At 70.0% G+C, this 57,671-nt stretch carries 52 protein-coding genes, 1 tRNA gene and 1 riboswitch (2 of these 54 running past the window's edge); of the genes, 25 read left to right on the top strand and 28 right to left on the bottom strand.

The features are described 5' to 3' along the window. Together carB and ACX1D0_RS14750 are read left to right on the top strand one after the other, a co-directional pair. Positions 1–2,064, top strand: partial view of a carbamoyl-phosphate synthase large subunit gene (gene carB, locus ACX1D0_RS14755; RefSeq protein ID WP_459018749.1) — the 3' portion only. It extends 1,257 nt beyond the left edge of the window; the window shows 2,064 of its 3,321 coding nt (coding positions 1,258–3,321); the start codon falls outside the window, past its left edge; its stop codon occupies positions 2,062–2,064. A 55-nt stretch (positions 2,065–2,119) separates the two neighbouring features. After that, complete coding sequence (locus tag ACX1D0_RS14750) at positions 2,120–3,079, top strand: L-lactate dehydrogenase (RefSeq protein ID WP_459018748.1); 960 nt, start codon at positions 2,120–2,122, stop codon at positions 3,077–3,079. Between the two features lie 41 nt (positions 3,080–3,120). Here ACX1D0_RS14750 and ACX1D0_RS14745 read toward each other — a convergent pair whose 3' ends face one another. Genes ACX1D0_RS14745 through ACX1D0_RS14735 form a run of 3 tightly spaced genes read right to left on the bottom strand, consistent with a single transcriptional unit; the run spans position 3,121 to position 4,945 of the window. Then, positions 3,121–3,690 carry a maltokinase N-terminal cap-like domain-containing protein gene (locus ACX1D0_RS14745; RefSeq protein WP_459018747.1) on the bottom strand — a complete coding sequence of 190 codons (570 nt, stop codon included), beginning with the start codon at positions 3,688–3,690 and terminating at the stop codon, positions 3,121–3,123. Beyond that, a complete protein-coding gene (locus tag ACX1D0_RS14740) occupies positions 3,687–3,968 on the bottom strand; it encodes a DUF2277 domain-containing protein (RefSeq protein ID WP_459018746.1) in 282 nt (93 codons plus the stop codon). The genes ACX1D0_RS14745 and ACX1D0_RS14740 overlap by 4 nt, the downstream gene beginning before the upstream one ends. A 44-nt stretch (positions 3,969–4,012) precedes the next feature. Then, positions 4,013–4,945, bottom strand: coding sequence for a PfkB family carbohydrate kinase (locus ACX1D0_RS14735; RefSeq protein WP_459018745.1), 933 nt, complete (start codon positions 4,943–4,945; stop codon positions 4,013–4,015). A gap of 108 nt (positions 4,946–5,053) precedes the next feature. Here ACX1D0_RS14735 and tdh point away from each other — a divergent pair, with 108 nt between their 5' ends. The 7 genes from tdh (at position 5,054) to ACX1D0_RS14700 (ending at position 13,293) form a co-directional block, all read left to right on the top strand. Then, a complete protein-coding gene (gene tdh / locus ACX1D0_RS14730; RefSeq protein ID WP_459018744.1) occupies positions 5,054–6,082 on the top strand; it encodes an L-threonine 3-dehydrogenase, zinc-binding type in 1,029 nt (342 codons plus the stop codon). Positions 6,083–6,090: 8 nt separating this feature from the next. Continuing rightward, entirely contained in the window at positions 6,091–7,287 is a 1,197-nt protein-coding gene (gene kbl / locus ACX1D0_RS14725; RefSeq protein ID WP_459018743.1) for a glycine C-acetyltransferase, read from the top strand. 161 nt (positions 7,288–7,448) lie between these two features. Next, positions 7,449–7,544: riboswitch (TPP riboswitch) on the top strand. After that, positions 7,537–8,442 carry a hydroxyethylthiazole kinase gene (thiM, locus tag ACX1D0_RS14720; protein ID WP_459018742.1) on the top strand — a complete coding sequence of 302 codons (906 nt, stop codon included), beginning with the start codon at positions 7,537–7,539 and terminating at the stop codon, positions 8,440–8,442. (Overlaps the previous riboswitch by 8 nt.) Continuing rightward, entirely contained in the window at positions 8,439–9,119 is a 681-nt protein-coding gene (thiE, locus tag ACX1D0_RS14715; RefSeq protein ID WP_459018741.1) for a thiamine phosphate synthase, read from the top strand. The genes thiM and thiE overlap by 4 nt, the downstream gene beginning before the upstream one ends. Next, positions 9,116–9,967, top strand: a complete 852-nt coding sequence (gene thiD / locus ACX1D0_RS14710; protein WP_459018740.1) for a bifunctional hydroxymethylpyrimidine kinase/phosphomethylpyrimidine kinase — start codon at positions 9,116–9,118, stop codon at positions 9,965–9,967. The genes thiE and thiD overlap by 4 nt, the downstream gene beginning before the upstream one ends. Beyond that, entirely contained in the window at positions 9,964–10,650 is a 687-nt protein-coding gene (locus ACX1D0_RS14705; RefSeq protein WP_459018739.1) for a TenA family protein, read from the top strand. Before thiD ends, ACX1D0_RS14705 begins: the two co-directional genes overlap by 4 nt. Positions 10,651–10,734: 84 nt before the next feature. Further along, positions 10,735–13,293, top strand: coding sequence for a glycogen/starch/alpha-glucan phosphorylase (locus ACX1D0_RS14700; protein ID WP_459018738.1), 2,559 nt, complete (start codon positions 10,735–10,737; stop codon positions 13,291–13,293). Between the two features lie 67 nt (positions 13,294–13,360). Here the strand turns inward: ACX1D0_RS14700 and ACX1D0_RS14695 are convergent, their stop codons facing one another. From ACX1D0_RS14695 to dnaK, 11 genes are all read right to left on the bottom strand, one after another. Further along, positions 13,361–14,158 (bottom strand): ABC transporter ATP-binding protein, encoded by a 798-nt coding sequence (locus ACX1D0_RS14695; protein ID WP_459018737.1) that lies wholly within the window; start codon positions 14,156–14,158, stop codon positions 13,361–13,363. Continuing rightward, a complete protein-coding gene (locus ACX1D0_RS14690; RefSeq protein ID WP_459018736.1) occupies positions 14,151–15,170 on the bottom strand; it encodes a FecCD family ABC transporter permease in 1,020 nt (339 codons plus the stop codon). The genes ACX1D0_RS14695 and ACX1D0_RS14690 overlap by 8 nt, the downstream gene beginning before the upstream one ends. Beyond that, positions 15,167–16,141, bottom strand: coding sequence for a FecCD family ABC transporter permease (locus tag ACX1D0_RS14685; protein WP_459018735.1), 975 nt, complete (start codon positions 16,139–16,141; stop codon positions 15,167–15,169). Before ACX1D0_RS14685 ends, ACX1D0_RS14690 begins: the two co-directional genes overlap by 4 nt. Further along, positions 16,138–17,190 (bottom strand): iron-siderophore ABC transporter substrate-binding protein, encoded by a 1,053-nt coding sequence (locus ACX1D0_RS14680; protein WP_459018734.1) that lies wholly within the window; start codon positions 17,188–17,190, stop codon positions 16,138–16,140. Before ACX1D0_RS14680 ends, ACX1D0_RS14685 begins: the two co-directional genes overlap by 4 nt. Before the next feature lie 30 nt (positions 17,191–17,220). After that, complete coding sequence (locus tag ACX1D0_RS14675) at positions 17,221–18,063, bottom strand: siderophore-interacting protein (protein ID WP_459018733.1); 843 nt, start codon at positions 18,061–18,063, stop codon at positions 17,221–17,223. Between the two features lie 55 nt (positions 18,064–18,118). Next, entirely contained in the window at positions 18,119–18,733 is a 615-nt protein-coding gene (locus ACX1D0_RS14670) for a DUF1707 SHOCT-like domain-containing protein (RefSeq protein WP_459018732.1), read from the bottom strand. 9 nt (positions 18,734–18,742) lie between these two features. Next, positions 18,743–19,204 (bottom strand): hypothetical protein, encoded by a 462-nt coding sequence (locus ACX1D0_RS14665; protein WP_459018731.1) that lies wholly within the window; start codon positions 19,202–19,204, stop codon positions 18,743–18,745. Between the two features lie 120 nt (positions 19,205–19,324). Then, entirely contained in the window at positions 19,325–19,750 is a 426-nt protein-coding gene (locus ACX1D0_RS14660; protein WP_459018730.1) for a heat shock protein transcriptional repressor HspR, read from the bottom strand. Positions 19,751–19,754: 4 nt separating this feature from the next. Further along, positions 19,755–20,906, bottom strand: coding sequence for a molecular chaperone DnaJ (gene dnaJ / locus ACX1D0_RS14655; protein WP_459018729.1), 1,152 nt, complete (start codon positions 20,904–20,906; stop codon positions 19,755–19,757). 34 nt (positions 20,907–20,940) lie between these two features. Further along, positions 20,941–21,474: a nucleotide exchange factor GrpE gene (locus ACX1D0_RS14650; protein ID WP_459020464.1), complete on the bottom strand. Its 534-nt coding sequence runs from the start codon at positions 21,472–21,474 to the stop codon at positions 20,941–20,943. A 32-nt stretch (positions 21,475–21,506) separates the two neighbouring features. Next, entirely contained in the window at positions 21,507–23,360 is a 1,854-nt protein-coding gene (dnaK, locus tag ACX1D0_RS14645) for a molecular chaperone DnaK (protein WP_459018728.1), read from the bottom strand. A gap of 339 nt (positions 23,361–23,699) precedes the next feature. Here dnaK and ACX1D0_RS14640 point away from each other — a divergent pair, with 339 nt between their 5' ends. Then, positions 23,700–24,725: a lactonase family protein gene (locus ACX1D0_RS14640; RefSeq protein WP_459018727.1), complete on the top strand. Its 1,026-nt coding sequence runs from the start codon at positions 23,700–23,702 to the stop codon at positions 24,723–24,725. 110 nt (positions 24,726–24,835) lie between these two features. On the opposite strand, the gene ACX1D0_RS14635 is transcribed toward ACX1D0_RS14640, so the two are convergent. The 5 genes from ACX1D0_RS14635 to mptB are packed head-to-tail and all read right to left on the bottom strand — an operon-like array spanning position 24,836 to position 30,766. Further along, positions 24,836–25,876 carry a glutathione synthetase gene (locus ACX1D0_RS14635; RefSeq protein ID WP_459018726.1) on the bottom strand — a complete coding sequence of 347 codons (1,041 nt, stop codon included), beginning with the start codon at positions 25,874–25,876 and terminating at the stop codon, positions 24,836–24,838. Continuing rightward, positions 25,873–27,045, bottom strand: coding sequence for a peptidase MATCAP family protein (locus ACX1D0_RS14630; protein WP_459018725.1), 1,173 nt, complete (start codon positions 27,043–27,045; stop codon positions 25,873–25,875). Before ACX1D0_RS14630 ends, ACX1D0_RS14635 begins: the two co-directional genes overlap by 4 nt. After that, a complete protein-coding gene (locus ACX1D0_RS14625) occupies positions 27,042–27,803 on the bottom strand; it encodes an N-formylglutamate amidohydrolase (protein WP_459018724.1) in 762 nt (253 codons plus the stop codon). Before ACX1D0_RS14625 ends, ACX1D0_RS14630 begins: the two co-directional genes overlap by 4 nt. 38 nt (positions 27,804–27,841) lie before the next feature. After that, entirely contained in the window at positions 27,842–29,269 is a 1,428-nt protein-coding gene (gene thrC, locus ACX1D0_RS14620; protein WP_459018723.1) for a threonine synthase, read from the bottom strand. Between the two features lie 57 nt (positions 29,270–29,326). Further along, positions 29,327–30,766 (bottom strand): polyprenol phosphomannose-dependent alpha 1,6 mannosyltransferase MptB, encoded by a 1,440-nt coding sequence (mptB, locus tag ACX1D0_RS14615; RefSeq protein ID WP_459018722.1) that lies wholly within the window; start codon positions 30,764–30,766, stop codon positions 29,327–29,329. A gap of 97 nt (positions 30,767–30,863) precedes the next feature. On the opposite strand from mptB, the gene ACX1D0_RS14610 reads away from it, so the two are divergent. The 6 genes from ACX1D0_RS14610 to deoC all read left to right on the top strand — a co-directional run bounded on the left by ACX1D0_RS14610 (position 30,864) and on the right by deoC (position 36,156). Continuing rightward, positions 30,864–31,241 (top strand): VOC family protein, encoded by a 378-nt coding sequence (locus ACX1D0_RS14610; RefSeq protein WP_459018721.1) that lies wholly within the window; start codon positions 30,864–30,866, stop codon positions 31,239–31,241. Beyond that, a complete protein-coding gene (locus ACX1D0_RS14605) occupies positions 31,238–32,599 on the top strand; it encodes an NAD(P)/FAD-dependent oxidoreductase (protein WP_459018720.1) in 1,362 nt (453 codons plus the stop codon). The genes ACX1D0_RS14610 and ACX1D0_RS14605 overlap by 4 nt, the downstream gene beginning before the upstream one ends. Then, the gene (locus ACX1D0_RS14600) at positions 32,596–33,066 is read left to right on the top strand and encodes a DoxX family protein (RefSeq protein WP_459018719.1); all 471 of its coding nucleotides are present in this window, start codon (positions 32,596–32,598) and stop codon (positions 33,064–33,066) included. Before ACX1D0_RS14605 ends, ACX1D0_RS14600 begins: the two co-directional genes overlap by 4 nt. A 40-nt stretch (positions 33,067–33,106) precedes the next feature. After that, positions 33,107–33,832 carry a response regulator transcription factor gene (locus ACX1D0_RS14595; RefSeq protein ID WP_459018718.1) on the top strand — a complete coding sequence of 242 codons (726 nt, stop codon included), beginning with the start codon at positions 33,107–33,109 and terminating at the stop codon, positions 33,830–33,832. After that, on the top strand, positions 33,829–35,283 hold the full coding sequence (locus ACX1D0_RS14590; protein WP_459018717.1) for a sensor histidine kinase: 1,455 nt from the start codon (positions 33,829–33,831) through the stop codon (positions 35,281–35,283). Before ACX1D0_RS14595 ends, ACX1D0_RS14590 begins: the two co-directional genes overlap by 4 nt. A 159-nt stretch (positions 35,284–35,442) precedes the next feature. Continuing rightward, a complete protein-coding gene (gene deoC / locus ACX1D0_RS14585) occupies positions 35,443–36,156 on the top strand; it encodes a deoxyribose-phosphate aldolase (protein WP_459018716.1) in 714 nt (237 codons plus the stop codon). A 334-nt stretch (positions 36,157–36,490) separates the two neighbouring features. Here deoC and ACX1D0_RS14580 read toward each other — a convergent pair whose 3' ends face one another. Beyond that, positions 36,491–38,356, bottom strand: a complete 1,866-nt coding sequence (locus ACX1D0_RS14580; protein ID WP_459018715.1) for an ABC transporter ATP-binding protein — start codon at positions 38,354–38,356, stop codon at positions 36,491–36,493. 130 nt (positions 38,357–38,486) lie between these two features. Here ACX1D0_RS14580 and dcd point away from each other — a divergent pair, with 130 nt between their 5' ends. Next, a complete protein-coding gene (gene dcd / locus ACX1D0_RS14575) occupies positions 38,487–39,062 on the top strand; it encodes a dCTP deaminase (RefSeq protein ID WP_459018714.1) in 576 nt (191 codons plus the stop codon). 91 nt (positions 39,063–39,153) lie between these two features. On the opposite strand, the gene ACX1D0_RS14570 is transcribed toward dcd, so the two are convergent. Further along, positions 39,154–40,926, bottom strand: coding sequence for an aminotransferase class I/II-fold pyridoxal phosphate-dependent enzyme (locus tag ACX1D0_RS14570; RefSeq protein WP_459018713.1), 1,773 nt, complete (start codon positions 40,924–40,926; stop codon positions 39,154–39,156). 150 nt (positions 40,927–41,076) lie between these two features. After that, positions 41,077–42,633: a polysaccharide deacetylase family protein gene (locus ACX1D0_RS14565; RefSeq protein WP_459018712.1), complete on the bottom strand. Its 1,557-nt coding sequence runs from the start codon at positions 42,631–42,633 to the stop codon at positions 41,077–41,079. A 349-nt stretch (positions 42,634–42,982) separates the two neighbouring features. Here ACX1D0_RS14565 and ileS point away from each other — a divergent pair, with 349 nt between their 5' ends. After that, positions 42,983–46,144, top strand: coding sequence for an isoleucine--tRNA ligase (ileS, locus tag ACX1D0_RS14560; RefSeq protein WP_459018711.1), 3,162 nt, complete (start codon positions 42,983–42,985; stop codon positions 46,142–46,144). A 104-nt stretch (positions 46,145–46,248) separates the two neighbouring features. Here the strand turns inward: ileS and ACX1D0_RS14555 are convergent, their stop codons facing one another. Next, entirely contained in the window at positions 46,249–47,244 is a 996-nt protein-coding gene (locus ACX1D0_RS14555) for a Gfo/Idh/MocA family protein (protein WP_459018710.1), read from the bottom strand. A 128-nt stretch (positions 47,245–47,372) separates the two neighbouring features. Further along, positions 47,373–48,548, bottom strand: coding sequence for a DUF480 domain-containing protein (locus ACX1D0_RS14550; protein ID WP_459018709.1), 1,176 nt, complete (start codon positions 48,546–48,548; stop codon positions 47,373–47,375). 157 nt (positions 48,549–48,705) lie between these two features. Between ACX1D0_RS14550 and ACX1D0_RS14545 the strand changes: the two genes are divergently transcribed. After that, entirely contained in the window at positions 48,706–49,980 is a 1,275-nt protein-coding gene (locus ACX1D0_RS14545; protein WP_459018708.1) for an aspartate kinase, read from the top strand. 59 nt (positions 49,981–50,039) lie between these two features. Further along, positions 50,040–51,422 carry an N-acetylglucosamine/diacetylchitobiose ABC transporter substrate-binding protein gene (gene ngcE, locus ACX1D0_RS14540; RefSeq protein WP_459018707.1) on the top strand — a complete coding sequence of 461 codons (1,383 nt, stop codon included), beginning with the start codon at positions 50,040–50,042 and terminating at the stop codon, positions 51,420–51,422. 9 nt (positions 51,423–51,431) lie between these two features. Here the strand turns inward: ngcE and ACX1D0_RS14535 are convergent, their stop codons facing one another. Beyond that, a complete protein-coding gene (locus tag ACX1D0_RS14535) occupies positions 51,432–53,078 on the bottom strand; it encodes a helicase HerA-like domain-containing protein (RefSeq protein ID WP_459018706.1) in 1,647 nt (548 codons plus the stop codon). Positions 53,079–53,117: 39 nt separating this feature from the next. Between ACX1D0_RS14535 and ACX1D0_RS14530 the strand changes: the two genes are divergently transcribed. After that, complete coding sequence (locus ACX1D0_RS14530) at positions 53,118–53,411, top strand: type II toxin-antitoxin system VapB family antitoxin (protein WP_459018705.1); 294 nt, start codon at positions 53,118–53,120, stop codon at positions 53,409–53,411. A 33-nt stretch (positions 53,412–53,444) separates the two neighbouring features. Continuing rightward, a complete protein-coding gene (locus ACX1D0_RS14525) occupies positions 53,445–54,020 on the top strand; it encodes a LytR C-terminal domain-containing protein (protein ID WP_459018704.1) in 576 nt (191 codons plus the stop codon). 60 nt (positions 54,021–54,080) lie between these two features. Here ACX1D0_RS14525 and ACX1D0_RS14520 read toward each other — a convergent pair. Then, positions 54,081–54,165: transfer RNA gene (locus ACX1D0_RS14520), tRNA-Ser, on the bottom strand. A 143-nt stretch (positions 54,166–54,308) separates the two neighbouring features. Here ACX1D0_RS14520 and ACX1D0_RS14515 point away from each other — a divergent pair. After that, positions 54,309–55,481 (top strand): MFS transporter, encoded by a 1,173-nt coding sequence (locus tag ACX1D0_RS14515; protein WP_459018703.1) that lies wholly within the window; start codon positions 54,309–54,311, stop codon positions 55,479–55,481. A gap of 10 nt (positions 55,482–55,491) precedes the next feature. Here ACX1D0_RS14515 and tadA read toward each other — a convergent pair whose 3' ends face one another. Both tadA and ACX1D0_RS14505 read right to left on the bottom strand, forming a co-directional pair. Then, on the bottom strand, positions 55,492–55,923 hold the full coding sequence (gene tadA, locus ACX1D0_RS14510) for a tRNA adenosine(34) deaminase TadA (RefSeq protein ID WP_459020463.1): 432 nt from the start codon (positions 55,921–55,923) through the stop codon (positions 55,492–55,494). Between the two features lie 25 nt (positions 55,924–55,948). After that, positions 55,949–56,536, bottom strand: coding sequence for a tRNA adenosine deaminase-associated protein (locus ACX1D0_RS14505; protein WP_459018702.1), 588 nt, complete (start codon positions 56,534–56,536; stop codon positions 55,949–55,951). Between the two features lie 111 nt (positions 56,537–56,647). On the opposite strand from ACX1D0_RS14505, the gene upp reads away from it, so the two are divergent. After that, positions 56,648–57,289: a uracil phosphoribosyltransferase gene (gene upp, locus ACX1D0_RS14500; RefSeq protein ID WP_459018701.1), complete on the top strand. Its 642-nt coding sequence runs from the start codon at positions 56,648–56,650 to the stop codon at positions 57,287–57,289. A gap of 92 nt (positions 57,290–57,381) precedes the next feature. Continuing rightward, on the top strand, positions 57,382–57,671 hold the start of the coding sequence (locus tag ACX1D0_RS14495) for a YwiC-like family protein (protein WP_459018700.1). It continues 472 nt past the right edge of the window; only the first 290 of its 762 coding nucleotides appear in the window; it begins with the start codon at positions 57,382–57,384; its stop codon lies beyond the right edge, outside the window.

Genomic DNA, 57,671 nt, shown 5'->3' with positions numbered 1-57,671 from the left:
ACCGAGAGCGTGGAAGAGATGCTGCGCGGCGCCGCCCGCCCGCACGACCACCGCCTCGCCCTCGTGATGCGAGCGCTGCGCGCCGGCGCCACCTCGGCACAGGTGGTCGAAGCCACCAGGATCGATCCGTGGTTCATCGACCAGCTGCAACTGATCCGCGAAACGGCCGACCAGGTGCGCGCGGCCCCGGAGCTGACGGGCGGTCTCATGAGGCTCGCCAAGCGACACGGCCTCTCCGACGATCAGATCGCCGCCCTTCGCAACCTCAGCCCCGACGTGGTCCGGGGCCTTCGATGGGCATTCGGCATCCGGCCGGTGTACAAGACGGTGGACACCTGTGCCGCCGAGTTCGCGGCCCGGACGCCGTACCACTACTCCAGCTACGACGAGGAGACCGAGGTGGAGACGCGGACCCGGCCAGCCGTCATCATCCTGGGCAGCGGCCCCAACCGGATCGGCCAAGGCATCGAGTTCGACTACTCCTGCGTGCACGCGGCCATGGCGCTGCGGGATGCCGGCTACGAGACGGTGATGGTCAACTGCAACCCCGAGACAGTCTCGACCGACTACGACACCACCGACCGGCTCTACTTCGAGCCCCTGACCCTGGAGGACGTGCTGGAGGTGGTCCACGCCGAGCTCGCGGCCGGGCCCGTGGCCGGCGTGATCGTGCAGCTGGGCGGGCAGACCCCGCTGAAGCTGGCGCAGGCGCTCAAGGACCGCGGAGTCCACATCGTGGGCACCTCGCCCGAGGCCATCCACCTGGCCGAGGATCGCGGAGCATTCGGCGCCCTCCTCAGCTCCGCCGGCCTGCTGGCCCCGCAGCACGGCACGGCCGTCACCGCCGGACAGGCGCTGGCGGTCGCCCACGCGATCGGCTACCCCGTCCTGGTTCGCCCCAGCTACGTGCTGGGCGGGCGCGGCATGGAGATCGTCTACGACGACGCCTCACTGGTCAACTACATCCAGCGCGCAACCGAGATCGACCCCTCGAACCCCGTGCTCGTGGACCGGTTCCTCGATGACGCGATCGAGATCGACGTCGATGCGCTCTACGACGGGACGGAGCTCTACGTCGGCGGCGTGATGGAACACATCGAGGAGGCCGGCATCCACTCCGGCGACTCGGCCTGCACCCTGCCCCCGATCACCCTGGGTAGCGAGACCATCGACCAGATCCGCAGCTCCACCGAGATCATTGCCCAACGGATCGGGGTGAAGGGCCTGCTCAACATCCAGTACGCGCTGCTCGGCGATGCGCTCTACGTGCTCGAGGCCAACCCGCGGTCATCGCGGACCGTGCCATTCGTCTCGAAGGCCACCGGCACGCCTCTGGCCAAGGCCGCAGCCCGCATCTCACTCGGCGCGACCATCGCCGAGCTCCGGTCCGAGGGCCTGCTCCGCTCCTCGGGAGACGGCGCGACACCACTGGAGTCGGCACCTATCGCCGTAAAGGAGGCCGTGTTGCCGTTCAACCGGTTCCGCAGCGCCGACGGCGTCGGGGTCGACACGCTGCTCGGCCCGGAGATGAGGTCCACAGGTGAGGTCATGGGGCTCGACACGGCCTTCGGCACCGCCTTCGCCAAGAGTCAGTCGGCATCGTTTGCCACGCTTCCCACAGGTGGGACGGTGTTCGTCTCGGTGGCAAACCGCGATAAGCGGCACGCGATCTTCCCGATCAAGCGGCTAGCCGACCTCGGGTTCCGGATCCTGGCCACCGAGGGGACGGCGCAGGTGCTGCGTCGCCACGATGTTGCGGTCACCGTGCTGCGGAAGGCGTCCCAGGGTCCCGGTCCAAATGGTGAGCCGACGGTGGTGCAGGCCATCGCGGCGGGCGAGATCGACCTCGTGGTCAACACGCCGCACGGCCACTCGCTCCATGGCAGCCCCCGAAAGGACGGCTGGCAGATCCGCGGCGCGGCCATCCTCGCCGGCGTGCCCTGCGTCACCACGGCGCAGGCCCTCGCGGCATGCGTGCAGGGCATCGAATCCCTGCGCCGTGGGGCGCCCGGGGTGCGTTCGCTGCAATCCTGGAACTCCGCGGTTGACGCGGAGCTCTCCTGATCCGTGGCCACATAACACGCGGAGCTGCTCGCCCGCGGATGAGAGGATCGGTGTCATGACAGGGACTCAGTTCAGAGAAGGCGCCAAGCTTGCCATCGTCGGCGCCGGCGCGGTCGGATCATCACTGGCCTACGCGGCCCTCATCCGAGGCGTGGCCAGGCGGGTGGTGCTTCACGACGTCAACGGACCCAAGGTGCGCGCCGAGGCTCTGGACCTGGCGCACGGCGGCCAGTTCCTCCCCGAGGCGGTGATCGAAGGCTCAGACGACGTGGACATCACGCGGGGCTCGGACGTCGTCGTCGTGACCGCCGGGGCGAAGCAGAAGCCGGGCCAGACCCGGATGGACCTGGCCGGGTCGACGGTGTCCCTCATGCAGAAAGTTATCCCCCCGCTGGTTGAGCGGTCGCCGAACGCGACATTCATCATGGTCACCAACCCTGTGGACGTCACCACGCAGGCCGCGCTGAAGATCAGTGGGCTGCCGTCGAACCGCCTCTTCGGATCCGGCACGGTGCTGGACTCGTCGCGGCTGCGGCAACTGATCGCCACCACCTGTGACGTCGCGGTGGGCAACGTCCACGCCTACGTGTGCGGGGAGCACGGCGACACCGAGACCCCGATGTGGAGTACCGCCACCATCGGCGGCGTGCCGTTGACGGAATGGGAGCGCACGACGGGGCGGCTGGGCGCGGCGGAGCGCGAGGCCATCGCCCACCGCGTCGTCAACGCCGCCTACGAGGTGATCGAGGGCAAGGGAGCCACCAACTACGCCATCGGTTTGGCGGCCACGAGGATCATCGAATCGGTGCTACGCGACGAGCGTCGGGTGCTGCCGGTGTCGCGGATGCTGGAGGGCTGGCACGGCATCTCGGGCGTGTGCATGGCGGTGCCGACGGTGGTGGGGCGCGACGGCGCGGGGACGCAGCTGGAGCTCCCGGTCTCGGGCGAGGAATTGTCGCGGCTGCGCGCCAGCGCGGAACACATCCGGTCGATGGCGGAGGGCCTCGGCTTCTAGTGTCCTGCGTCAGGACGCTGCAAACGCTGCGACACACCCCCTCAGTGGAGGATGGCCAGCACGTCGTGCCGCGGGCCGTCGTGGTCCGTCCACCGTCCGATCAGTGAGCCCGCCGCGTTGTCCGGCGTGGGGATGGCGCGCTCGAGCAGGCGCATGACCTCCAGGCGCTCGCCCTCACCCGGGAGCGTTCCGGTGCCCTGGGCGGTCATGGAGATGGGCAGCTGCGCGCCGTGCGCATCGCGGAGGCCGGCCTGGTGATCCGCCTCCCGGATGACGCGCGACGCTTCGTCGACGAACACCGGATCAGTGGCCGCGTCGTAGCAGTACCGCAGCCCGAGTTCGGAGTGCTCCAGCGTGCCGATGAGGTCCGCGCCGTCGAGGGGTGCCGCTCGCCAGGTCACCGGAACGAAGTAGTACTCCAGGCCGGAGCGCACCACCATGCAGTCCAGGCCGACCTCGCCGGCAGGGTCGACGAAACGGAAGTAGGCGGCGCGCTCGAGCGTGGCGTGGTCTCCCTTGAACCAGTGCTGGCCGGGCAGCCACTGCTGCAGGAGTTCCAGCTTCGACGGCGTCAGCGTGGCCCCGACGTGCAACTCGGCCGCGGCGCTCACGACGCAGCCTCGGTGCCGTAGCGCTTGGCGGCGCGGGCCTGCGCCTTGATGCGTTCGACGTCGCGGTCCTTGGGCGGGGCGGTGGTGACCAGCTCGTCGAGCAGGTCATCCGTGACGGCCGCCACGGCCTCGACAGCGCGCAGGAACGCCTCCTCGTTCGCCTTGCTCGGCTTGGTGAAACCCGCCACCTTCCGCACGTACTGCAGGGCGGCAGCGTGCACCTCGTCGTGCGTGGCGGGGGGCTCGAAGTTGTTCAAGGGCCGGATGTTGCGACACATGTCGCCAGCCTACGTCCGTCCACCGCCCGCGGAAAGGGAGCCGGCTAGGCCGGTTCCGAACGGAACCGGGCGACACCACCCAGTGCGGCGGTGCGGAAGGCTGCGTCGTGCACGCCTGCCACGTGGGCGGCCGCGCAGGCCGACGCCCACGCCACGGTGTCGCGCACGCCGCGACCCTCGAGCACCCCGACGGCCAGCCCCGCCACGAACGCGTCACCCGCCCCCACCGACAGCCGCGGCCGATCCACCGGGCATCCGCCCCGCCACGCGACCCCACCGTCGAGGTAGGCCACCCCTCCGGCGCCGAGCGTGATGATCGGCAACCCCACCCCGTGGCCCGCCAGCGTCGCCAGGTGCCCGGCCACGTCGTCGGCCCGGCGGAGCGCTCCGAGCGCGCGAACCTCGTCGTCGTTGGGCTTGACGGCCGACAGCAGACCGGTGCCGACGGCCGCGACGAGGTACGGGCCCTGGTTGTCCGAGATCACCCGCGCTCCCAGCGCAACGAGCGCCCGCACCGTGCCGGCGAGCGCTTCCGGCGGCACGACCGCGGGGACGGACCCGTTGAGCGTCACGACGTCACCCGGCTGCGCATCCGCGACCACCCGAGCCAGCAACTCCTCGGCCGGGGCGGCCGAGGCCAGCTGATACCCTGGCGAGACCATGTGCGCAGCCACCCTGTCCTCCATGAGGAGCGTCAGATTGTGCCGGGTTCGCCCTGGCACCGGGACGCTGTGCACGGTCACGCCCGCTGCCTCGACGGCGCCCCCGTGCAGCGCGCGCTCGCCCTCCCCGATCAGGTAGTACGCGTGCGCCGGCACGCCGCACTGCACCACACGTCGCGCCACGAACACGCCCTTGCCGGAGGGCACCGACTCGAACGAGCGCGCCTGCTCGACGCCGCCCCAGGTCACGCCGTCGACCAGGAAGTGATCGTCGAAGCCGGTGTTGAACGTGACGGTCCGCACCACTGGGCCCACGGCTCCCCCTCTCGTGTCCGGCGCCGTCGTCGATGACGGATCGGCCTCCAACCTAGCGATCCCGCCCCTCAGTCGTGCCCGGCGGGGGTATCTGCCACGATGGGGCACATGTTGGCGCTGGCGAAGACGCGGCCGGGCCCGGGGCTGGAGTTGATCGAGCTGCCGCGCCCCACCCCGAGTTCGAACGAGGTCCTGATCCGGGTGATGCGGACAGGCATCTGCGGAACCGACCTGCACATCGACGGCTGGGACGGTTGGGCGTCGCAGGTGGTCACCACCCCACGGGTGCTGGGACACGAGTTCTGCGGCGAGATCGTGGAGCTCGGCTCGTCGGTGACCGGTCTCGATGTGGGCCAGTTCGTCTCCGGCGAGGGGCACTACGTGTGCGGGCGCTGCCGGGCGTGCCTGGCCGGGCGGCGGCACCTCTGCCGCAACACCCGCGGCATCGGGTACCACGTCGACGGCGCATTCTGCGAGTACTTCGCCATGCCGGCAGGCAACGTGTGGGTGCACAACTCGCCCGTCGACCCGGACGTCGCGGCGATCTTCGACCCGTTCGGCAACGCCGTCCACGCCGCGCTGCAGTTCCCCGCGCTGGCGGAGGACGTGCTCGTCAGCGGCGCCGGGCCGATCGGCATCATGGCCGCCCTCGTCGCGAAGTTCCAGGGTGCGCGCAACGTCGTCATCACGGACCTGGGCGACGAGCGGCTGGAACTGGCGCGACGGGTGGGCCTGAGCAACACCGTCAACGTGTCGCGGGAGAACCTGGCGGATGTTTACGGGCGCTTCGACATGCACGAGGGGTTCGACATCGGCCTGGAGATGTCCGGCTCGGGCGCGGCGCTCACGTCGATGATCCAGCACATGACACACGGCGGTCGGATCGCGCTGCTTGGCACCCCGACGAGGCCGCTGGAAGTGGACTTCGCCACCATCATCTTCAACATGCTGACCATCCAGGGCGTGACCGGGCGGCAGATCTTCGAGACCTGGTACGCCATGAGCGCGTTGCTGCGCTCCGGGCTGGACATCTCGGGTGTCATCACGCACCGATTCCCCGCGGCGTCGTTCCGCGAGGCGTTCGACGTCGCGGCCGCCGGGCACGCGGGCAAAGTCATCCTGACCTGGGACGAGTGAGGACCACCATGTCATTCCTGGACCACATCCGCAGCGAGCTCACGCAGCTGCGGAACGACGGGCTGTACAAGACGGAGGCGCCGCTGACGACGGCGCAGGCCGCGCACGTCGGCACGCCGTCAGGCGAGGTGATCAACCTGTGCGCCAACAACTACCTGGGGCTGGCGAACTCGAAGGTGCTCATCGACGCGGCCAAACGGGCGTACGACCGCTGGGGCTTCGGCATGGCGTCGGTCCGGTTCATCTGCGGCACGCAGACGCTGCACCAGGACCTGGAGGCGCGCCTGACCGCGTTCCTGCGCAGCGGGAGGAACGGGCACGACGGGTGGGACACCATCCTCTACTCCTCGTGCTTCGACGCCAACGGTGGACTGTTCGAGACCCTGTTCGGCGCGGAGGACGCGATCATCTCCGACGAGCTCAACCACGCGTCGATCATCGACGGCGTCCGCCTCAGCAAGGCCGCGCGCTACCGCTACCGCAACCGCGACATGGCGGACCTGCGCGCGCAGCTTGAGGCGTCGCGGGGGGCGCGCCACCGGGTGATCGCCACCGACGGCGTGTTCTCGATGGACGGCTACGTCGCACCGCTGGACGAGATCTGCGCGCTGGCCGATGAATACGACGCGTTGGTGATGGTGGACGACTCGCACGCGGTGGGCTTCGTCGGCGCCACGGGGGCCGGTACCCCGGAGCGGTTCGGCGTCACGGAGCGGGTGGACATCCTCACCGGCACGCTGGGCAAGGCGCTGGGCGGGGCGTCGGGCGGCTACACCTGCGCACGGAGGGAGGTGGTGGAACTGTTGCGTCAACGGTCGCGGCCCTACCTGTTCAGCAACTCGCTGGCACCGTCGATCGCCGCCGCGACCATCGCTGCGCTGGACCTGCTGGAGACGTCGTCGGATCTGCTGGACCGGTTGGCCGGGCACACGGCCTACTTCCGCCGCCGGATGGTGGAGGAGGGTTTCGAGATTCCGGAGTCGGACCACCCGATCGTGCCGGTGATGCTCGGCGACGCCGTCCTGGCCGCCCGGATGGCCGATGAGGTGCTCGCGCGGGGAGTGTACGTACGGGCGTTCTCCTTCCCCGTCGTGCCTCGGGGTGCGGCGCGGATCCGGACCCAGATGTCGGCGGGATTGTCGCGGGAGGACCTGGACGCGAGTGTCGCGGCGTTCGTGGCGGCCCGCGCCGCCGTCGCGGACTGAGTGGGGCGCCCTGGGCCGCGGGAACGATCCCCCAGTGCGCGTGTCCCCGCGTGGACCCAGGCGGGGACACCCGCACTGGGGGATCGTTTCCGCGCCCGTGGACCCCTGACGATCCGCGCGCGGGTGGGGGTCTCCGGCCCGTGAACCACCCCTGGTAGGCTCGATCACAGCCGGGGTGCCCCGAGGTAGGGGCTGAGAACACACCCGCAACACCTGATCTAGGTCGTGCTAGCGAAGGGAGCCACCTCCATGACCATCCCCAGCCTCACCATCGACGCCGCCGCCGCCGCCGGCGGATCCCACACACACGACGGCACCGCCACCGTCGCCGCAATCCTCAGCGCCGTACGCACCGCGACACCACTCGTGCACTGCATGACCAACACCGTCGTGCCCGAGGTGACTGCAAATGTGCTGCTCGCCGTCGGCGCCGCGCCCGCGATGATCGACCTCCCCGAGGAGGCGGAGATCTTCGCGACGGTGGCCTCGGCGCTGCTCGTCAACGTCGGCAACGGCCTCAGCGAGCAACACGAGGGCATGCGTCGCGCCGCCGCGGCGGCGGACCGGGCCGGCACCCCCTGGGTCCTCGACCCGGTCGCCGTGGGCGCCCTTCCCGTGCGCACCCAGCTCGCCCGCGACCTCCTCGCCCACCGTCCCGCCGCCATCCGCGGCAACGCCTCCGAGATCCTCGGCCTGGCCGGGGCGAGCGGCGGCGGTCGCGGCGTGGACGCCACCGACGAGGTGGAGGCCGCCGTCGAGACCGCCCGCGAGATGTCGCGACAGACGGGAGCCGTCGTCGCGATCTCCGGCCCCGTCGACGTGATCGTCAGCGAAGGCCGCACCACCCGCGTCACGGGCGGGGACCCCCTCATGCCGCTGGTCATCGGGACGGGGTGCGCGCTGGGCGCGACGGTCGCGGCCGCCCTCGGCGCCGCACGCGCCACCGGCCACAGCGCCCACGACGCCGTCGTCGCCGCGCACGCCGTCTTCGGCGCCGCCGGCCTCACCGCCGCCCGCCAGGCGCAGCACCCCGCCAGCTTCCGGACCGCCTGGCTCGACGCCCTGCACGCCCTCACCCCCGACGAGGTCGCGTCCCTGGTCACCCTCGAGGAGGCCGACGAGGCCACGTCCGGCGAGCCGCGGGAACGGCCGTGACCCAGGCGCGCCCCGGGCTGGCCGATGCCGTCGACTGGCGCCTCTACTACGTCACCGACTCGGCGATGTCGGGCGGCCCGGCACACGTCCCCGGCATGGTCGAGCAGGCCGTCCTGGGCGGTGCCGGGGTGGTGCAGGTCCGAGACAAGGACCTTCCCGGCGACGAGTTCCTCGCTCTGGCGCGCGCCTGCGTCGACGCGGCCCGACGTGCCGCTGACCAGACCGGCAGGGCCCCGGCACTCGTGATCAACGACCGCCTGCACGTCGCGGAGGAGCTGGGCCTGCACTTCCACCAGGGCCAGGACGACGGCAACATCCGCCAGGCACGCCGCCGCCTCGGCCCCGACCTCCTCATCGGCCTCAGCATCTCCACCGACGCCCAGCTCGCCCACGAGCTCGAGGACCAGACCGCCGACGTCCTCGGTCTCTCCCCGCTCTGGGACACCCCGACCAAGACCGACGCCGCCGCTGGGCTCGGCCTCGACGGCGCCGCCCGGCTCGCCCGTCGCGCCGGCGGACGAGCCAAGACGGTCGCCATCGGCGGCATCAACGCCCGCAACGCCGCCCAGGTGATCGCCACCGGCGTCGACGGCGTCTGCGTGGTCTCCGCCATCACCACCGCACCAGACCCTCGCGCGGCCGCCGCCGAGCTGCTCGCCCTCTGGAGGATTCCGTGACCACCCCGAAGATCGTGCTCAGCATCGCCGGCTCGGATCCCAGCGGGGGCGCCGGGATCCAGGCGGACCTCAAGACGTTCACCGCGCTCGGCGTATACGGCGCCGCGGCGCTGGCGGGCCTCACCGTCCAGAACACCCAGGGCGTCCGCGCGGCCCGGCCTGTCGACGCCGCCTTCGTGCGGGACCAGATCCTCGCCGTGTTCGACGACCTCCCTGTAGCCGCGACCAAGCTCGGGATGCTGTCCAACGCCGCCGTGGCCACCGCGGTCGCCGACGTCCTCGAGCAGCGCCGAGCCGACGCGGGCCTCATCGTCCTGGACCCGGTCATGATCGCCACCTCCGGCGACGCCCTCCTCACCGACGACGCCGTCGACGTGGTCCGCACCCGCCTGCTCCCCCTCGCCGACGTCGTCACCCCCAACGTCCCGGAGGCCGCAGCCCTCCTCGGCGAGGACCCGGTCACCGACACCAACGGTCTCATCCGGCAGGCCCGCGCACTCGTCGCCGCCGGGGCACGCGCCGTCCTGGCCAAGGGAGGCCACCTCACCGACTCGGAGCTCACCGACGTCTACGCCCACGGTGACACGTTCGCCCTGCTCACCGGCCCCCGCATCCCCACCCGTCACACCCACGGCACCGGCTGCACCCTCAGTTCGGCGATCGCGGCCGTGGCGGCCCGCCGCGGCGACACCCGCGGCACCGGCGTCCGGCTCGAGTCCGTCGAGGAGGCCCGCGACTACCTGATGCGCGCCCTCGAATCCGGCTCCCACTGGCGCCTCAGCCGCACGCCGGACACCGGACACGGCCCCGTGGACCACCTCGTCGGCCGCGCGGAGGTGGGGCTGTGAGCATCGGCTGGGAGCCAGGCGAGTTCAGCGCCCGCGCCTGGGTGGCCACCGCCGGAATCCGCGCCCGCATCGACCACCTCCCCCTCCTCACCGAGCTGGCCGACGGCACCCTGGAGCCGCACCGCTTCGTCGAGTACCTCGGGCAGGACGACTTCTACCTCCGCGGCTACACCCGCGCCCTGGCGACCCTCGCCTCCCGCGCCCCCACCTCCCGGGCCGCCGCGTTCTGGGCACGGAGCGCCGGCGAGGCCGTCCAGGCAGAGGTCCTCATGCACGACGCCCTGCTGGCCGACGACAGGCTCCGCGGCCTCCCGCGCCCCGCCGTCGCCTCCCCCACCACGCGCGCCTACGTGAACTCGCTCCTGGCGGCCACCGCGTTCGAGGCGTACGAGGTGGGGGTCGCGGCGGTGCTGCCCTGCTACTGGGTGTACGCAGACGTGGGCGCCACGCTGGCCGATCGCGCCGCCTCGTTGAGCCCGCATCCGTACGCCGGCTGGGTGGCCGCCTACGCGGACCCCGCCTTCCAGCACGTCACCCGGGAGGCGATCACGCTCCTTGACGACGCCGCCGCGGGCACCGACGACGTCACCAGGGGGCGGATGCTGACCGCCTTCGTCGACGCCACCTACTACGAGGAGCTGTTCTGGGCGGGCTCCTACACCCTGGAGCGCTGGCAAGTCTGAGCGCCCCTCACCCTGACCTGGGCGGCGCCCCCGGCCGCGCCCAGCAGTTGGGACTTTCCGCCGTGGCTGAACTAATCTGAGCGCATGCCTGATATTGCGCCGCCCGGACGTCTGTTGCCCGCGGACGAGACGCCGAACACCGACACCCGCACCTACGGGCCCGCGTCCACCCCGACGCACCCGCTCGCCACGGCCCCCGTGAGCGCGCCGCCCTTCTCCGTGGACGGCTTCGTGCGCGAATTCCTGCACGAACTCAACACCAATCAGGGCGTTCCGCTGTCCCTCTCCAGCGTCAACGACCAGTACCTCGCCCTCGCCAGCACCGTCAAGAACTACCTGATGGCCCGCTGGCTCGAGACCAACCGCAAGACGCGCGAGGCGAAGGTCAAGACCATCGGTTACCTCTCGGCCGAGTACCTCCTCGGCCGCCAGCTGGGCAACGCGCTGCTCGCCACAGATCTCAACGCCATCGCCGCGCAGGGCCTCGAGCTCTGCGGGTTGGATCTGCCCACTCTGCGCGCACAGGAGGTGGAACCCGGCCTCGGCAACGGCGGCCTGGGCCGCCTCGCCGCCTGCTTCATCGACTCCATGGCCACCATGGACGTCCCGAGCATCGGCTACGGCATCCGCTACGAGTACGGCATCTTCAGGCAGACCTTCGTCGACGGCCGCCAGGTGGAGCAGCCCGACACGTGGCTCGCGCTCGGCTCCCCGTGGGAGTTCCCCCACCCGGAGGCCGGCGTGCAGGTCAACTTCGGCGGCCACACCGAGACCTACCTCGACGTCGACGGCCGCGAGCGCAGTCGCTGGGTCCCGGCCTGGAACGTGCTGGGCATCCCGTTCAACTACATGGTGCCCGGATACCTCAACGGCCGCGTGAACACGCTGCGCCTGTGGAGCGCCGCCGCCACCAAGGCGTTCGACCTGCAGATCTTCAACGCCGGCGACTACGCCCAGGCCGTGCGCGCCCAGACCTTCGCCGAGAACATCTCCAAGGTGCTCTACCCCGAGGACTCGACGCCGCAGGGCAAGGAGCTGCGCCTTCAGCAGCAGTACTTCTTTGTGGCCTGCTCGCTGCACGACTTCATCAACAACGAGCTCGAAGAGGGCTTCGACCTGCACAACCTGTCCGAGCGGATCATCTTCCAGCTCAACGACACCCACCCGGTCATCGGCGTCCCGGAGCTCATGCGGATCCTCATCGACGAGAAGGGCTTCGAGTGGGACGAGGCGTGGGAGGTCACCAAGTCCTGCTTCGCCTACACCTGTCATACGCTGTTGCCCGAGGCGCTCGAGGTGTGGTCGACGGATCTCCTGGGCCGGCTGCTCCCGCGCCACCTCGAGATCATCTTCCGGATCAACGAAGAATTCCTCGCCGAGGTCCGCGAGGCGTTCCCCGGCGACGAGATGCGCGCCCGTCGGATGTCGATGATCGCCGAGTTCCCGGAGCGCGGCGTGCGCATGGCGTACCTCGCCACGGTCGCCGGCACCAAGGTCAACGGCGTGGCCGAGCTGCACTCGCAGCTGCTGCGCGACAAGGTGCTCCCGGACTTCTCCGAGATGTGGCCGGACAAGTTCACCAATGTGACCAACGGCGTGACCCCGCGTCGCTTCGTGCGGATGGCCAACTTCAAGCTCGCCGAGCTCATCACCGACGTCATCGGCCCCGGATGGGTCACCGACCTGGAGCGCCTCAAGGAGCTCGAGACGTGCGCCGATGAGCCGGAGTTCCAGGCGAGCTTCCGGGAGGTCAAGGCGTGGAACAAGACCCGCCTCACCAACCTGCTGCGGCAGCGCGACGGCATCGAACTACCGCATGGCCACATGCTCGACGTGATGGTCAAGCGGCTGCACGAGTACAAGCGCCAGTCGCTCAAGATCCTGCACATCGTCTCGCTGTACGAGCAGGTCATCTCCGGCAAGCTCGCCGCCTCCGACGTCACTCCGCGCACCGTCGTGTTCGGCGCCAAGGCGGCCCCTGGCTACCGGATGGCCAAGGACACGATCCACCTCATCAACAGCGTGGCGAAGAAGGTCAACGCCGACGAGAGGCTCGAGGGTCGCCTCAAGGTGGCGTTCCCGGCCAACTACAACGTCACGCTGGCCGAGAAGTTGATCCCGGCCGCCGACCTGTCGGAGCAGATCTCACTGGCCGGCATGGAGGCCTCCGGCACCGGCAACATGAAGTTCGCCCTCAATGGCGCACTCACCATCGGCACGGACGATGGCGCCAACGTCGAGATCCGCCGCCTGGTGGGCGACAAGCACTTCTTCCTGTTCGGGATGTCCGAGCCCCAGGTGGCCGAGCTGGGCGCCAAGGGGTACAACCCGAGCTCCTACTACGAGTCGAACCCGCAGCTCAAGGCGGCGCTGGACCTCATCCTGGCAGGCGAGTTCAGCGACGGGGACCGGCACATGTTCGACTCCGTGGTCTACAACCTGCTGCACCAGGACCGCTTCATGGCTCTGGCGGACTTCGAGGATTACGTGGACGCCCAGGCCAGGGTCGAGGCGCGCTACGCCGACCAGGCTGCCTGGACCCGCTCCGCGATCCTCAACGTGGCTCGCAGCGGGTACTTCAGCTCGGACCGCTCGATGCGCGACTACCTGCAGCGGATCTGGCACACCACGCCGATGATCTGATCCCGCACCGACCCGAAGGGGCCCTGCCAACTCCAGTCCCGGCTGACATCAGCGCCCCCACGTGCACTCAGTCGGCGGGCCCCTGGTGGCGGCCGACCGGGACCACCAGCGGGGTGCCGGAGACCGGGTCGGGGATGACCCGGCTCGGCACACCGAACACGTCACGCACCATGTCCTCGGTCACCACGTCCGACGGCGCGCCCGCGGCCACCACGGCCCCGTCGCGCATCGCGATCAGCCGGTGGCTGTAGCGGGCGGCGAGGTTGAGGTCGTGCAGCACCATCACCACCGTCGTGCCCCGCTGCCGGTTGAGGTCGACGACGAGGTCGAGTACCTCGACGGCTCGGGCGATGTCGAGGAACGAGATGGGCTCGTCGAGCAGCAGGGTCGCGGTGCGCTGCGCGAGCACGGTGGCGATCCACACGCGCTGCCGCTGACCGCCGGACAGCTGATCCACCCGGCGCCCCGCCAGCTCAGCGGTGCGGGTCATCGCAAGCGCCTCGTCGACGGCGTCCTGGTCGGCCCGCGACCAGCCGCCGAGCATCGCCCGGTGCGGGTGTCGCCCCAGCCCCACCAGCTCCGCGACCGTCATCGCCTCCGGTGTGACCGGCGCCTGCGGCAGGAGCCCCAGCCGGCGGGCCAGCGCGCGGGCGGGGAGCGTGGCCACGTCATCGCCGTCGAGGAGGATCTGCCCCGACGACGGTGCCAGCAGCCGGCTGAACCCGCGCAGCAGCGTCGACTTACCGCAGCCGTTGGGCCCGACGATGCTCGTGATCCGCCCGGCGGGCACGTGCACGTCGAGGTCCCGCGCGACGACGCGCTCGCCGTAGCCCAGCGTCACCGATCGCGCGATGAGCTCACCCATGGATCTCCTCCTCCGAGGTCGAACGCAGCAGCAGCGCCACCAGCATGGGCGCGCCAAGAAGCCCGGTGATGATCCCCACCGGCAGGGGGCCCCACGGCCAACGCGCGTCGCCCAGCAGGTCGGCGGCCAGGACGACGACGGAACCCACCAGCGCCGCCAGGGGCAGGGACGACCGGCCGGCGTTGAGCCGCCGCGCGATCGGCCCGGCCAGCAGGCCCACGAAGGCGATGGGCCCCGCCACAGAGGTCGCGGCGCCGGTGAGCAGGACCACCACCAGAAGAACGCCGAGCCGCACGCGGGGAACGCGGACTCCTAGCCCGCCGGCCAGGTCGTCGCCGACCTCGATGAGCCGCAGCGGCCGGCCGAGGAGCAGCAGCAGCGGCAGCCCCACCGCCACGGCCGCCCACAGCCGCGCCACCCCGTCCCACGTCATGGACCCCAGGCTGCCGCTCAGCCAGCGCATGGCGTCGCGTGCCTGGTAGACGCTGCCGCGGATCAGCACCCAGTGGATGACCGCCTGCAGCGCGAACGCGAGCCCGAGGCCGATGAGGATGATCCGGTTGGACGCCGAGTGGGCGCCGCCCGACAGCACGAAAATGCCGAGCGCCACCGCCAGGCCGCCTGCGAACGCCGCCGCGGTGACCTGGGCGCCCGTGAGCCCGAACACGACCAGCCCGGTGACCGCGGCCGCGCTGGCGCCCAGGGTCACGCCCATGACGTCGGGGCTGGCCAGCGGATTGCGCAGCATGGACTGGAACGCCGCGCCCGACCCGCCGAGGGCGAGCCCGGCGGCCAGCGCGACCAGCGCCGTCGGCAGCTTGGTCTCCAGGAAGATGAAGCTGGCCGGGCCCAGATCCTCGCCGCCCAGGATGCGCAGCGCGTCGAGGGCCGCGATCTGGTAGTCGCCCAGCAGCGCGCGGGCCACGAGCAGCCCAGCCACAGTGACGGCTGCGGCGCCCGTCACGAACCGACGGCGGCGCACCGTCGCGGCCCGGAGCGCGGCGGCGCTCATGCGTGAACCGACCTACGCACCAGCGCCACCAGAACCGGTGCGCCCAGCAGGAGCACGACCAGCCCTGCGGAGATCTCCGCGGGCGGCATGACCACACGTCCGATGATGTCGGCGGTCAGCAGCAGCACGGGCCCGAGCACCAGTGACCCGGCAATGACGATGCGGTAGTCGGGGCCGACGAGCAGCCGGACGATGTGCGGCACGACGAGGCCGACGAACCCGATGGGGCCGACCACCGCGACCGACCCTGCGGCCAGCAGCACCGCGCCGGTGCCCAGTAGGGCCCGCGCGCGCCGGGTTCGGGTCCCGAGCGCGGTGGCGAGGTCGTCGCCCACCGCGAGGGTGTTGAGGGTGGCGCCGGCCCACACGGTCATCGCGGCGCCGGCCAGGAGGACGGGCAGCGAGGGCAGGAGCAGTGGGAGACCGCGGCCGCCGATCGAGCCCACCTGCCAGAAGCGCATCACCTCGAGCGCGGCCTGGTTGCGGATCGTCACCGCAGACACGGCGCTGAGGCAGGCGGCGGTGACGGCGGCGCCGAGGAGGACGAGCAGGACCGGATCGGTGCGGCCGCGGCTGAGCAGCGCGACGAACCCCGCGGCGGCAGCTGCGCCCAGCAGGCTGAGGCCCACGATGGTGCCCTGGGAGGCCCCCACTCCGGTGACGACGCCCAACGCGATCGCCAGCGCCGCCCCGGCGTTGATCCCGAGCAGGCCCGGATCCGCGAGTGGGTTGCGGGTGATCCCCTGCAGGATGGCGCCGGACAGGGCGAGGGCCGCCCCGCAGACCAGACCGACGAGGGTCCGGTCCACGCGGGCGGCGAGAATCGCGGCGGAGACGGGCTCGCGGCCGGTGAGGAACGCGATGACGTCGCCCATCGGTACGCTCACCGCACCGAACCCGAACGAGGCCAGCGCCGCGGCCACCAGGCAGCCGACGGCGATCGCGCCGCCTGCTGCCCGCGGCAGCGTCACTGGACCTTCGCGGCGGCCTCCGCCAGCAGCGGCAGGAACTTCTCGACCGCGACGGGGATGCTGAGCGGGGTGGGGCTGGACAGCGGCAGGGCAAGCGTCGGGTCGCCCGAGGCCACGAACGCGCCGGTCTTCAGCGCCGGTAGATCCTGGATGAGCGGCGCGGCCTGGATGTCGGGCAGCTTCACCGAGTCGTCGGTGTAGAAGACGATCACATCGGCCTCGAACTCCGATGCCCGCTCGGCGGACACGTCGACGGAGAACTGGCCCCGCGCGCCGTCGCTCAACCCGGTGACGATGGCAGGGGTCTGGAAGCCGACCGCGTCGAGGAAGCGCGGACGGGCGTCGGTGGCGCTGTAGACGCCGAATTTCGAGTAGTCGGCGGCAGCGAACCAGATCCACGCGGCGGATGTGCCCGCGATCTCCGGGTACTGCGCTCCGGCCTCCTCCAGGAGGGAGGTGGTGTCGGCCTCCACCTCGGCCGCACGCTCGCTGCGACCCACAGCCCGGCCGACGAGCTCGAGCGAGTCCTGCCAGGAGGTGGACCAGGGCGCCTCCGGGTACGCGACCACCGGCGCCACCTTGCTCAGCGTGTCGTACTCCTCCTGTGTCAGGCCGGAGTTGGTGGCGAGGATGAGGTCCGGCTCGAGGGCGACGATCTCCTCGACCGGTGCCCCGGCTGAGTCGTCGTAGCGGGTGGGCTGGTCGCCGCCCAACTCGGCGACGGCGGCGTCGAACCAGTCCGTGGAGCCGGCGGCGTTACCGCCCCAGGTGATCTTCACGGCGCCGACCGGCACGACGCCGAGCGAGACGAGTGTCTCGTGGTCGGTCCACCCGATGGTGGCGACGCGGGTGGGCTCCGCCTCGATCACCGCCTCGCCCAGGGCGTGGGCCACGGTGACCGGGAAGGCTTCGGCAGCGGTGGCCTCCGACGAGGCTACCGTCGCGGACGACGTGCTGTCGGGGCTCGAGGTCGCGGCCGGGCCGGTGCTGCAGGCGCTGAGAGCGAGCACGGCGGCAACCGCGCCCGCGACGCGGGACAGAAGTGACATGGGTTTCCTTGTTTCGTAGGGCAGGGACGGTCAGGCGCGTGCCTGGCCGAGCTTCCAGTAGCCGGAGAACAGCACCTGCTGCTTCACGACGCCGCGCTCGGTGACGAGGAGACGGCGGCACGCGGCAGCGAGGTCGCTCTCCCCGCAGAGATAGAAGTAGTCGTACGACGCGGTGTCGAGTTCGCGCAGGAGCCCCAACGCCCGCTCACCCGGCGCCGCCCCGTCGCGGGTGACGACGGTGAGACCCGGATGCCAGGGCAGCGGCGTCAGGTGCGCGACATCGGGGGTCTCGACGATGATCCGGCAGTCGGGGTCCAGGTCGTGAGCCTCAAGGATCGCGGCCAGGCCCGGGGCGGCGGTCTCGTCGACCACGAAGCAGAGGCGCGAGGCTGCGCCGGGGAGGAAGAGGGCGCCGCACTGGCGGAAACCCACCCGATCACCCGGGGCGGCCCCAAGCGCCCAGGCGGAGCCGGGGCCGTCGGTGCCGTGCGTGACGATGTCGACGTCGACGGTGCCGGCGCCGGGATCGTGGCGGCGGACGGTGTACCAGCGCAGCACGGGGCGATCACCCTCGGGTATCTCCGCGACGGCGGCGCGGATGTTGAACCGCTCGGCGTCCGGCAGCACGAGCTGCCCCGACCCACCGGGCATGAGGAGCCCGAAGTACTCATCTGCGCCCACGCACTCGAGCCCGACGAACTCGGCGGCGCGGAGGGTGATCCGCCTGACCGAGGCGGCCGGGGAGGTCACGGCGATCACCTGGGCCTCGACCAGGCGGTGCCCACGGGCCACCGGCGTGGCCGCCATGGCGCCCCGGGCCCTCGTCTTGGCGAGGCGGTACTGCGCCTTCTCAATCAGCGTCGCGATCGTCACGGAAGTTAGGCTAACCTAACTTCGGCATTACGCAAACCGCGTCTTGCCAAATGTCTCAGCGGGTGGGCGCCTGCGCTCGGCGGGACAATCTCACGTCGTTGCCTGCCCAGAACAGGAATCCCTTCAGGACGAGCGTTCCGTTCGAACCGTCTCCTCGGGCGGGGCCCTCGATGTCGTTGCCCGCCATGACCGCGATGGACTCGTCGATGACCCGCACCCCGGCAGGCACGTAGATGTCGTGTCCGGCCATGACGGCGGAGAGTTCCATCGTGAGCACGACCCCTGGGCCCATGACGTCGTCGAGGTGGATGGTGTCGCCGCCCCACCATGCGACGTTGCGATACAGGGTGGTGCCGGGGGCGACGTCGACCTCGCGGCCGCTCATGATCGTGAACGACGGCGCACCCGCGGCGACCACCGGCGCGGCATGCGCCAGGGGCTGGAGCGGGGCGACCGTGGAGGTCGCCAGCTCCAGCCCCTCGGGCAGATCGTCGACGAGCTGGGGGAACTCGTCGGTGAATCGCACCCGCAGGGCCGCGTCCTGCCGCTCCCCCAACTCCTCGACCGTCAGCCTCCCCTCCGCGTGGGCACGCTGGAGCACGGTCAGGACCGCGTCACGGTCTGCGTCTCCGGCGCGAAGGCGCCTGTGCGGAACCAGCTCGTCGGACATGCCAGCAGTCTAGGACGCGGGGGGTCCGGGCACCTCCGGGCCGTCCTGCTCCTCGTCCTCAGCTCCATGGCGAGCCTCGCCGCGACCCCTGTCCGCCATCTCGCGGTAGCCCTTGGTGAGCTCCTCCACGAACTTGTTGATCTGATCGCGCATCTGGGCCAGGAACGCCTTGGCGCCCTCGGTGGAGTCGTTGTCCGGGTGAGCCGCGACATACTGGCGCTGCTGCTCCTCGTAGAAGGTCTTGGCTTTGTCGCCGACGAAACCGGCGAAGCCGACGGCGGCGAAGGCGGCCTCGGCGGCCACCTTCTTGAGGTTCTCCCCGATGTTCTCCGGCGACACTCGATCCTGCGGATCCGCCGCCGTCACCTGCTCGTGCTCCGGCCCGAGCTCGGGCTCCGGCTCGAAGTCCTTGGTGTCCTCGGCGTCCAGGAAGGTTGCCATGGGGACCTCGTCGTGCTCGTGGTGCGTCATGATGTGTCCTCCTCCATCCGGGCGACTCACCCGGAGTGTCATACCAGTGTGCCGCGTTTCCGGCGCTTGTCACAGGGGGTGTCACCCTGATTCTGCCCCCGAATCGCCCCTGGTGGACGCCTATCCGGCCACCGAGGGCGGCAGCGCGAGGCGGCGGACCGGGCGGGACCGGCCGGCGTGGACGGCGCCCGAGGACTCGGCGGTGAAGATGCGCATCGCCGCCTCGTGCGTCTGCAGCCGGCGAATGGTGTCGGTCAGCCGCTCCACCTGATCCCGCAGCCCCTCGACCTCGGCTTCCAGCGCGAGGATGCGCCGGATCCCCTCCAGGTTGATGCCCTCGGTCTGGCTGAGGTGCTGGACGTGGCGGAGCTTGGCCACATCCCTGAGGGAGTACCGCCGGCCCCTGCCTCGAGCGCGCTGCGGCACCACCAGGCCCAGCCTGTCGTAGCCGCGCAACGTCTGCGCGTGCATGTCAGCCAACGAGGCCGCGACGGACACCGGGAAGACGGCCGCGTCGATGTCGAACAGCTGGGGCAGGCTCGTCATGCTCTCACCCGCCGAACAGGGAGGCCCTGGGGTTGGTCTCGTGCGCCTTCTCCGCGTACTCCTGGAGAGCCCGCTTGGCCTCGTCGCTCAGGTCATCGGGCACCTGCACGTTGAGGGTGACCAGGAGGTCTCCCATGGTGCCGTCCGACTTGCGGGCGCCCTTGCCGCGCACCCGCATCGTGCGGCCGTTGGGGGTCGACGGCGGCACCCGCAGCTTCACGTTGGCGCCGCCCAACGTGGGGATGGTGATCTCCGCGCCGAGCGACGCCTCGGCGAACGTGACGGGCACCTCCAGGGTGAGGTTGCTGCCATTGCGTCCGAAGAGCCGGTGAGCCTTGACTTTCACGCTCACGTACAGGTCTCCCGGGGCGCCGCCGTTCTCGCCGGCCGCCCCCTTCCCCTTGAGCCGGATCCGCTGCCCGTCGGACACCCCGGCCGGGATGCGCACCTGCATGGTCTTGGTGGAGCGGCCGCGGCCCGATCCCTCGCAGTCCGGGCACGGGTCCTCGACGATCAGACCGCGTCCCAGGCACTCTGTGCACGGCTCGCTCATGTGGAACACGCCACCGGCCTGGGTCGACTGCATGCCGGACCCCTCACATCGCGGGCAGACCCGAGGCAGGGAGCCGGCCTTGGCGCCGGTGCCCCGGCACGACGCACACGGCTGATCCGAGATGGTGCGCATCGTCACCGTCGCGCCCTCGACCGCCTGCTCGAAGGTGATGGTCACATCACCCTCGATGTCGGCACCTCGACGTGGGCCGCGCTGTGTCGCCCGACGGGTGGCACCCGTCTGGGCGAACAGCCCACCGAAGATGTCGCCGAATCCGGCGTTGCCCTGGCCGGCCTGGGCGTTGCGGAGGAGGTCCTCGAACCCCGCCGGTCCGCCCTGGCCGGGCCTGGTGAACTTGAAGCCACCGCCGAACAGGCTTCGTGCCTCGTCGTACTCCTTGCGCTTCTCGGTGTCACTGAGGATGGCGTTGGCCTCCGACGCCTCCTTGAAGCGGGACAGCGCCGCGTGGTTGTCCGGATTCTGATCCGGGTGGTTGTCCTTGGCGATCTGGCGGAACGCCTTCTTGATCTCATCGGCACTGGCGCTCTTGGAGACGCCGAGGACCTTGTAGTAGTCCTTTTCGAGCCAGTCCTTCGTGCTCATCTGTCGATCATCTCCCTTCTGCCGATGTCTGTGATCAGGGGTTGGCCACGGCGACGCGCGCGGGCCGGATGACCCTCGAGCCCAGCAGGTAGCCCTGCTGCATGACCTGCGAGATGGTCACCACGGAGACCGGCTCGTCGAGCGGCACCGACATGAGCGCCTCGTGCAGGTTCGGATCGAATTCCTCGCCCACCGCCCCGAACATGGTCAGGCCGTGCTTGGCCGCGACCTTCTGCAGCTCGTCGGCGATCATCTTGAAGCCGCCCTCGATGTTCTCGTGCTGCCTGGCCAGTTCGATGTGATCCAGCACCGGCATGAGGTCTCCCACGACGGCTTCGATCCCTGACTGACGGGCGAGGTCGCGGTCCCGGTCCACGCGCTTCTTGTAGTTGACGTACTCGGCTGCCACGCGCTGCAGGTCCAGGGTCCTCTCGGCGACGAGCGCCTCGAGTTCTGCCACCCTGCCCGCGCCGGGATCGAGGGTCTGAGCCTCTTCCCGTCGGGCCTCAGCGGCGTCCTGGTCCTGAACGGCCTCGGGTGAGGGCGCCGCCTGGACGCCCTCACCCACAGCCTCGCCGTTCGGTACGAACTGCGAATCGGTCACTTGTTGTCCTTCTCCTCTTCGACGATCTCGGCCTCGACCACGTCGTCCTCACCCTCCTGGGCGGACCCGGTGGAGGACTCGGACTGGGCCGACTCCTCGGCCTGCCTCGCCTGGGCGGCGGCGTAGATGGCCTGGCCCATGGACGCGGCCTTCGTGTTGAGGTCGTCGATCGCGGTCTTCACCACGTCGTTGTCCTCACCCTTGAGTGCCTCCTTGAGCGCCTCGGTGGCCTCCACGACCGGAGCCTTGACGTCCTCACCGATGGTATCGGCGTGCTCGGCCAGAAGCTTCTCGGTGCGGAACACCAGTGCGTCGCCCTCGTTGCGCATGTCGACGGCCTCGCGGCGCTTGCGGTCCTCCTCGGCGTGCGACTCCGCGTCGCGCACCATGCGGTCGATGTCCTCCTTGCCGAGGGCCGAGCCGCCGGTCACGGTCATGGACTGCTCCTTGCCGGTGGCCAGGTCCTTGGCGCCGACGTGCACGATGCCGTTGGCGTCGATGTCGAAAGTCACCTCGATCTGCGGCACCGAGCGGGGCGCCGGCAGGAGGCCGGTCAGCTCGAAGTTGCCCAGGGACTTGTTGTCGCGGGCGAACTCACGCTCACCCTGGTACACCTGGATCATCACGGCGGGCTGGTTGTCCTCAGCGGTGGTGAACACCTCCGAGCGCTTGATCGGGATGGTGGTGTTGCGCTCGATGATCTTGGTCATCACGCCGCCCTTGGTCTCGATACCGAGGCTCAGCGGGGTGACGTCGAGGAGCAGCACGTCCTTGACCTCGCCCTTGAGCACACCGGCCTGCAGGGACGCGCCCAGGGCCACGACCTCGTCGGGGTTGACGCCCTTGTTGGGCTCCTTGCCGCCGGTGAGTTCCTTGACCAGGTCCACGACGGCGGGCATGCGGGTGGAGCCGCCGACCAGGAGCACAGTGTCGATCTTGTTCACCGAGGTCTTCGCGTCGGAGATGACCGCGTTGAAGGGCGCGCGGCAGCGGTCCAGCAGGTTCTGGGTCATGCGCTGGAACTCGGAGCGGGAGAGCTTCTCGTCCAGGTGCAGCGGGCCCTCGGACGAGGCGGTGATGTAGGGCAGGTTGATGGAGGTCTCGGAGGCCGAGCTCAGCTCGATCTTCGCGCGCTCGGCCGCCTCCTGCAGGCGCTGGCGAGCCATCTTGTCCTTGGCCAGGTCCACGCCGTGCTTGTTCTTGAACTGCGTGGCCAGCCAGTCCACCACCACGGCGTCCCAGTCGTCGCCGCCGAGGCGGTTGTCTCCCTTGGTGGCCTTGACCTCGAACACGCCGCCCTCGATCTCGAGCAGGGACACGTCGAAGGTGCCGCCGCCGAGGTCGAAGACGAGGACGGTCTGCTCGGCGCCACCCTTGTCCAGGCCGTAGGCCAGCGCGGCCGCGGTGGGCTCGTTGATGATGCGGTCCACCACGAGGCCGGCGATCTCGCCCGCCTCCTTGGTGGCCTGACGCTCGGCGTCGGAGAAGTACGCGGGAACGGTGATGACGGCGTTGGTGACGGACTCCCCGAGGTAGGCCTCGGCGTCGCGCTTCAGCTTCTGCAGCACGAAGGCGCTGATCTGCTGGGGACGGTAGTCCTTGCCGTCGACGGTGGTCTTCCAGTCCGTGCCCATGTGGCGCTTGACGGAGCGGATGGTGCGGTCCACGTTGGTGACCGCCTGACGCTTGGCGACCTCGCCGACGAGGACCTCGCCGGAGTTCGAGAACGCCACGACCGACGGGGTGGTGCGGGCACCCTCCGCGTTGGGAATGACGGTGGGCTCGCCACCCTCGAGGACGGCGACGACAGAGTTGGTGGTGCCGAGGTCGATGCCTACTGCACGAGCCATGGGGGTTCCTCCTGTGGAGACAAGTCTGGTTTCAGGGCCTTGAGCCGGGTTCACTCAAGTTAACCACATGAGCCCGCCGGGCTCAAGTTCGAGTTGAGCCACCTCCGCTCAACCCCGTTCCCAAAGATGCGAACGCGCTCAGGGTTCTCGCTCAGGCGCACACTCCACGAACCCCCTGGCCTCCCCGGCCTCACCGCCATCCGTCGAATCACGCGGTTTATGTTCCTCCAGCACGGTGGTCGGGCCTCACAGGCCCCCGAGTCCCGCACTGGAGGAACAAAAACCGCGCCTGACTCCTGCCCAGCCCTGGTGATCGAGCCCTGAAGCTAGGCTGGCGGCATGGAACCCCTCCTCGCTCTCGTCGCGAACTCCAAGGACGGCACGATCACCGCGCTGCGGCTCGCCGACGGCGCCTTGACGGAGGTGGCCACCACCGCCGTCGCGCCCGGACTCCCGCTGGCTGTCGACCGTAAGCGCGGCCTCGTCTTCGCCGGCACCAGCGACCCGAAGGGCATCACCGTCCTGCGCCTCGCTCCCTCCGGCGCCCTCGAGATCCTCGGCGCGTACCCCGCCAACGGCGCCCCCGTCTACCTGACGCTCAGCTCCGACGGCGGGTTGCTCTTCAGCGCCTCGTACCACGACCACGTCGGCGAGGTGTGGACCGTCGCCGACGACGGTGCCCTCACCCCCGTCGGTGACACGCTGCACCGGCAGAACATGCACAGCGTGCAGGTGAGCTCGGACGACCGCTTCGCGTACTTCGTGTCGCTGCGGGAGGACCTGGTGGCGCAGTTCGCGGTCGGCACCGACGGCGTGCTCACGCCGCTGGACCCGCCCACCGTCGCCGCACCGGAGGGTTCCGGCCCTCGGCACCTCATCTTCGACGCCGCCCAGACCTCGCTCTACGTCAACACCGAGTACTCGGGCGAGGCGCTGCGCTACCTCCGTGACCCGGAGACCGGCGTGCTGGAGGCGGCCGAGGCGGTCACGAACATCCCCACCGACCGGGGATTGTCGCACAGCCGCTTCGGGGCCAAGCCGCGTGAGGAAAACCTCATCTGGTGCGCGGACCTCCGCCTCGCAGAGGGCGGTCGCCGGCTGTACAGCTCCGAACGCACGCGCGGGACGATCACTGCCGTGGACGTGGCGGCGGACGGGACCCTCGGCGCGGCGACGGCGCACTCGGACGTGGTCGCCCAGCCGCGGCACTTCGTGGTTCTGCCCGACGACAGCCTGCTCGTGGCCTCCGAGATCGACAGGGTCGTCGCGCTGTACCGGCCTGACGCCGACGGGGCGCTGACCGAGGTGTCGCGGCACGACGTCGGCCTGGGCGCCAACTGGATCGAGATCCTGCCCCTGCCCTAGCCTCCGACCCGCGTCCTGGCCCTGGGGATGCGCGAGGATCCGGAACCCGCGGCACGCGCCCCCGCCCCGAATCTTCCACCCCAGCACGTGTGGGAGTGCGTGACGGCCGCTCAGAGGGTGGCCAGGTTCACGTTGTCCAGGCCCGGGTTGTGGCGGCGGACGTCGAGCTTGCGCTCGAGGTCCTGGATGATCGGGATCGCGAAGTTCTCCTCGTACAGCGCCTGGCAGCTGCCGAGGCCACCGGGGCTGAACACGTTGACCTCCATCAGCTTGTCGCCCACGATGTCGAGCCCCACGAGGAACATCCCGTCGGCCACCAGCTTCGGCCGCACCACGTCGACCAGGCCGAGCATCTCGTCGGTCACCTTCGCCGCCAGGGCCTGGCCTCCGGCAGACATGTTGGAACGAGGATCGGAGCCCCCGGACTTCCGCCGGAACGCGGCGTACTTGCCGTTGACCTGCAGCGGCTGCCCGTTCATGACGAACATGCGCACGTCACCGTTCTTCGCCTCCTCCAGGTACTCCTGGGTCACCACGTAACCGTCGCGGGCGATGGCCTCGATGATCTGGTTGAGGTTGGGGGACTCCTCGGTGTTGACGAGGAACACGCCGCTGCCACCGGAGCCCTGCAGCGGCTTGAGCACCGCCTTCCCGCCGAGGTCGCTCACGAATGCCGCGATCTGGTCCCGGTCTCGCGAGATCAGGGTCCGGGGGCGCACCACCTCGGGGAAATGCTGGAAATAGGCCTTCGACAGCGCGTTGGCCAGGGAACCGGGATCGTTGACCACCAGCACCCCCGTCGACGCGATGAGCTGGCCGAACGCGACACCGGCGTTGTTGGCCCACGCCGCGCCCTGCGCGTCGTCCGCCGGGTCGCTGCGCAGCATCACGACATCGAACTCGGACAACGACAATCGCTGCTCAACGTCCGGCCGCTGCACGTCCTCCAGGTAGCGCTCCAGGGAGCGGTAGTTCTTTCCCTGCCCGCCTCGCACCCGGCCGCTCAGTGAGCCGTCCGGCTCGTAGGCGAAGTTACCCATGCCCAGCAGCCATGCCTCATGGCCCATGTTCGTGGCGTGCATGGCCAGCCGGGTGGTGGTGTAGGTGGACTTCTCGGTGAGGACGTCGTTGACGACGAAGCCGATCTTCATGAGGAAACTCCTTGGATCAGTGCGATGGGGTCTGTGATGCGGGAGGCCTCGTCGAGCCGCTCGCGGCCGGCCGGGTCGTCGAACCAGCGCGGGAGGAGGACGGGAGGGTGGAGCACACCCCGGCTGGCGAGCTCGTCCACCAACGGTAGATCCACCAGCGAGAACTTGCCGAGGAACAGCGCGTCCAGCACTCCCCCGCCCCGCAGGTGGGCCAGCAGGTCCAGCAGGCCCCGCAGGTAGATCGCGTCCTTGGTGAGCCCGCCGGAGCGGAAGACGCGCATCACCGTCGTGAACGCGCCGCCCGGATGGAAGCCAGCCTCGATGAGGCCCTCCCAGCATTCGCGGAACCTCGCGCCACCCAACATGCGGTGCACGGTGACGACGCGGCCCGCCAGCTGCCGCATCCGCGAGGCCGTCAACTCGCCGCAGGCCACCTCGGCCAACACCGCCAAGCCCTCCTGCGTCTCGTCGTACCCCGCGAGCCCGGTGCCCAGCACCTGCAACGGCTGGTGGGAGCCGTTGACGTGGGTGACGAGATGCGTGCCCACCTCGTGCTGGATCAGCGCGACGGCGCGCTCGCCCGCCACCGAGGACTCCGGCCCGATGAGCAGCAGGTTCCCCGACACCATGACGCCCGTGGAATCCGGCCGGATCTCGGCGTGGATGTCCACGTCCGGTTCCAGGGCCCGGTAGTAGTCGATCTCCTCGCGGGCCAGGTCCAGGAGCTGCTCCGCGGTCAGGCGGTCCCCGCCCCATGACTGCGGCTCGACGCGGGCCAGGATGGCCTCGGCGGCCGTGAGGAGGTCGCGGTGCACGCCGCCGTACAGCTCGACGCTGAGGTCGCGGAAGTCCGCCGAGTCGCGGGCGCGGAGCATGGCCAGCTGCAGGCCCAGCTCCCGCTGCTTGCTGCGCAGCAGCGCCGCGACCGTCGCGTCCCGGACCGCGCCCACGTCGATCCGCTCCAGGACCGTCTGCAGGACCTCCGGGTCGGTCTCCAGCTCCCGGTACGCGAAGGCCGGCTCGTCGACGCCGCCACCGAGGAACTCGTCCTTGACGTCGTCGGCGTCGACGGGGGTGACGTCGAGGACGAACCGGAAGCTCTGCCCGAGTTGGGAGAGCTGGTGGTCGATCGCCCTGTCGATGACCGCCAGCGGGTTGGGCTCGGTCATCGGGACAGCGCCTGCAGGACAGGGTCCATGGTGCGGCCGAGCGCCTCGGCGAGGAACGCGACCCGCGCGTCGTCCGGCTCGCCGGTCCACTCGTCCATGAAGGTCTTCTTGAACTCGATCGCCAGCACGCAGCCGACACCCGGATAGCGTCCGTGCACCCACCAGGCGAGGTTCTGGCCCTTGAACTTGACGTTCTCCCGGATGTCGAACCCCTGCCCCAGCATGGAACCGCGGAATGCCTCCACCACCGGCGAGAAGCGGTCCAGGTCCACGCTGCCGGTGCCGAGGTTGACCTCGGGATTCTCCTCCCAGGGCTCGGCTTCGGCCTCCTCGCCGTGCCGGCGATGGTTGTAGGAGTGCACGTCGTAGATCACGAACGGCCCGCGGGCGGCCACCTCGTCGAGACGCTCGCCCAGCTCGGCGAAGAACCCGTCATAGACCTCGAGCGAGCGGGCCACCACGTCGTCGGGCAGCGGGTCCTCGGACCACATGTGAAGGCCCCAGGCATCCTCGGGGCGGCGGTAGACGGTCTTCTCGCGGACCCGGTTGAGGTCGGTCTCGAACCGGGAGCGGTGCACCAGCACCCGGGCCGGTGCGAGGGAGGCGATCCGGTCCGTGAACGGGTCCTCCTCCCGGAGCCGGTCGTCCTCGCTGAGGATCGACAGCTCGGCGATGTCGGGGCGCAGGTCATGGCCGGCGTGGATCGAGGTGGCGATGAGCTGCCCCGACCAGTCTCCATCGAACTCGTAAGCGTCCATGCCTCAAGTCTTACCCGAGGACGGACCACCTCAAACCCTCAGCGGGAAACCGACCTCTCGGCGATGAGCGCGCGGAGCGCGTCCGCGCTGCACGGGAGGTCGACCACGTGACGCGGCAGGTCCTCGATGCCCTCGAAGCGATGCGGCCGTGGGGGGACCATGCCGGTGGCCTCGACGATGGTGTCGGAGAACTTCACCGGCAGCGCGGTCTCCAGCACGACGATGCGACCCTCGACGCCGGACCCGGCTGCCACGTGCACCGCGTCGGCGGTGTGGGGGTCGATCATCACCGTGTCCGCCTCGTAGACCCGGCGGATCTCCGTGAGCCGGTCCTCATGGGTGGAGGTGCCGGCCACGAACCCGAAGCGGTCCAGCTGACCGGCGAACTCGGGCGCCGCGGCGAGGTCGAACTGACCCTCGGCCAGAGCGTCGACGAACAGCGAGCGCAGGCGTGCGGCGTCGCGGCCGAGCAGGTCGAAGACGAAGCGCTCGAAGTTGGACGCCTTGGAAATGTCCATCGACGGCGACGACGTGGCCAGCGTCTCGGCCGCCCCGCGCACCCGGTAACGGCCCGTGCGGAAGAACTCCTCCAGCACGTTGTTCTCGTTGGTGGCCAGGATGAGCCGGTGGATGGGCAACCCCATCTCGCGGGCGATGTGGCCGGCCGCGATGTTGCCGAAGTTGCCCGACGGTACGGCGAAGCTGATGGGCTCGTCGCCCGGGAGCTGCAGCCAGGCGGCGAAGTAGTACACCACCTGGGCCATCAGGCGGGCCCAGTTGATGGAGTTGACCGCACCCAGCCGGTAGCGGGCCTTGAACTCCGCGTCGTTGTGGAGTTCCTTGACGAGGTCCTGGCAGTCGTCGAACACCCCGTCGACAGCGATGTTGACGATGGCCGGGTCGTCGATGGAGAACATCTGCGCCTGCTGGAACGGGGTCATCCGGCCGCGGGGCGACAGCATGAACACCCTCACCCCCGGCTTGCCGCGCAGTGCGTACTCGGCGGACGAGCCGGTGTCGCCGCTGGTGGCCCCGACGATGGTGAGGGTTTCGCCCCGCCTGGCCAGCTCGTAGGCGAAGAGCTCGCCGAGCAGCTGCATGGCCATGTCCTTGAACGCGGCCGAGGGTCCGTTGCTGAGGTGCGCAAGCCACAGGCCGTCGCTCAGTCGGGTGACCGGCACGACGGCGGGGTCCAGGAACTTCGTCGGCTCGTAGGCGCGCTCGACGATGCCGCGGAGATCATCCTCCGGGATGTCGTCGACGAACAGCCGCACGATCTCGAACGCGAGAGCCGCGTAGCCCTTCCCGGCGAGGACTGCCCGCCATGCCTCCAGCGTCGCGGGTGACACCCGAGGGTAGGAATCCGGCAGGTAGAGCCCACCGTCGGCGGCCAGCCCCTCGAGGAGGATGTCGCTGAACGGCTTGCCGGGCAGGCCCGAGGAATCCCGGGTGGAGACGTAACGCATGGCGCCATGCTACCGAGCCGGCACCTGGCGTCGCCCAGTCCTGGTCCGGCCCCCGGGTCAGTGCGCCAAGGGAGGCAACGGCGAGACGCGGCGACGGTGCAGGCTCAGCCAGAGCGCGGCAAGTGGCAGCGCAAGAACGGGCATGGCCAGGAACGGCGGCATCATCGTCTGCAGCGCGGGTAGCAGGGTGAAGGCCACCACCAGCACCAGCCAGGCGCGGTGCCACCCGGGCCCGGTCCGCCAGAACACGTACAGGGGCAGGAACCACGTCAGGTACCACGGCTGCAGCGCCGGGGCGAGCACACAGAATGCCCCCAGCACCGCCAACGTGAACACCCAGGGCCGGCCGACGTCGTCGCCGCGGGGTCCCCACCTCACCCAGATGGCTGCCACCGCCGCCACGATGAGCGCCGACGAGAGCACAGTGACCGCCGAATTGGCGGTGTCCTCCGGCATCCCGTAGCGCAGCGCCGCCGCCAGCCAGGACAGCGGCGCGTTGCTCACCGCCTCGACGGGGTTGCCCGCCGTCGGCGCGCCCCACCCGAAACCGAAGCGCAGCGAGGAGGCCACGAAGACGGCCACCGTGATCCCCCCGGGCACCGCGGCCGTCGCCGCAAGCCGCCACCATCCCGCCGCGACACTCCTGCCCCCGGGACGCGCGCCCCACTCCCGGTACCTCACGGCCCACGCCACCGCGACCACGCCCAGCCCGAACAGCGCCGCCGACTGCTTGATGCCCATCGCCAACCCCAGCAGGAGACCGGCGACGACGAGGCCACGCCATCCCCTCCACCCGAGGTCCGTGGCGGCCAGGACCGCCAGCAGCGCCAGCGCCACCATGACGGCGTCGTTGTGCACGCCACCGACCCACTGGAACAGCATGATCGGGTTGAGCAGACCCGCCCAGAGCGCCAGGCCCGGATCGATGTCGAAGCGACGGGCCAGCCGAGGAAGCGCCCAGGCCAGCGCGGCCAGCGCCAGGAGGCTCGGTATCCGCATGGCCACCGTCGTCCAGTACAGATCAGAACCGGTCAGGCGCGACAGGGCCCCGAACAACTCCAACGACAGCGCCGGGTAGACCGCGGTGGTCTTATGCCAGTGCACCCCGACGAGGAGGCCGGGCAGGCCCGCCTCGCCCAGCGGGGTGGCGTAAGGGTCCAGGCCGCCCGCCACCATCCATCCCTGCGCGGCGTAGGCGTAGGCGTCGCGGGAGTACATCGGCAGCGCGAAAACCATGGGCGCGGCCCACACCGCAGCCGTCAGCAGGGGCCGTTTCCAGTGCGGGCCCAGCTGCCACCAGGCCACCAGGAGGACGCTCAGCGCGGGCAGCGACACGAACGGACGCCACCAGCTGTCGCCGCGCTCCAACAGGCCGGGCGCGTCGGCGAACTGGGCACCGACAAGTACCAACACCGCCATCAGGCCCGCCGTGATCCACCACCAGGGGTGCACGGGACGGCCGTGGGGTGCGGGTCGCAGCCATGCGGGTGGCGTCACGCGGCGGCCCTCCTCGTCGGTCCAAGCCGCACCAGAGTACCCCGGGCGTCGGCGGCGACATCGCGGCCCTGCGGGGGGCGGCGGTTACCCTGGTGGAATGCGACTCGCTATGTGCAGCCTCCACGTGACCGATCCGGACCGTGCCCACCGCTTCTACACCGAGGTGCTCGGCTTCGAGACGCTGCTGGCCATGCCCGAGCATCACGTGTTCGTGGTCAACGGTCGCGGTCAGGACACGGGGCTGCTCCTGGAGCCGAGCGACCACCCCGTCGCGGCCGCCTATATGACCGGTCTGCGGGCGGAGAACATCCCGGCGCTCGTCGTCGGCACGGACGACCTGGACGCAGACGTCGCGCGGCTCACCGAGGCGGGGGTCCGGTTCGTGGGCGATCGGTTCAGCGACGCGTCCGGCTCGTCGATCAACCTCGACGACACCGTGGGCAACATCATCCAACTCCATGAGGCGGCAGCATGAGCAGGCATCGCGTGGTCATCATCGGGTCCGGTTTCGGCGGGCTGTTCGCGGCGAAGGCCCTGAAGCGGGCGGATGTGGACGTGATCCTCATCGCCAGGACCACCCACCACCTGTTCCAGCCGCTGCTGTACCAGGTGGCCACCGGTGTGCTGTCGGAGGGCGAGATCGCCCCCGCCACCCGCGAGATCCTCCGGCGCCAGACCAACGCGCAGGTCCTCCTCGGCCTCGTCGAGGACATCGACCTGACCAACCGGGTGGTCAAGTGGCGCTTCCACAACGAATACAGCGAGACCCCCTACGACTCGCTCATCGTCGCGGCGGGCGCTGGTCAGTCCTACTTCGGCAACGACCAGTTCGCCACCTTCGCGCCCGGCATGAAGTCCATCGACGACGCCCTCGAACTGCGGGCGCGCATCTTCAGCGCCTTCGAGATCGCCGAGTTCACCCAGGACGAGGAGGAGCGACGGCGGATGCTGACGTTCGCCGTCGTCGGCGCCGGGCCCACCGGTGTGGAGATGGCCGGCCAGATCCGGGAGTTGGCCACGTCCACGCTGCGCCACGAGTTCCGCACCATCGACCCCACCACCGCGCGGGTCATCCTCGTCGACGGCGCCGGACAGGTGCTACCGCCGTTCGGACCCGAGCTGGGCGCCAAGACGCAGAAGACGCTCGAGCGCCTCGGCGTGGAGGTCAAGCTCAACGCCCTGGTCACCGGGGTGGACGAGAACGGACTCACCCTCAAACACCAGGACGGCACGGTGGAGCGCATCGAGTCGTTCGCGAAGGTCTGGGCGGCCGGTGTCCAGGGCAACGACCTGGGGCGCACCCTCGCTGAGCAGTCGGGCGCCGAGTTGGACCGCGCTGGCCGCGTCGTCGTGGCCGAGGACCTCAGCCTGCCCGGTCACCCGGAGGTGTTCGTCGTGGGCGACCTCATGTCGGTGCCCGGCGTGCCGGGGGTCGCCCAGGGTGCCATCCAGGGAGCCCGGCACGCGGCGGCGGCGATCCGCGCACGCATCGAGCACACCGGGGCTCCCGGGGCCTTCACCTACAAGGACAAGGGCTCCATGGCCACCATCTCCAAGTTCGAGGCCGTGGCGAAGATCAGGTCCATCAAGCTCAGCGGGTTCGTCGCCTGGGCGGCATGGCTGTTCCTGCACATCCTCTACATCGCCGGCTTCAAGCAGCGGGTCACCACCCTGCTGAGCTGGGCCATCACCTTCGTCACCAACGGACGGTCCCAGCGCGTGGTCACGAACCAGCAGATGGTGGGACGTCTGGCGCTGGAGCACCTGGGGGCAGGGAGTTCTGGCAGGCTGATCCGAGGTCGAGCCGAGGAATTGAAGCCGAGGAAGCAATGAGAGAGTTCAAGCGCGTGATGCGCGACATCGCCCTGCTTGTGGCGCGCATCGTCGCAGGGGTCACCCTGGTGGCCCACGGGTGGCACCGCTGGCAGGAGACCGGCCTGGATGTGCAGGTGGCGCTGGTCGAGGCCACAGGCCTGCCCAACGCCGCCGCGCTGGTGGTCGCCACGGTCGCGTTCGAGCTGATCGGCGGCGTGCTCCTGGTCTTCGGGCTGGCCACGCCCCTGGTGGGGCTCGGCATGGCGGTCCTCAATGTGGCGATCATCGTCACCACCAAGGCGGACGGCGCCTTCTACGCACACCTGGGAGGGTGGGAGTACAACGCCATCCAGGCGGCGCTGGGCCTGATGTTCCTGGTCTACGGCTCGGGCCGTGCGGGCCTGGACAACCTGTTCGTCCGCCCCAAGGACGAGCACGACTCGCTCATCGCCGAGTCTCCGCAGGCACAGACTTCTCACAGCTGACGCACAGCGAGCCGGTGGCCGAAGGTGCCAGAGTAGGGCCATGCCACTCACCGATCCCCTGACGCGCCCGGACGGCACCCCCATCCGGATCCTCACCGTCGACGACGAGCCGAGCCTCATCGAGCTGCTCTCGATGGCCATGCGCTACGAGGGCTGGGACGTGCACACCGCCACCACCGGAAGCGACGCCGTGCGGGTCGCGCGCGAGGCGCAGCCGGACGCCCTGGTGCTGGACATGATGCTTCCGGACTTCGACGGGCTCGAAGTGATGCGCCGAATCCGCACGGAGCAGCCGGACGTGCCGGTGATCTTCCTCACGGCCCGCGACGGCGTGTCGGACCGGGTGGCCGGGCTCACCGCCGGCGGCGACGACTACGTCACCAAGCCCTTCTCGCTGGAAGAGGTGATCGCGCGACTCAGGGGCCTGCTGCGGCGCAGCGGCGCCACCAGCGTGCGGCCCGACACCCAGCTCGTCGTCGGGGACCTCGTCCTGGACGAGGACTCGCACGAGGTGACCCGCGCGGGGGCGCAGATCAAGCTGACCGCCACCGAGTTCGAGCTGTTGCGCTTCCTCATGCGCAATCCCAGGCGCGTGTTGTCGAAGGCCCAGATCCTGGACCGCGTCTGGAACTACGACTTCGGCGGCCAGGCCAACGTCGTCGAGCTCTACATCTCCTACCTGCGCAAGAAGATCGACGCGGACCGCGAGCCAATGATCCACACCATGCGCGGCGCCGGCTACGTGCTCCGGCCGGCCGGCGCATGACCCGGGAGCAGCGCCGAGGGTCGCTTGCCTCGCAGCTGCAGCCCCGGCTGGTGCTGACGGTCGCGGTGATGGCCATCCTGGTGGCGCTCACCACCGTGCTCGCGCTGCGCACCATCCTGTACAACCAGCTCGACGGCGAACTGGACGCGGCACAGGTGCGGCAGAGCCGCAGCGTCGGTCGCGACGACGGGCCACCCGGCCTGGAGACGCCCGGCATGCGGGTGGGCACCGTGATCGCGGCGGAACTCACCAACGGCACGGCGCTGGGCGGCGTCGTCGGCGACGGCTCCACCAGCGCGTCGATGACTGTGGAGGCCTGGGAGGCCCTGCTGGACGTGCGCGTGGACGGATCGAAGCACACGGTCGCGGTGCCCGGGCTGGGCGACTACCGGGTCCAGGCGCGCGACACCCCCGTCGGCACGGTGGTGGTCGGGCTGCCGGTGGCCGACATCCACAAGACGGTGCTGTGGCTGGCGATGCTGGCGGCGGCCGTCAGTCTGCTGGCCATCTCCGGCACGGCCCTGGTGACGCGGGCGGTGCTGGTGAGCGCCACCAAGCCGCTCGTGGCGCTGACGGACACGGCCGACGAGGTCAGCCGGCTGGAGCTCGAGCGCGGGTCGGTGGCCGTGCCGCGCGTGGAGACCGGGCCGCTGCCGGAGAACAACGAGGTCACGCGCCTCTCCACCGCGTTCAACCAGATGCTGGGGCGGGTGGAGGGGGCGCTGCTGGCGCGCGAGAGCTCCGAGGCGAAGCTGCGGCGGTTCGTCGCCGACGCGTCGCACGAACTGCGGAATCCGTTGGCCGCCATCCGCGGTTACGCGGAGCTTGGCCAGCGCTCGCTGGAGGGGACGCCGCACGCATTGAGCCGGATCGGTGCGGAATCCGAGCGCATGTCGAAGCTCGTCAACGACCTGCTGCTGCTGGCCCGGCTCGACGCGGACGCGTCCGTCGAGCTCAAACCAGTTGACGCCGTCGAGGTGGTCCTCAACGCCGTGAGCGACGCCCAGGCGGCCAGCCGCGACCACCGCTGGGTGCTGGACCTGCCGGAGCAGGCGGTTCAGGTCATGGCGGACCCGGACCAGCTGCACCAGGTGATGGTGAACCTGCTCTCCAACGCCCGGACGCACACGCCGCCGGGGACGACGGTGACCACCGCCGTGTCCGCGCTGCCTGGGGCGCCGTTCGGTGGGCATCCGGCCGGCGCTGGTGTCGCGGTGATCCACGTGATCGATGACGGGCCGGGCATCCCGGTCGACGCGTTGCCTCAGGTGTTCGAGCGCTTCGTGCGGGCCGATGACGCGCGATCGCATTCGGCGGCGCAGTCGACGGGCCTGGGGTTGGCGATCGTCCGCGCCGTCGTCGAGGGGTTCGGGGGGACGGCGTCCGTGGAGTCACGGCCGGGGCGGACGTGTCTCACGGTGACCCTGCCGCTTGCGACGCCCCGCGTCTGACCCGGAGGGGCCACCGCTTGGGCGGCGGATGTGGGAGCGTAGTCGCCACCAGAAGTGCCACTCGGGCGGTCGTCGGCCCTCAGACCGGGAGGGCGCGGCAGTAAGCTCGTGTCGGTTGACGTCGGCGGCCCGGTGACCGCCCCGAGGAGAAGGACGGCCATGGAGATCACGCGCTCGGCGCTCGCCCAGATGGTGGACCACACGCTCTTGAAGACCGACGCCACGCGGGCGCAGGTCTCGGCCCTCGTGTCGGAGGCGCGCGAGCTGGGGGTGTACTCGGTGTGCGTGTCGCCGTCGATGCTGCCCATCACCGACGATCTGGGGGACGTGAAGGTGGCCACGGTGTGCGGATTTCCGTCTGGCAACCACACGGCGACGGCGAAGGCCGCGGAGGCGGCGGAGTCGTCGAAGCTCGGGGCTGACGAGATCGACATGGTGATCAACATCGGGCTCCTCAAGGAGGGACGGCCGGAAGAGGTCGAGGCCGAGATCCGCGCCGTGCGCGAGGCCACGACGGGGCTGCTGAAGGTGATCATCGAGTCCGCCGCGCTGACCGATGACGAGATTGTCGCGGCGTGCCGCGCGGCCGAGGCTGCCGGGGCGGACTACGTGAAGACGTCCACCGGCTTCCACCCCGCCGGTGGGGCGTCGGTGCATGCGGTGGAGCTGATGGCGTCGACGGTGGGCGAGCGCCTGGGCGTCAAGGCGAGCGGGGGCATCCGCGACTTCGCGACGGCCAACGCGATGGTCGCGGCAGGCGCGACCCGCCTGGGCCTCTCCGGGAGCCGAGCGGTCCTCGACGGCGCTGAGAGCGCCGGCTCTCCCCGGGTCGCGGAGGCGTCCGGGCACGTCGGCATGGGTTCGGCGTACTGAGCCTCTTCCCCTGTTGCCACCGTCGCGTCCGTCAGGCTCGGGTCGGGATATGGGTTGAGCCGGACACGGCTCTCACGGAGGGTTGTTGAGCCTGATCTGGACACCAACGAGCTTGGATCGATCGAATCGGTGCGGCTGAGCATTGAGACCGATTCCCGGCTCATGACCACTCATCGAAAGCCGTGTCCGGCTCACGCTGAGTTTGAACCATCAAACCCGGTCATCCACGCGACGGGCCTCGATCCCGGCTCAAGTCCACGCGACGAAAGCCGTGTCAGGCTCAACGCGACCCCGCAGAAGCCGTGTCCGGCTCAACCCCAGATTGCGGCAGGGGTCAGTCGCTGAACTGGGTGGCGTACAGCGTCGCGTAGGAGCCGCCGGCGGCGAGAAGTTCGGCGTGAGTGCCCCGCTCGACGACGCGGCCGGCCTCGACGACGAGGATCTGGTCCGCGTGCCGCACCGTCGACAACCGGTGGGCGATCACGATGGAGGTCCGTCCCTCCCGTGCCGTGTCCAACGCCCGCTGGACCAGCGTCTCCGACTCGGAGTCCAGGTGTGCCGTCGCCTCGTCGAGGACCAGTATGGGCGGCGCCTTGAGCAGCAGCCGCGCGATCGCGAACCGCTGCCGCTCTCCCCCGCTCAGCCGATAGCCGCGCTCGCCGACGACGGTACGCAGCCCGTCGGGCAGCCGCCGGACCAGGCCGGCGATCTGCGCCGCGGCGAGCGCCCCCCACAGCTCTTCCTCCGTCGCCGACGGGCGGGCGTAGCGGAGGTTGGCCTCGATGGTGTCGTGGAACAGGTGCGCGTCCTGCGTCACGTAGCCGATCTCGCCCTGCAGCGACGCCAGCGTCAGCCGTCGGACATCCTGGCCCGCGATCTCGACCGCGCCGGAGTCGACGTCGTAGAGCCGCGCGAGCAGATGCGTGATGGTGGTCTTCCCCGCCCCCGAGGGGCCGACGAGCGCCACCGTCTGCCCGGGAAGCGCCTCGAACGTGACTCCCTTGAGCACCGGCTCGTTGGCGGACTCCCCCACGGCGGCCGTCGGCTCCAGGGACTCCAGGGAGACCGTCGCGGCGTCCGGGTAGGTGAACCGGACGTCGCGGAACGCCACCGACGGCGGCCCCGAGACCGGCTCGGCGTCCGGGGCGTCGACGATGAGCGGCTTGAGGTCCAGCACCTCGAACACCCGCTCGAAGCTCACCAGGGCGCTCATGATGTCCACCCGCAGGTTCGACAGCTGCATGAGCGGCCCGTACAGCCGGGCGAGCAGGGCCACCAGCGCGGTGAGAGTGCCGATGGTCAGTTGCTCGCGCACCGCCGCCACACCGCCGAACCCATAGAACAGCGCCGTCGCCAACGCCCCCACGAGCGACATCGCCGTCATGAAGACGCGGGAGATCATGGCGATCTTCACCCCGGAGTCCGCCACATCCTTCGACTGCCTGGCGAAGGTCTCGTGCTCAGTACCGAGGTCGCCGAACAGCTTGACCAGCAGCGCCCCGGACACCGTGAACCGCTCCGTCATCGTGGCCGACATCTCCGCGTTCTGCGTCATCCGCAGCCGCGACAGATCCGCGAGCTTCGTGCCCACCATTCGCGCCGGCACCATGAAGATCGGCAGCAGCACGAGCGCGGCCAACGTCAGGGGCCAGGAGAGCGCCAGCATCGACGCCAGCACCAGGACGAGAGTGATGGAGTTGCTGACGACAGTCGACAGCGTCGAGGTGAACGCCTGCTGCGCGCCGTTGACATCCGACTGCAGCCGCGACACCAACTTCCCCGTGTGCGACCGGCTGAAGAAGGCGATGGGCATCGTCAGCATGTGATCGAAGATCTGCGTGCGCATCGAGTAGATGAGGCCCTCGCCGATCCGCGCAGAACACCACCGTTCCACGATCTGCAGCAGGGCGGAGCCGACAGCCATACCCGCGACGGCGACCGCCAGCCACACGACCAGGCCCTCGTCGCCCGCGAGCACGCCGTCGTCGATGATCCGTTGGAACAGCAGCAGGGGTGCCACCGACAGCGCGCTGCTGATGACGACGGTGATGAGGAAGACGACGATGAGACCCTTGAAGGGTGCGCCGTAGGCGATGACGCGACGAGCGGTGCCGCGGTCAAGCTTGTGGTGCGTGATCTCCGGATCCGCGGCGAGTCGTCCCAGCATCCGCCCGCCGCCCATGCCGCGCCCCACGCTCATCCGCCACTCCTCGCCGCCCACCCTCGGGCTGGATGCCGGGCCTGACGCCGCGGCTCCACCAGCGTAGCCGCGAGGTTCCGCGGGGCGGGGCCGTCTTCCTGCGGGAGGCGTGCGGCACTAGGCTCAGCCCATGCTGCTCAGCGATCGCGACATCCTCGGGGAAGTTCACACCGGGGGCATCCTCCTCGACCCGTGGGATCCGGGCATGGTCCAGCCGTCGAGCGTGGACGTCCGCCTGGACAAGTTCTTCCGGGTATTCGAGAACCACCGCTACCCGTCGATCGACCCGTCGGTGGAGCAGCCAGACCTCACCCGCCTCATCGAGACCCCCGTCGACGAGCCGTTCGTCCTGCATCCGGGTGAATTCGTGCTGGGCTCGACGTTCGAGCGGGTCACCCTGGGTGCGGCTGTCGCGGCGAGGTTGGAGGGAAAGTCGTCGCTGGGGCGCCTCGGCCTGCTCACGCACTCGACGGCGGGCTTCATCGACCCGGGCTTCTCGGGCCACGTGACCCTCGAACTGTCGAACATGGCCACCCTGCCGGTGAAGCTGTGGCCCGGGATGAAGATCGGGCAGTTGTGCTTCTTCCGCCTGAGCTCGCCGGCCGAGCACCCGTACGGTTCCGTGAAGTACGGGTCGCGGTACCAGGGCCAGCGCGGACCGACGCCGTCGCGCTCGCACCTGAACTTCCACCGCACCCAGGTCTGACCAGCCGGGCCTCCATGTGGAGCATTGCGTCGCGCAATGACCCACACGCGCTCCGAGGCGGCCCACCGTCGGCAACCCCGCTGGAACCGGGTCAGGGCCGGGGCGGCTCGATCCGCAGCGACACGCCCTCTCCGACGTCCAGAATGGTTCCCATCTCGACCCTCACCGCTGCCCCGTGGCGCAGCGTGAACGGCTCACCGTCGGGCGGCAGCACGAGGGTGCCGTTGATCGAGTGCAGGTCCCGCACCACCACGTCGTCCGTGAGTGCCTCGACGACCAGGTGGTTGCGCGAGATGTCCAGGTGCGGGCTCGGCACCCGCAGGAGGTCGGCATCCTCGTAGCCCGCCGCGCGGCGGGGGTCGCGGCCGATGACCACCGCCGAGACCACGTTGACGAACTCCCCACCGTTGGTGTGCACACCGGCCAGCGCGGGCGGGACGATGTGCCGCGCCGCGGGACCGCGGGCCTGGACGGCGGGCATGGGCGCCGTCTGGGGCACCTCTGGGATCAAGGCAGGCATCGGCGCCGTGTGCGGACCGTCTGAGAGCACGGCAGGCATCGGCGCGGTCTGCGGACCGTCGTCGACCACGATGGGCATCGGCGCCGTGTGCGGGCCGGACTCCCCCCGCCCCGGTTCCGTCTCCACCACCCGGGTGGGCTCCGAGTCGGGGTTCTCGCCAGGCTCGTCGTCCTGCGGCGGCTCCCAGGTCTCCGGCTCGGCACGCCTCGCGCGCGCTGCCGCGACCTCCGCGCGAACCTCCACCAACGAGGAGGCCATCCGCTCCACCGCCTCCGCGATGATCTCCCGCGACGTGGCCAGATTCACCCGGACGAACTGTGTCGTGTCGGGGGAGAACTCGCGGCCGAAGTTGAACCGCACCCGCCCGAAGCCGTGGAAGTGTCTGCCCGGGTTCTCCAGGGCCAGCGGCGAGCAGTCCAGCCACGCCAGATAGGTCCCGTCGGAGGGCGTGTAGCTCAGCTCCGGCACCAGGGCGGCGAGCCGTTCGGCAAAGAACTGCTTGTTCGCCGCGACCTCCGCCGCCGCCTCGGCCACCCAGTCGCGCGCCTCGTTGAAGGCCGCCGAGTGGGCCAGCACGCCGAAGTAGCTGGCACCCTCGGGCGTCATCGGGTTGAGGCGCGCCAACACGTCCCGGTCCCCGATGACCAGCGCCGCCTTGAGCGCCGCGAGGTTCCACGACTTCGACGCCGACGTCACGATCACCGCATTGCCCGCACCCGGCACCGCCAGGTACGGCGTGTGGGCGGCCCCTGCCAGCGGGGCGTGGATCTCGTCGGAGACCACCACCACCCCGTGCCGCTCCGCGAGTTCGGCCACGCGGGCCAGTTCGTCGGCGGTGTGGATGGTGCCGTTGGGATTGTGCGGCGAGCACAGCAGGTAGATCCTCGGGCGGTGCTCGGCGAATGCGGCCTCGAGCGCGTCGAGGTCCAGGCGGTCATCGAGCAGCGGCACGTCCACCAGCCGCCGCCCTGTGGTGGTCACCACATGACGGAAGGGCGGGTAGATCGGCGAGTTGATGACGACGGCGTCCCCCGCCGCCGCGAACGCGAGCACCGCCTCGCGCATGGCCGTGACCACGTCCGTGGCTAGTGTCTGGTCCGCCACACCGATGCGCCAGCCCCACTGCCACTCGGCGTACTCGGCGAACGCCTCCTGGTACGTGGGCAGTTCCGGGTACCCGGTGTCCCCGTCGGCCAGCGCCCGCTCCAGCGCGGCCCGGATGGGCGGCGCGAGGTGGGCGTCCATCTCGGCCACGAACATCGGCAGCACGTCGGGCTCCCAGCGCCGCCACTTGATGGTGCCGCGACGGCGCAGCTCGCTCAGGGGGACGTCGAAGATCGCCATGGCCCAAACCTAGTGGCCATCGCGGCAGCGGGACGCCAGTAACCGCCTCCACGCTCACCCCCGCGGAGGGAGACCGCCGCTACGGGCTCGATTCCGCGGCCAAGCCCCTCGCACCAGCCCTCATAGACGCCGGGGGAACGCGGCTCCGCGTCAGCCGTCCAGGAGGGTGCTGATCGTGGCAAACGTGTAGCCGCGAGCGCGGATGTCGTTGATCATCCCCTGGAGCGCATCGGCGTCGAGCGTCGACCCATCATCCGGGTGCGCTCCGACGTGCATCAGCACGACCGCACCGGGCTGGAGCGCCGACAGGACTCTCTGGCGGACGATGCTGGTGGTGATGCCTCCTGTGGTCCCCTTCCATCCCAACGTGTCCACCGTCCATCGGATGGGGATGTATCCAGCGTTGTTCACCACCTGGATGTCATAGTCCGTCCGGTCACCGAAGGGGAAGCGGAACACGGGCCTGGCGGGTTTCCCGGTCAGAGAGGTGATGGCCGACTCCGCGGCAGCGAGCTCCGCCCGGATCCCCGCATCGGTGAGCTGCGTGAAGTACGGATGCGTGTTGCTGTGGTTGCCGACGGGGTGGCCGGCCTGCGACATGTCGCGCACATCGCCCGGGAAGTCGCGAGCGAAGTCACCCGTGACGAAGAATGTGGCCGGGACCCCGTTGGCCTTCAGCGTCGCGATGATCGGGTCCACAGCACGGTTGTCGGCACCGCCGTCGAACGTGAGCGCCACCACCTTCCGGGTCGTCGGGAACACCTCGATGTCCTGGCCCCGCCACTCCTCCACCAGGCTGGACGCCGTCCGGATGAGCGTGAACTGGTTGGAGTAGTACGTCCCCCAGGGGGTGCCTGCCCCCACGCGGTACGTGTACGTCCCCGGCGTTGACTGGCCGTACGTCAACGGGATGACGAAGTAGCCGGTGGCATCCGTTGTGCGGATCTGCGATGTGCTCCACCCCGTGGACAGCAACACCTGGGTCCAGACCCGGCCTCCGCCGTAGCCGTGGACGGTCCCCCACGTGTTGGTGGGCTGGTCCACCTCCTTGGTCCCGGCGCTGTAGGCGTCCACCTTCACGGTACGGGTGAGCACGAACGACTGGGAGTACACGGTGCCCATCGACGTGCCGGCGCCCACGCGGAAGGTCTGGCCCCCCACGGTGTCGATGCCGTAGGTCAACGGAATCGCGAAGTAGCCGGATGCGCTGGCGGTCCTGACCTGCGAACGCGACCACGTCCCGTTCACCAGCGCCTCCGTCCAGACCACCCGGTTGGCGGCGCGCGGCATGGTGGCCCAGACGTAGGTCGTCTCGCCGACGGGTTTGGTGCCGGCCCAGTTCGGCTGCCAGGGCGTACGTGTGAGATCGAACGGAGCGGAGTACACCACGCCCGCACTGGTCCGGGCACCCACCCGGTACCGGTAGGAGCCCGGCGTCAGGAACCCGTAGGTCAGCTCGAGGACGAAGTAGCCGGTGCTGTCACTCCTACCCACCTGGGAACGGGACCAGGTCCCCCCCACCAGCACCTCGGTCCACACGTCGGTCGAACCGGTTTCGGTGACCGTGCCCCAGACGTTCGTCGCAAAGCCCACGGTCTTGGTCCCAGCGCTGGAAGCGCTGACGGCTGGGGAGGCAGCTGCCTGTGGTGCTGTTCCCACCAGCAACGCCAGCGCTGCGAGGATGGCGAGGAACCTTCGGAGCCTCATACATTGACACTACGCCCGAGGCCACCCGATTGCCATGCCCTGTCCCCGCGCGCATGTCAAGGGGTGGGGGCTGGGTGGGCAGGTGGACCCGAGTCCATTTCCGCTGCACCATCGCCTCACCGGTCCGCGAAGCCCTTCGACTTGACGCCGACGGCATAATGGAGCCCGTCGCACGGCACTGATGAGGCCATCACCTCGGAGCTGCCGGAAGAACGGCGGTGACACCCGCCCAGTAGAACCGGCCGCGGCAGCAACAAGTGGGGTGCCCCAGGCACCCAAGAAGGGTGGTACCGCGGGCCTCGGCTCGTCCCTTCACAGCTCAGCGACGACCGATGAGAAGGACCACCCGATGACCGACGATCCCACCATGGAGACTCCCGGCTACCGAGCCGTGCCCGCGCAGGTGGACTTCCCCGCGCTGGAGCACGAGATCCTCAGCCTGTGGGAGGAGCGCGACACCTTCGCCCGCTCACTCGAGCGCACGGCCGACGGCGAGCCGTGGACCTTCTACGAGGGCCCACCGACCGCCAACGGCATGCCTGGCACGCACCACATCGAGGCGCGCGTCTTCAAGGACCTGTTCCCGCGCTACAAGACCATGCGTGGCCACCGCGTCGAGCGGAAGGCCGGCTGGGACTGCCACGGCCTGCCCGTCGAACTTGCCGTCGAGAAGGAGCTGGGCTTCTCCGGCAAGGCGGACATCGAGGCGTTCGGGGTCGAGGCCTTCAACGCGCAGTGCCGCACGTCCGTGCTGCGGCACGTCGACGCGTTCACCGAGCTGACCGAGCGTATGGGCTACTGGGTCAACATCGACGACGCGTACGTGACCATGACGCCGGAGTACGTCGAGTCGCTGTGGTGGGCGCTCAAGCAGATCCACGGCAAGGGCCTCCTGGAGGAGGACTACCGTGTCGCCCCGTACTGCCCGCGCTGCGGCACCGCCCTCTCGGACCACGAGCTGGCCCAGGGCTACGAGGACATCACCGACCCGTCGATCTACGTCCGCTTCCCGCTCACCTCGGGTCCCCTGGCCGGCGAGGTGGACCTTCTGGTGTGGACGACGACGCCGTGGACGCTGGTCAGCAACACGGCCGTCGCGGTCCACCCCGAGGTCACCTACCGCGTGGCGACGCACCCGGAGCAGCGCTCTCTGGTCGTGGCCGAGGCCCTCGCCGACAAGGTGCTCGGCGACGAATGGACCCTCACCGACACCTTCCTCGGCCGCGACCTCGAGCGCTGGACCTACCAGCGACCCCTCGAGCTCGTGGAGTTCCCGGCTGCAGCCCACTTCGTCGTGCTGGCCGGGTACGTCACCACAGAGGACGGCTCGGGCCTGGTGCACCAGGCGCCGGCCTTCGGCGAGGACGACATGCACGTCTGCCGCGCCTACGGCCTCCCGTTCGTGAACCCCGTCCTACGCGACGGCACCTTCGAGCCGGACCTGGACCTCGTCGGCGGACAGTTCTTCAAGGACGCGGACAAGGCGATCGTCGCGGACCTGCAGGCCCGCGGCCTCATGTTCCGGGTGCTGGACTACACCCACAGCTACCCTCACTGCTGGCGCTGCCACACGCCCCTGCTCTACTACGCCATGCCGTCGTGGTACATCCGCACCACCAAGATCAAGGACCAGCTGCTGGCCGAGAACGAGGCCACCACCTGGTACCCGGACACCATCAAACACGGCCGCTACGGCGACTGGCTCAACAACAACATCGACTGGGCGCTGTCGCGCACCCGCTACTGGGGTACCCCGCTGCCGATCTGGCGGTGCGAGGACGACCACCAGGTGTGCGTCGGGTCGCGGGCCGAGCTCAGCGAGCTGACCGGCACGGACCAGAGCGCGCTGGACCCGCACCGCCCCTTCGTCGACGACATCGCCTTCGCGTGCCCCACGTGCGGGAAGGAAGCGCGACGGGTGCCCGAGGTGATCGACGCCTGGTTCGATTCGGGCGCCATGCCGTTCGCGCAGTGGGGCTATCCGCACGCCCCCGGTTCCGAGGCGGTGTTCGCGGAGCGCTACCCGGCGGACTTCATCTGCGAGGCCATCGACCAGACCCGCGGCTGGTTCTACTCGCTCATGGCCATCGGCACGCTGGTCTTCGGCGAGTCGTCCTACCGCAACGTCGTGTGCCTGGGCCACATCCTGGCCGACGATGGCCGCAAGATGAGCAAGCATCTCGGCAACGTGCTGGAGCCGATCCCGCTCATGGATCAGCACGGCGCGGACGCGGTGCGCTGGTTCATGGCCTGCTCAGGATCGCCGTGGATGGCCCGTCGCGTGGGGCATCAGGCCATCGGCGAGACGGTCCGCAAGGTGCTGCTCACCTACTGGAACACGGTGGCCTTCCACACGCTGTACGCGCGCGCCGCGAACTGGACCCCGTCCGGCGAGGCCCCTCCGGTAGCTGAACGGCACGTGCTGGACCGCTGGCTGACGTCGGCCACGCAGCAGCTGATCCTCGACACCACCCGCGCGCTGGACACCTTCGACACCCAGCACTACGGAGCGGTCCTCAGCCAGTTCATCGACGCACTGTCGAACTGGCACGTGCGGCGGTCCCGCCGTCGGTTCTGGGCGGGCGACGACGGCGCGCTCTGGACCCTGCACGAGACCCTCGACGTGCTCACGCGCCTGCTGGCGCCGATCATGCCGTTCGTCACCGAACGCGTGTGGCAGGACCTGTTCTACGCGGCGGATCCCGCGGGCCCGGATTCGGTGCACCTCACCGACTGGCCGGTGGCCGACCAGTCGCTCATCATCCCCGAGCTCACCGAGGCCATGCAGGTCACCCGCCGCACCGTCGAGCTGGGCCGCTCCGCGCGGGCCGAGTCGAAGGTCAAGATCCGGCAGGCACTGCGCAGGATGCTCGTGCCCTCATCGATCTTCGAGCGCTTGTCCGCCGAGCTCCAGGCCGAGATCCGCGCGGAGCTCAACGTGGAGTCGATCGAGTCGTTCGCGTCGCACGGCGATCTGGTGGACTACTTCGCGAAGGGCAACTTCCGCAGCCTCGGCCGGCGGTTCGCCAAGCGCACCCCGGTGATCGCCAACGCCATCGCGGAACTGGACGCCGCCTGGCTGGCCAAGGAGCTGCGCGACCTCGGCCGAGCCGTGGTGCGGGTCGACGGCGAGGATCACGAGCTCACCCCCGAGGACGTCCTGATCACCGAACGCCCCCGCGAGGGCTGGTCCGTGGTCAACGAACAGGGCGAGACCGTGGCGCTGGACCTCGAGCTCACCCCCGAACTGATCCGCTCAGGTCTTGCCCGCGAGGTCATCCGGTTCATCCAGGAGTCGCGCAAGCGTGCGGGCCTGGATGTGTCGGACCGGATCACGGTCGTGCTCGAGGCGGACGCCGACATGGCTGAGGCCGTCGAGGTGCACCGTGGGTTCATCGCCGAGGAGGTGCTGGCGGTGCAGCTGGAGTCCGGCACCGTCGAGGCGCCCACCGACGAGGATGCCGAGCTGGGCGTCAGGCTGGCCCTGCGCAAGGCGGACACCCCTACATAGGCCCTTGACAAGGGCACTCGGCGGTGTTGTACTCGAAAGATCCATCGTGTGGATCACCAGCGGGTCCTCCACCACCGGATGTGGGGGGGACCAGGAGGCTGCCGTCAACCCAGGTCGACGGTGGCCTCCTGGTGTGTGATCCCGGCCTGGTGCAGGCAGGCCTCCAGGATTCGCATCACCTCGATGGTGTCGCACAGCGGCATCGTCGGTGATTCGGTGAGCCCCTCGCGGACGCGCTGAGTGACCTCGGCGAACTCGTGGCTGTATCCACGGCCCTGCGGCAACGCCTCGATGATGCGGGGCAGGACGCCGTTGCGGTGCACCGTGATCATCGACGAATGGTGGAAACGCGGCTCCACCTCGATCCAGCCCTTCGTTCCGACGATCACCATGCGTCCTGGGCCGTAGCCGTCGAACCCGAAGGTCAGCGAGGACAGGCCGTCGCCCGCGTGCACCAGGTTGAGCGTGCAGGCCCGCTCCACACCTGAGGGGTAGAGGCGGGAGCGGCTGCAGATCTCCTTCGCCCCGCCGAGGAACGCCTGAGCGAAGCTGACCGGATAGACGCCGAGGTCCAGGATGGCGCCGCCGCCCAGCTCGGGGGTGAAGAGGCGATGGTCGGGCTGGTATTCGCGGAACGCGTACAGGTCGCCCTGGACGCCGACGACGTCGCCGATCCGGCCCCAGGCCACCACCTCGCGCGCCGCCGCGATGACCGGGAGGAAGCGCGTCCACATGGCCTCCATGGCGAACACGCCCTTCGTGCGCGCAGCGTCGACCACCTCCTGCGCACCGGCCAGGGTCGCGGTGAAGGCCTTCTCCACGAGCACGGCTTTGCCGTTGGCGATGGCGGCCAGCGCCACATCACGGTGCTGCGGGTGCGGGGTGGCGATGTAGACCACGTCGACGTCAGGTGATTCGAGCATCTCGCGGTACGAGCCGAACGCGAGTCGCACGCCGTGCTTGGCGGCGAAGTCCCGGGCTCTGGTCTTGGCGCGGGATGCCACGGCCACCAGCTCGGCCCCTGGGACGAACTGGAAGTCGCCAGCCACGCCGTTGGCGATGGCGCCTGTCCCCACGATCCCCCAGCGAACGGTAGTCATGGCCACAGGCTAGTGCCGCCGGTGGATGCCGGGGCGTGAATCGGCAGCGGCTTGGCCGTTCGGCGCGACGCCTGGACGCCTGGCGGCCAGCCACCAGGCGCGGAGGTGCGCGGGGGACCGGGGTGCGGTCATCCGCGACGCGCGAGCAGGTACAGGCGATCCGCCGGGTCGTCGTCGGAGACCACGTAGGCTTCCACGCCGCCCAGCCCCACGGCCGCGACCGCGCGTCTCACGTCAGCGACGTCGTGGCGCACGAAGGTGAGGTCCACGGCCTCCCCGAACCACTCGTCGCGATGGTCGACGGCGTTGCCCACCTGCAGCGCCACGGCCAGCACCCCGCCCGGCAGCAGCACCTCCGCGAGCCCGCGCAGCACGGCCTCGAGCTCGCTGGGCGCGAAGTGCACCAGCGAGAACCACGCCGTCACGCCACCCCAGCCCGCCGCGGTGGTGGGGCGCAGTAGCCGCCGCAGGTCCCCCACCTCGAACTCGTCCTCCGGGTACCGCGACCGCGCCTCGGCGACCATCGACGGTGACATGTCGAACCCGACGGGGTCGGCCCCCGCCCGCGCGAGGAACGCCGTCACCACCCCGGCTCCACAGCCCACGTCCGCGGTCCGGTGCGGCCCTGCCAGCTCGGCGACTCGGGTGAGGAACCACTCCTCGAACGGTGTCAGCGCCGCCCGCTCCTCCGCGTACAGCGGCGCGACGGCGTCGTAGGCCGCCACGACGGCGGCGTCGCGGGCGTCGGTCCCCCCGGCCAGCACCTGTTCGCGGTCCACGCCGGCCGGCGCCGCGTCCACCGGTGGCTCGCCCAGCAGGTGCAGCCACCGCGGGTCCTGCTGCCCCGGTCTGCGCTCCAGTTCCACCACGAGCGGTTCTTCGCGCGCGGCCAGGCCGGTGAGGCAGGCTTCGACGGCCGCCCGGTCCGCGAACGCGCACATCCGCTCAGCGCGCGTCCTCAGCTCGCCCGCAGTCTGCGGACCGCGGAGCAGGAGGAGCGTGACCAGCGCGCGCTCGTCGTCGGCCACCTTCAGGGCGTCCACCGCGGACTGGGCGTACTTGAGCGTCCGCTTGCCGTAGTCCAGCCAGGTCACGCGCACCAGCCCGCGCTCCTTGAGCGAGCGGAGCGCGTCCTGCACCGTGCGCTCGTCGTACTCGACGACGGGGTCGCGGCTGTTCCTCTGGTTGCAGGCGGTGCGCAGGGCGTTGAGCGTCAGGGGGTAGGTGTCGGGGACCGTGACCTCCTTCTCAAGGAGGCACCCGAGCACGCGCTGTTCTTCGGCGGTGAGGATCGGCAGCGTCACACCGTCGACACTACTCCCGACCCTTCGAGACGGCTGCCGGTCGCCGCGCGACGCCGGCCCCTGCAGGCAGATGGGTCCCGGATCGGGCGCGCGGCGGACGTCCTTCACGCCGTCGGGCCGGGGCAACTATCCTGTGACGGGTTCCAGGAGGTCAGGCATGGGTCGCATTGTCCAGAAGTTCGGTGGGTCGTCGGTGGCGGACGCCGAGTCGATCAAGCGCGTGGCGCGGCGCATCGCACGCACGCGGGCGGAGGGTCATGACGTCATCATCGTCATCTCGGCCATGGGGGACACCACCGACGAGCTGATGGACCTCGCGCTGAAGGTGTCGCCCCAGCCGAAGTCACGCGAGCTGGACATGCTGCTGACCACCGGTGAGCGGCAGTCGGCCGCGCTGCTCGCGATGGCGCTGTCGGACCTGGGCGTCGACGCCGTGTCCTACACCGGCTCGCAGGCCGGCGTCATCACCACCCCCACGCACGGCAACGCCCGGATCATCGACATCACCCCCGGCCGCGTCGAGAGGGCGCTGACGGAGGGCAACGTCGCCATCGTCGCCGGCTTCCAGGGAGTGTCGCAGACCACCAAGGACGTCACGACGTTGGGCCGCGGCGCGTCGGACACCACCGCCGTCGCGCTGGCCGCCGCGCTCGGCGCCGATTACTGCGAGATCTACTCCGATGTCGACGGCGTCTACACCGCAGACCCGCGGATCGTGCCGTCCGCCCGGCACATCGCGCAGATCGGGTACGAGGACATGATGGAGATGGCCGCCTCGGGCGCCAAGATCCTGCACCTGCGCTGCGTCGAGTACGCGCGCCGCGAGGGAGTGCCGGTCCACGTGCGCTCCTCCTTCACCGACAAGCCGGGCACCTGGGTCAAGAGCCAGGACGAGATCGACAAGGACGAATCCATGGAAGAAGCCATCATCACCGGCGTCGCGCACGACCGCGGCGAGGCCAAGGTCACCATCGCCGGTGTCCCGGACAAGATCGGCGAGGCCGCGCGCATCTTCAAGGCCATCGCCGAACACGAGATCAACATCGACATGATCGTGCAGAACGTCTCCCGCCTCAGTGACGTCAAGACCGATATCTCCTTCACCCTCCCCATGACCGACGGCGCCCGCGCGATCTCCGCGCTGGAGGCCATCAAGGACGAGGTGGGCTTCGACGAACTCCTCTACGACGACCAGATCGGCAAGGTCTCGGTCGTGGGCGTCGGCATGCGCTCACATCCGGGCGTGTCGGCCACCTTCTTCGAGGCTCTCGCCAGCGTCGAGGTGAATCTGCAGATGATCTCCACCTCAGAGATCCGCATCTCGGTCATCGTGGGCGCCGACGACGTGGACCGGGCCGTGCTGGCTGCCCACTCGGCCTTCGGGCTGGACGCCGAGGAGGCCGCGACCGTCTACGCCGGCACCGGCCGCTGACCCCTGTCCGGGGCGGCCGACGCGTGGCCTAAGGTGTGGCTATCCGTTCGGAGGAGCCCATGTCACGTCCCAGCCGCCGCCAGGTGTTGTCGGCGCTCGCCGTCGCGGCCGTCGCGCCGCTGACCGCCTGCCCGGCGCCGCCGTCGAACGGTACGACGTCACCTACTGCCAGCCCCTCCCCCTCACCGACCGGGCTGCCGTTCGGGCTTGTCAGCCCGTCGATCGTGCGGGCCGTGGTCTTCGACGGCGCCTTCGGGACGGACTATGTGGCCGCCGCGGCGGCGACGATGGAGGCGGCTCACCCAGGGGTCGCGGTGGCACTCTCCCCCACCGCTGACGTGCTCGCGCGTGTGGAGCCGCTCCTGGCCGACGGCGAGACCCCTCCGGACCTCGTCGACAACTCCGGCGCCCAGGTGCTCCCCGTGGGCAAGCTGGCGGACCGGTTCGAATCGCTGGACGACCTGATCGAGAGCCGCAATCTGGAGGGCAAACCCATCGGAGACACCCTCTACCACGGCGTCCTCGCGGCCGGTACCTTCAACGGCCGTTTCATCGCCCTCAATTACGCCCTCGCCGTCCACGGCCTGTGGTACTCGGCCCCCCGGTTCGCCGCCGAGGGCTGGGAGGTGCCCGCCACCTGGGACCGGATCCTGGAGTTGGGCGCTCTGGCCCGTTCGATGGGCAGCTACCTGTTCGTGTGGGGCGACGAGGCAGCCGACTACTACCAGGAGCTCGCCATCGCGTCGGCCGTCAAGGAGGGCGGCCACGAGGTCCGCGTGGCTCTGGACAACCTCTCCGACGGCGCATGGAGCCATCCTGCGGTCGCCGGAGTGCTGGAGCAGATGGAGCTCTGCGTGCGGGAGGGCTACGTCCTGGCGGGCGGGCCGTACCTGGACGCCCAGGCCAGATGGGCGCGCGACGGTGAGGCGCTCTTCTACCCCTCCGGCGCGTGGATCGCCTCGGAGATGCAGGGCGTCGAAGCAGCGGACTTCGGGATGACGGCCGCCCCCGCGCCCACGCTCACCGCGGCCCCGACGCTTCCCGCCGCGGCGGTGCACGCCGCACCCACCGAACAGTTCCTGGTGCCGCGGGACGCTGAGAACGTGGCGGGCGGGAAGGAACTGCTGCGCACGATGCTCTCCCGTGACACCGCGACCCTCTTCTCCCGCACCCACCTCATCCCCACCGTGGTGCGTGAGTCGGTGCCCGGTGATCTGGACTCGACGGCGCTCTCGTCGCAGACCCGTCTCCTGGCAGATGCCGGGGAGCACGTCTTTTCCTGGCGGTTCGCCGCGCACTACGGCCTGGGTCCGGCCAGCAACGAGGCCTGGGCGCAGTTCCTTGGCGGCGCCATCACCGCCAAGGTGCTCGCCAGCCGGCTCCAGACCCTCTCCGACGCGGTCCGTAACGACCCGTCGGTGGAGCGCTACACCGTCGAGTGACCGGTCCGGTCAGCGGCGGCGGCCGGTGCCGAACACGCCCCGGATGATCTCCCGGCCTGCCGTGCGCATGAGGTCCTTGAACACTGTGGACTTGGTCACCTGCTGCACCAGGCTCGGGTTCTCGCGCTCGTAGCGGCGGCGGGCTGCCTCCTCCGCGCGGGCCTCCCGTTCGCGCCTTGCCTGCTCGGCCCGCGCCTCACGCTCGAGACGGGCCTGCTCCTTCTCCGCGGTCTTGAGTTCCTTCTCAGCCTGCTGGAGCTGCTTCTCCCGTTCGGCCTCCAGCCGTTCCTCCTCGGCGCGCTGCGCACCCTCCGCCAGCTGCCGGGTGAGGACCTCGTAGGCGGACTGCCGGTCCAGCGGCTGGCCGTACCGGGCCATGAGGGCCGACTGCGCCACCCCGGCCCGGAGGTGCTCCGCCGGGGTGGGCCCCATCAGAGACTGCGGCGCCCACATCCGGGTCCACGCGACGGGGGTGGGGGCCCCCTTCTCGCTCATCACCGTGACGATCGCCTCGCCGATGCCCAGCTGCTGCAGCACCTCCTCGAGGTCGTAGCCCGAGTTCGGGTAGGTGGACACGGTGGCCCGGAGGGCCTTGGCGTCGTTGGGGGTGTGGGCACGCAGCTGGTGCTGGACCCGTGAGCCGAGCTGCGCCAGCACGTCGTCGGGCACGTCCTTGGGCGTCTGGGTGACGAAGAAGATGCCGACGCCCTTGGACCGGATGAGGCGGACCGTCTGTGTGATCGCGTCGAGGAACGCGTCTGAGGCGTCGTTGAACAGCAGGTGGGCCTCGTCGAAGAAGAAGACCAGTTTGGGCTTGTCGATGTCTCCCACCTCGGGCAGCGACGTGAACATGTCCGCCAGCAGCCACATGAGGAAGGTGGAGAACAGCGCGGGGCGGGTCGCCAGCTGCGGGAGTTCCAGCAACGACACCACGCCGCGACCGTCGGGCGCCACGCGCAGCAAATCGTCGGGATCGAACTCCGGCTCCCCGAAGAACACGTCCGCGCCCTGATCGGAGATGGTGATGAGGGAGCGGAGGATGACGCCGACGGTGGCCGTCGAGATGCCGCCGATGCCCTTGAGCTCAGGTTTGCCCTCGTCCGAGGTGAGGTACTTGAGCAACTCGATGAGGTCCTTGAGGTCCAGCAGCGCGAGCCCGGCCTTGTCCGCGTAGTGGAACACCAGCCCCAGCGACGACTCCTGCACCTTGTTCAGGCCCAGGACCTTGGACAGCAGAATGGGGCCGAAGGATGAGACGGTGGCACGGACCGGCACGCCGATCCCCTCGCCCCCGAGTGCGTAGAACTCGCACGGGAAGGCCGTGGGCCGCCAGTCCTGCCCCTGCCTGGCCACCCGGGCCAGCAGCTTCTCCGAGGGGTTGCCCGGCGAGGCCATGCCGCTGAGATCGCCCTTGATGTCCGCGGCGAACACGGGAACACCGGCACTGCTGAGCGCCTCCGCCATCACCTGCAGGGTGACCGTCTTGCCGGTGCCCGTGGCGCCGGCCACCAGCCCGTGACGGTTGAACATGGACAGCGGGATGCGGATCTTCGCGTCGACGACGGGGTCACCGTCGTTGAGCACGCCCAGCGTCGCGGCGGGTGCGTCGAAGGCGTACCCCGACGTGATGGTCTCGATCAGTGCCTCATTGCTCACCCCCCTACTCTGGCACAGCCCTCACGGTAGGGTGGCCCCGTGATCTTCAAGCGAGTGGGCGACTCACGCCCGTACCCGGACCACGGCTTCACGGCCAAGCAGTGGGTCGCGATCGCGCCGCATCAGGTCCGGCTCGACGAGCTGGTCACCACCAAGCGCACGCTGGACCTCGAGGCTCTCCTGGAGGAGGACTCGACGTTCTACGGGGACCTGTTCGCCCACGTCGTGTCCTACCGTGGGGATCTCTATCTGGAGGACGGCCTGCATCGGGCTCTGCGCGCCGCGCTGCAGCAACGGCAGACGATGCACGCTCGCGTCCTCGAGTTGAAGTAGTTTGTATCACCCGACGAAAGCAGACCCCTACCAGTGCGCATCTTCAGGCTCATCGCAACCCCTATCCTCCTTCTGGGGTTGCTGGGGCTGCTCCTGTGGGGCGCGTCGTGGGGTTGGAAGGCGCTGACTGAGCCGCTGCCCTCGCCGTCGCCCACCCCCTGCGTGGTCGGACCGGCTGAGGTGGTCACCCCGGCGGACATCTCGGTACGCGTCCTCAACGGGGGCTTCACAAGCGGCCTGGCCAACAGGGTCGGTTCCCACATGGAACGGGCCGGCTTCACGGTCATCAGGGTCGGCAACACAGACGAGCGCGTCTTCGGGACAGTGATCAGGGCCAACCAGCGCGACACTTTGCAGGTGGATCTGGTGGCGTCACAGTTCATCGAGCCAGTCATTGAGTACGACGATCGAGTGGATGGGACCGTCGATATCCTCGTCGGCACCGATTTCAGGGGGAGCAATCCATCCCCTCCGAGTACACAGGCAACACCAACCGACGGCCAGTTCTGCCGGGTACCTTCACCGTCGCCTTCTCCGTCGGTCCTGGAAACGCCAGCTTCAAGCCCGTCTGCCGCGCCCGCCACGCCACAACCCACAACAGAGGGCTAGGCTCAAAACACTGAAGCCCCCGACCGTAAGGTCAGGGGCTTCAGTTCGTCAGAGACGCGGCGGTGATGGAGGGATTTGAACCCCCGGTGGGTTGCCCCACTCTCGCTTTCGAGGCGAGCTCTTTCGGCCGCTCAGACACATCACCGCCCTGAAGTTTACCGACGCCTCCGCACTTTGACCAATCGGTGAACAGCCGGTGACACGCAGGCGACGCCGGGCAGAGCCCCCCTCGAGCCACGAAAAAACCCAGGATCATCGGTATGGTCGGCGTCGCCGTATGGTTGGCCGGTGCATGACTTCACGGCGTTGCTGAGGGCCCCCGGGCTGGCGCGCATCCTCCTGACCCAGCTCGCCGCGCGGTTGCCCGCCGGCATGTACTCGCTGGGCATCCTCATGCATGTGCAACAGACGTACGGCAGCTACACCGCCGCCGGGCTGGTCCTCGCGGCCTTCTCAGTCGGGATGGCGGTGGCCGGGCCCGTCGTGTCGCGGCAGCTGAGCAGGCTCGGGACTCTGCCCGTACTCCTCGGCACGCTCATCATCTCGGTGGCATCCTTCGCTCTCCTCGCCACGCTGGAGCTACCGCTGGCCGGCGTCATGGCGTTGGGCGCCCTGGGCGGCGCCGCCATGCCCCCGGTGATCCCCGCTGTGCGCACCCTGTATCCGCAACTGGCGCCGCCTCACCTCCTCACCGCCCTGTTCAGCTTCGACGCAGCGCTTCAGGAGGTCATCTGGGTGATCGGGCCGGTGGCCATCACCATGCTGGTGGCCGGGCTGGGATCCGGTCCCGCGCTGCTCGTCGTGGTGGTGGTCCAGGTGGTCGGGGGGCTGATGTTCATGCTGGCGCCCCGCGTCCGGATGCAAAAGATCCCGGCCGCCACCCGACGATTCGGCCGGGTGCTCAGCAACCCCTCGGTGCTCCTCATGGTCGTGATGTCGCTGCTGATGATCGGCGCCTTCGCGGCGATGGAGGCCGCGGTGGTGGCCTCGTTCGGCGACGGCTCCGTCAGCGCCGGTGTGGTGCTGGCAATCTCGTCGTTCGGCTCGCTCCTGGGCGGCCTGGCGGCCGGCAACCGGCCGATCAGCCGGTGGTCGCTGGCGCTGCGGATGCTCATCGTGGTGGTCGGCTTCGGACTGGCGGCGCTGCTCTCGGGATTCTGGGGGCTGTCGGCCGCGCTCTTCCTTGCAGGGTTCGGGATTGCGCCGGCGCTGGCCGCCGTGTCGTCGGTGATCGCCGGCAGCGTGCCGTTCGCCGAGACCGCGGAGGCCTACGGCTGGATCGGCACCGGCCAGTTGCTCGGCGCGTCGGTGGGATCGGCGTCCGCCGGGATCGCGATCGACGCAGCGGGTGGACACGGCGGCATCCTGGTGGCGGTGGGGATCGCGGCGGCCGGCGTGGTGGTGGCCAGCGCATTCCGCCGTGCGCAACCGGACCTCCGTCAGGGCATCGTCTCCCTTTGAGCGGAGGCGCTCAGCGACGCTCGGCGAAGAACCCTTCCAGCACCTGCGCGCACTCGTCGGCGAGCACTCCCGAGGTGACGGCCGGCCGGTGGTTGAGCCGTGGGTCACGCACTACGTCCCACAACGACGCCACCGCCCCGGCCTTCTCGTCGAAGGCCCCGAACACGAGGTGCCCGATCCGCGAGGCCACCACTGCACCGGCGCACATCGTGCAGGGCTCCAGCGTGACCACCAAGGTGCAGCCCGACAGCCGCCACTCACCGACTGCCTCCGCGGCGCGGCGGAGGGCTACGATCTCCGCGTGCGCGGTGGGGTCTTCCAATAGTTCACGCTCATTGCCGGCCCTGGCGAGCACATCGCCATCGGGTCCCAGCACCACGGCCCCGATGGGCACGTCGCCGTGCAGCTCGGCGGCGCGGGCCTCCTGCAGCGCGAGGCGCATGGCCTCGTGCCAGCGCGTGCCCACGCTAGCCGTCGAATGCCTCGACGGCGCTCTCGAACTCTGCCGAGATCTTCAGCTTGGCCGCGATCCGCCCGAGCAGCACGTCGGAGTCCTCGTCGTAATCCGTGGCGATGGCTTCCAGCTCGAAGGCACGCAAACCGCTGGCGGCGTACATGCTGAGGTCCCCCAGGGGAGACGGGTCGTCGTCCTCGTCCGGCATCTCCTCGCCGAGGTAGTCCACGACGTCGCGGGCGATGGGCCAGTCGTTGGCGGCCGTGACGTCCGAGAGCAGCACCTCGACGGTGCGTCCGCGCACGCGGCAGATCACGAAGAACTCACCCGCCACCGACACCCAGCCGTCCGCACCCGAGTCCCCCGGGAGGCGGCTGAGTTGGTTCATCAGTTCATCGAGGTCGTTGGCCAGGTCCACGTCCATGGGGACGGCGACTGCCCTGCCATCCTCCCGGTACAGGGCGACCACCAGGTCGACGTCGTCCTCGGTGGCGTCCTCAAGGTCGTCGAAATCGTCCGCGTCCTCATCCGAGTCCTCAGAGTCTCCGTTGTCCACGCCGGTGAGGTCGAATGGCTCGGCGTCCTCGTCAAACACGTCCACGGTTACTCCTTTCGTCGAATGCGCCTCCATCCTTGCATGACTGGCACGTGGACACACCCCCCGGGGCCCGAACAGCTACGCGCCCCGGCGCGGTTGTGCCAAGGTAGGGGGGTGGAACTCTGCGTCGTCACCCATCCCCTCGTCGATCACAAGCTGACGCTCCTGCGAAACAGGAACACCGAGCAGCCGGTGTTCCGCCGCCTGGTCGAGGAGCTGGTCACCCTGCTGGCCTACGAGGCGACGCGCGGGGTGCGCGTCACGCAGACCCAGATCGAGACGCCGGTCACCAGCACCACCGGCGTGAAGCTCGCCCAGCCGGCCCCGCTCGTCGTGCCGATTCTCCGGGCCGGGCTGGGCATGCTCGACGGCATGCTGCGGCTGATGCCTACGGCTGAAGTGGGGTTCCTCGGAATGATCAGGGACGAGGTGACCCTCCAACCGGTCACCTATGCCGAGCGGCTCCCCCAGGACCTCTCGGGCCGCCAGTGCTACGTCCTGGACCCGATGCTGGCGACGGGCGGGTCCCTCGGCGGCGCCGTGCAGTACCTGGTGGACCGAGGCGCAGACGACATCACGTGCATCTGCCTGCTCGCCGCACCGGAGGGCATCGAGAAGCTCAACCAGCTCCTGGCGGACCTGGACACCCCCTGCACCCTGGTGGTGGCGGCGGTCGACGAGCGGCTCAACGAGCACGGCTACATCGTGCCCGGCCTGGGCGACGCCGGAGACCGGCTCTACGGCCTGGCCGACTGACAATGGTCACGCGGTGCGAGCCGCGGGCCAACTTCCAGCCCCCCACCGCCCCCGGTGGTGACGGCGAGGGCGGCGTCGGCTAGCGTGACCGGATGGGTGGTCGGACAGCGGGCTGGATCCCGAAGCAGCACGGCGCATGGGCCATGCTCATCGTCCCCTTCCTGGCCGGTCTGGCGATGGCCCGCGATTCGCGCCCCCTGGGCGCCGGCGACGCCACCCTCGGGCTCACGTGGCTCGTCGGCTACTTCGCCTACAACGCCGCCATCCTGACCCTGCGAGCCGCCCCACGACGACGGGACCGCTACGTCCCGGCCCTCGTCGTGTACGGCGCCGGGGCCCTCGTCATGGGACTCTCGACGCTCGCACTCACAGGGTGGTGGCT

It is taken from the genome of Tessaracoccus pujii (assembly GCF_054483895.1).
The sequence above is the reverse complement of the archived record's forward strand: the minus strand, read 5'-3'. Positions and strand labels throughout refer to the sequence as shown.

Bases quoted from the DNA above. Each gene is read 5' to 3' on its own strand.
- ACX1D0_RS14750 (WP_459018748.1), top strand. From the start codon at position 2,120: ATGACAGGGACTCAGTTCAGAGAAGGCGCCAAGCTTGCCATCGTCGGC.
- ACX1D0_RS14740 (WP_459018746.1), bottom strand. From the start codon at position 3,968: ATGTGTCGCAACATCCGGCCCTTGAACAACTTCGAGCCCCCCGCCACG.
- tdh (WP_459018744.1), top strand. From the start codon at position 5,054: ATGTTGGCGCTGGCGAAGACGCGGCCGGGCCCGGGGCTGGAGTTGATC.
- kbl (WP_459018743.1), top strand. From the start codon at position 6,091: ATGTCATTCCTGGACCACATCCGCAGCGAGCTCACGCAGCTGCGGAAC.
- thiM (WP_459018742.1), top strand. From the start codon at position 7,537: ATGACCATCCCCAGCCTCACCATCGACGCCGCCGCCGCCGCCGGCGGA.
- ACX1D0_RS14700 (WP_459018738.1), top strand. From the start codon at position 10,735: ATGCCTGATATTGCGCCGCCCGGACGTCTGTTGCCCGCGGACGAGACG.
- ACX1D0_RS14695 (WP_459018737.1), bottom strand. From the start codon at position 14,158: ATGGGTGAGCTCATCGCGCGATCGGTGACGCTGGGCTACGGCGAGCGC.
- ACX1D0_RS14690 (WP_459018736.1), bottom strand. From the start codon at position 15,170: ATGAGCGCCGCCGCGCTCCGGGCCGCGACGGTGCGCCGCCGTCGGTTC.
- ACX1D0_RS14680 (WP_459018734.1), bottom strand. From the start codon at position 17,190: ATGTCACTTCTGTCCCGCGTCGCGGGCGCGGTTGCCGCCGTGCTCGCT.
- ACX1D0_RS14670 (WP_459018732.1), bottom strand. From the start codon at position 18,733: ATGTCCGACGAGCTGGTTCCGCACAGGCGCCTTCGCGCCGGAGACGCA.
- ACX1D0_RS14665 (WP_459018731.1), bottom strand. From the start codon at position 19,204: ATGACGCACCACGAGCACGACGAGGTCCCCATGGCAACCTTCCTGGAC.
- ACX1D0_RS14660 (WP_459018730.1), bottom strand. From the start codon at position 19,750: ATGACGAGCCTGCCCCAGCTGTTCGACATCGACGCGGCCGTCTTCCCG.
- dnaJ (WP_459018729.1), bottom strand. From the start codon at position 20,906: ATGAGCACGAAGGACTGGCTCGAAAAGGACTACTACAAGGTCCTCGGC.
- dnaK (WP_459018728.1), bottom strand. From the start codon at position 23,360: ATGGCTCGTGCAGTAGGCATCGACCTCGGCACCACCAACTCTGTCGTC.
- ACX1D0_RS14640 (WP_459018727.1), top strand. From the start codon at position 23,700: ATGGAACCCCTCCTCGCTCTCGTCGCGAACTCCAAGGACGGCACGATC.
- ACX1D0_RS14635 (WP_459018726.1), bottom strand. From the start codon at position 25,876: ATGAAGATCGGCTTCGTCGTCAACGACGTCCTCACCGAGAAGTCCACC.
- ACX1D0_RS14630 (WP_459018725.1), bottom strand. From the start codon at position 27,045: ATGACCGAGCCCAACCCGCTGGCGGTCATCGACAGGGCGATCGACCAC.
- ACX1D0_RS14625 (WP_459018724.1), bottom strand. From the start codon at position 27,803: ATGGACGCTTACGAGTTCGATGGAGACTGGTCGGGGCAGCTCATCGCC.
- thrC (WP_459018723.1), bottom strand. From the start codon at position 29,269: ATGCGTTACGTCTCCACCCGGGATTCCTCGGGCCTGCCCGGCAAGCCG.
- ACX1D0_RS14610 (WP_459018721.1), top strand. From the start codon at position 30,864: ATGCGACTCGCTATGTGCAGCCTCCACGTGACCGATCCGGACCGTGCC.
- ACX1D0_RS14605 (WP_459018720.1), top strand. From the start codon at position 31,238: ATGAGCAGGCATCGCGTGGTCATCATCGGGTCCGGTTTCGGCGGGCTG.
- ACX1D0_RS14600 (WP_459018719.1), top strand. From the start codon at position 32,596: ATGAGAGAGTTCAAGCGCGTGATGCGCGACATCGCCCTGCTTGTGGCG.
- ACX1D0_RS14595 (WP_459018718.1), top strand. From the start codon at position 33,107: ATGCCACTCACCGATCCCCTGACGCGCCCGGACGGCACCCCCATCCGG.
- ACX1D0_RS14590 (WP_459018717.1), top strand. From the start codon at position 33,829: ATGACCCGGGAGCAGCGCCGAGGGTCGCTTGCCTCGCAGCTGCAGCCC.
- deoC (WP_459018716.1), top strand. From the start codon at position 35,443: ATGGAGATCACGCGCTCGGCGCTCGCCCAGATGGTGGACCACACGCTC.
- ACX1D0_RS14580 (WP_459018715.1), bottom strand. From the start codon at position 38,356: ATGAGCGTGGGGCGCGGCATGGGCGGCGGGCGGATGCTGGGACGACTC.
- dcd (WP_459018714.1), top strand. From the start codon at position 38,487: ATGCTGCTCAGCGATCGCGACATCCTCGGGGAAGTTCACACCGGGGGC.
- ACX1D0_RS14570 (WP_459018713.1), bottom strand. From the start codon at position 40,926: ATGGCGATCTTCGACGTCCCCCTGAGCGAGCTGCGCCGTCGCGGCACC.
- ACX1D0_RS14565 (WP_459018712.1), bottom strand. From the start codon at position 42,633: ATGAGGCTCCGAAGGTTCCTCGCCATCCTCGCAGCGCTGGCGTTGCTG.
- ileS (WP_459018711.1), top strand. From the start codon at position 42,983: ATGACCGACGATCCCACCATGGAGACTCCCGGCTACCGAGCCGTGCCC.
- ACX1D0_RS14555 (WP_459018710.1), bottom strand. From the start codon at position 47,244: ATGACTACCGTTCGCTGGGGGATCGTGGGGACAGGCGCCATCGCCAAC.
- ACX1D0_RS14545 (WP_459018708.1), top strand. From the start codon at position 48,706: ATGGGTCGCATTGTCCAGAAGTTCGGTGGGTCGTCGGTGGCGGACGCC.
- ngcE (WP_459018707.1), top strand. From the start codon at position 50,040: ATGTCACGTCCCAGCCGCCGCCAGGTGTTGTCGGCGCTCGCCGTCGCG.
- tadA (WP_459020463.1), bottom strand. From the start codon at position 55,923: ATGCGCCTCGCGCTGCAGGAGGCCCGCGCCGCCGAGCTGCACGGCGAC.